At 71.5% G+C, this 57,671-nt stretch carries 41 protein-coding genes and 1 pseudogene (1 of these 42 running past the window's edge); 21 read left to right on the forward strand and 21 right to left on the reverse strand.

Annotated features, from left to right (window positions below):
- Positions 1-122: 122 nt before the first annotated feature.
- Positions 123-1,085: a DNA cytosine methyltransferase gene (locus WG209_RS01610; RefSeq protein WP_337173322.1), complete on the forward strand. Its 963-nt coding sequence runs from the start codon at positions 123-125 to the stop codon at positions 1,083-1,085.
- Between the two features lie 20 nt (positions 1,086-1,105).
- Here the strand turns inward: WG209_RS01610 and WG209_RS01615 are convergent, their stop codons facing one another.
- Entirely contained in the window at positions 1,106-1,483 is a 378-nt protein-coding gene (locus tag WG209_RS01615; protein WP_337173241.1) for a hypothetical protein, read from the reverse strand.
- A gap of 152 nt (positions 1,484-1,635) precedes the next feature.
- On the opposite strand from WG209_RS01615, the gene WG209_RS01620 reads away from it, so the two are divergent.
- Positions 1,636-2,862 (forward strand): nucleotidyltransferase, encoded by a 1,227-nt coding sequence (locus WG209_RS01620; protein ID WP_337173242.1) that lies wholly within the window; start codon positions 1,636-1,638, stop codon positions 2,860-2,862.
- 44 nt (positions 2,863-2,906) lie between these two features.
- Here the strand turns inward: WG209_RS01620 and WG209_RS01625 are convergent, their stop codons facing one another.
- Positions 2,907-3,098 (reverse strand): hypothetical protein, encoded by a 192-nt coding sequence (locus tag WG209_RS01625; RefSeq protein WP_337173243.1) that lies wholly within the window; start codon positions 3,096-3,098, stop codon positions 2,907-2,909.
- A gap of 650 nt (positions 3,099-3,748) precedes the next feature.
- A complete protein-coding gene (locus tag WG209_RS01630; RefSeq protein ID WP_337173244.1) occupies positions 3,749-4,315 on the reverse strand; it encodes a hypothetical protein in 567 nt (188 codons plus the stop codon).
- A 318-nt stretch (positions 4,316-4,633) separates the two neighbouring features.
- Between WG209_RS01630 and WG209_RS01635 the strand changes: the two genes are divergently transcribed.
- Entirely contained in the window at positions 4,634-5,518 is an 885-nt protein-coding gene (locus WG209_RS01635) for a hypothetical protein (RefSeq protein WP_337173245.1), read from the forward strand.
- 33 nt (positions 5,519-5,551) lie between these two features.
- On the opposite strand, the gene WG209_RS01640 is transcribed toward WG209_RS01635, so the two are convergent.
- Positions 5,552-6,373: a hypothetical protein gene (locus WG209_RS01640; protein ID WP_337173246.1), complete on the reverse strand. Its 822-nt coding sequence runs from the start codon at positions 6,371-6,373 to the stop codon at positions 5,552-5,554.
- 1,139 nt (positions 6,374-7,512) lie between these two features.
- Here WG209_RS01640 and WG209_RS01645 point away from each other — a divergent pair.
- The 5 genes from WG209_RS01645 to WG209_RS01665 all read left to right on the forward strand — a co-directional run bounded on the left by WG209_RS01645 (position 7,513) and on the right by WG209_RS01665 (position 18,047).
- Positions 7,513-10,920 carry a response regulator gene (locus WG209_RS01645; protein ID WP_337173247.1) on the forward strand — a complete coding sequence of 1,136 codons (3,408 nt, stop codon included), beginning with the start codon at positions 7,513-7,515 and terminating at the stop codon, positions 10,918-10,920.
- A gap of 112 nt (positions 10,921-11,032) precedes the next feature.
- On the forward strand, positions 11,033-12,199 hold the full coding sequence (locus WG209_RS01650; RefSeq protein WP_337173248.1) for a hypothetical protein: 1,167 nt from the start codon (positions 11,033-11,035) through the stop codon (positions 12,197-12,199).
- A gap of 105 nt (positions 12,200-12,304) precedes the next feature.
- The gene (locus tag WG209_RS01655) at positions 12,305-13,438 is read left to right on the forward strand and encodes a hypothetical protein (RefSeq protein WP_337173249.1); all 1,134 of its coding nucleotides are present in this window, start codon (positions 12,305-12,307) and stop codon (positions 13,436-13,438) included.
- A 100-nt stretch (positions 13,439-13,538) separates the two neighbouring features.
- Positions 13,539-14,297 (forward strand): hypothetical protein, encoded by a 759-nt coding sequence (locus tag WG209_RS01660; RefSeq protein WP_337173250.1) that lies wholly within the window; start codon positions 13,539-13,541, stop codon positions 14,295-14,297.
- 102 nt (positions 14,298-14,399) lie between these two features.
- On the forward strand, positions 14,400-18,047 hold the full coding sequence (locus tag WG209_RS01665) for a PVC-type heme-binding CxxCH protein (protein ID WP_337173251.1): 3,648 nt from the start codon (positions 14,400-14,402) through the stop codon (positions 18,045-18,047).
- Here WG209_RS01665 and WG209_RS01670 read toward each other — a convergent pair.
- The 3 genes from WG209_RS01670 to WG209_RS01680 form a co-directional block, all read right to left on the reverse strand.
- On the reverse strand, positions 18,044-18,784 hold the full coding sequence (locus WG209_RS01670) for a copper homeostasis protein CutC (protein WP_337173252.1): 741 nt from the start codon (positions 18,782-18,784) through the stop codon (positions 18,044-18,046). The two genes, WG209_RS01665 and WG209_RS01670, sit on opposite strands and share 4 nt — an antisense overlap.
- A 23-nt stretch (positions 18,785-18,807) precedes the next feature.
- A complete protein-coding gene (poxB, locus tag WG209_RS01675; RefSeq protein ID WP_337173253.1) occupies positions 18,808-20,541 on the reverse strand; it encodes a ubiquinone-dependent pyruvate dehydrogenase in 1,734 nt (577 codons plus the stop codon).
- A gap of 187 nt (positions 20,542-20,728) precedes the next feature.
- Positions 20,729-21,622 (reverse strand): FkbM family methyltransferase, encoded by an 894-nt coding sequence (locus tag WG209_RS01680; protein WP_337173254.1) that lies wholly within the window; start codon positions 21,620-21,622, stop codon positions 20,729-20,731.
- 233 nt (positions 21,623-21,855) lie between these two features.
- Between WG209_RS01680 and WG209_RS01685 the strand changes: the two genes are divergently transcribed.
- The gene (locus WG209_RS01685) at positions 21,856-22,839 is read left to right on the forward strand and encodes an aldo/keto reductase (protein WP_337173255.1); all 984 of its coding nucleotides are present in this window, start codon (positions 21,856-21,858) and stop codon (positions 22,837-22,839) included.
- Positions 22,840-22,935: 96 nt separating this feature from the next.
- Here WG209_RS01685 and WG209_RS01690 read toward each other — a convergent pair whose 3' ends face one another.
- The 3 genes from WG209_RS01690 to WG209_RS01700 all read right to left on the reverse strand — a co-directional run bounded on the left by WG209_RS01690 (position 22,936) and on the right by WG209_RS01700 (position 25,562).
- Positions 22,936-24,081 (reverse strand): beta-galactosidase, encoded by a 1,146-nt coding sequence (locus tag WG209_RS01690; protein ID WP_337173256.1) that lies wholly within the window; start codon positions 24,079-24,081, stop codon positions 22,936-22,938.
- 85 nt (positions 24,082-24,166) lie between these two features.
- Positions 24,167-24,493: a hypothetical protein gene (locus WG209_RS01695; RefSeq protein WP_337173257.1), complete on the reverse strand. Its 327-nt coding sequence runs from the start codon at positions 24,491-24,493 to the stop codon at positions 24,167-24,169.
- Between the two features lie 16 nt (positions 24,494-24,509).
- The gene (locus WG209_RS01700; RefSeq protein ID WP_337173258.1) at positions 24,510-25,562 is read right to left on the reverse strand and encodes a DUF1559 domain-containing protein; all 1,053 of its coding nucleotides are present in this window, start codon (positions 25,560-25,562) and stop codon (positions 24,510-24,512) included.
- Positions 25,563-25,814: 252 nt separating this feature from the next.
- On the opposite strand from WG209_RS01700, the gene WG209_RS01705 reads away from it, so the two are divergent.
- The 11 genes from WG209_RS01705 to WG209_RS01755 all read left to right on the forward strand — a co-directional run bounded on the left by WG209_RS01705 (position 25,815) and on the right by WG209_RS01755 (position 43,339).
- On the forward strand, positions 25,815-28,622 hold the full coding sequence (locus WG209_RS01705; protein WP_337173259.1) for a PSD1 and planctomycete cytochrome C domain-containing protein: 2,808 nt from the start codon (positions 25,815-25,817) through the stop codon (positions 28,620-28,622).
- Between the two features lie 29 nt (positions 28,623-28,651).
- Complete coding sequence (locus WG209_RS01710) at positions 28,652-30,091, forward strand: DUF1501 domain-containing protein (RefSeq protein ID WP_337173260.1); 1,440 nt, start codon at positions 28,652-28,654, stop codon at positions 30,089-30,091.
- Between the two features lie 58 nt (positions 30,092-30,149).
- A complete protein-coding gene (locus tag WG209_RS01715; RefSeq protein ID WP_337173261.1) occupies positions 30,150-31,622 on the forward strand; it encodes an ATP-binding protein in 1,473 nt (490 codons plus the stop codon).
- Positions 31,591-32,283, forward strand: coding sequence for a response regulator (locus WG209_RS01720; protein WP_337173262.1), 693 nt, complete (start codon positions 31,591-31,593; stop codon positions 32,281-32,283). Before WG209_RS01715 ends, WG209_RS01720 begins: the two co-directional genes overlap by 32 nt.
- Positions 32,284-32,535: 252 nt before the next feature.
- Entirely contained in the window at positions 32,536-34,179 is a 1,644-nt protein-coding gene (locus WG209_RS01725; RefSeq protein WP_337173263.1) for a DmsC/YnfH family molybdoenzyme membrane anchor subunit, read from the forward strand.
- Positions 34,180-34,205: 26 nt separating this feature from the next.
- The gene (locus WG209_RS01730; protein ID WP_337173264.1) at positions 34,206-36,440 is read left to right on the forward strand and encodes a molybdopterin-dependent oxidoreductase; all 2,235 of its coding nucleotides are present in this window, start codon (positions 34,206-34,208) and stop codon (positions 36,438-36,440) included.
- Positions 36,441-36,468: 28 nt separating this feature from the next.
- Positions 36,469-39,423, forward strand: a complete 2,955-nt coding sequence (gene nirB, locus WG209_RS01735) for a nitrite reductase large subunit NirB (RefSeq protein ID WP_337173265.1) — start codon at positions 36,469-36,471, stop codon at positions 39,421-39,423.
- Between the two features lie 376 nt (positions 39,424-39,799).
- Positions 39,800-41,044, forward strand: coding sequence for an MFS transporter (locus WG209_RS01740; protein ID WP_337173266.1), 1,245 nt, complete (start codon positions 39,800-39,802; stop codon positions 41,042-41,044).
- A 52-nt stretch (positions 41,045-41,096) separates the two neighbouring features.
- Entirely contained in the window at positions 41,097-41,954 is an 858-nt protein-coding gene (locus tag WG209_RS01745) for a uroporphyrinogen-III synthase (RefSeq protein ID WP_337173267.1), read from the forward strand.
- 297 nt (positions 41,955-42,251) lie between these two features.
- A complete protein-coding gene (locus WG209_RS01750) occupies positions 42,252-42,770 on the forward strand; it encodes a hypothetical protein (RefSeq protein ID WP_337173268.1) in 519 nt (172 codons plus the stop codon).
- On the forward strand, positions 42,767-43,339 hold the full coding sequence (locus WG209_RS01755) for a hypothetical protein (protein ID WP_337173269.1): 573 nt from the start codon (positions 42,767-42,769) through the stop codon (positions 43,337-43,339). The genes WG209_RS01750 and WG209_RS01755 overlap by 4 nt, the downstream gene beginning before the upstream one ends.
- 1 nt (position 43,340) lies before the next feature.
- Here the strand turns inward: WG209_RS01755 and WG209_RS01760 are convergent, their stop codons facing one another.
- The 11 genes and pseudogenes from WG209_RS01760 to WG209_RS01810 form a co-directional block, all read right to left on the reverse strand.
- A complete protein-coding gene (locus tag WG209_RS01760; RefSeq protein WP_337173270.1) occupies positions 43,341-44,342 on the reverse strand; it encodes an LLM class flavin-dependent oxidoreductase in 1,002 nt (333 codons plus the stop codon).
- Positions 44,343-44,431: 89 nt separating this feature from the next.
- Positions 44,432-44,986 carry a YqgE/AlgH family protein gene (locus WG209_RS01765; RefSeq protein ID WP_337173271.1) on the reverse strand — a complete coding sequence of 185 codons (555 nt, stop codon included), beginning with the start codon at positions 44,984-44,986 and terminating at the stop codon, positions 44,432-44,434.
- A 48-nt stretch (positions 44,987-45,034) separates the two neighbouring features.
- The gene (locus tag WG209_RS01770) at positions 45,035-46,105 is read right to left on the reverse strand and encodes a peptidase (protein WP_337173272.1); all 1,071 of its coding nucleotides are present in this window, start codon (positions 46,103-46,105) and stop codon (positions 45,035-45,037) included.
- Positions 46,106-46,271: 166 nt separating this feature from the next.
- The gene (locus tag WG209_RS01775; protein WP_337173273.1) at positions 46,272-49,040 is read right to left on the reverse strand and encodes a pitrilysin family protein; all 2,769 of its coding nucleotides are present in this window, start codon (positions 49,038-49,040) and stop codon (positions 46,272-46,274) included.
- A 110-nt stretch (positions 49,041-49,150) separates the two neighbouring features.
- On the reverse strand, positions 49,151-49,882 hold the full coding sequence (locus tag WG209_RS01780) for a hypothetical protein (RefSeq protein WP_337173274.1): 732 nt from the start codon (positions 49,880-49,882) through the stop codon (positions 49,151-49,153).
- Between the two features lie 159 nt (positions 49,883-50,041).
- Positions 50,042-50,359: a helix-turn-helix transcriptional regulator gene (locus WG209_RS01785; RefSeq protein ID WP_337173275.1), complete on the reverse strand. Its 318-nt coding sequence runs from the start codon at positions 50,357-50,359 to the stop codon at positions 50,042-50,044.
- A gap of 2 nt (positions 50,360-50,361) precedes the next feature.
- A pseudogene (locus WG209_RS01790) lies at positions 50,362-50,640 on the reverse strand (type II toxin-antitoxin system RelE/ParE family toxin); the annotation flags it as partial.
- A 159-nt stretch (positions 50,641-50,799) separates the two neighbouring features.
- Positions 50,800-51,078, reverse strand: coding sequence for a DUF3072 domain-containing protein (locus WG209_RS01795; RefSeq protein ID WP_337173276.1), 279 nt, complete (start codon positions 51,076-51,078; stop codon positions 50,800-50,802).
- A 92-nt stretch (positions 51,079-51,170) separates the two neighbouring features.
- Positions 51,171-52,070, reverse strand: a complete 900-nt coding sequence (locus WG209_RS01800; protein ID WP_337173277.1) for a hypothetical protein — start codon at positions 52,068-52,070, stop codon at positions 51,171-51,173.
- A gap of 126 nt (positions 52,071-52,196) precedes the next feature.
- Positions 52,197-53,510 carry a Gfo/Idh/MocA family oxidoreductase gene (locus WG209_RS01805; protein ID WP_337173278.1) on the reverse strand — a complete coding sequence of 438 codons (1,314 nt, stop codon included), beginning with the start codon at positions 53,508-53,510 and terminating at the stop codon, positions 52,197-52,199.
- 665 nt (positions 53,511-54,175) lie between these two features.
- Entirely contained in the window at positions 54,176-56,347 is a 2,172-nt protein-coding gene (locus tag WG209_RS01810; protein WP_337173279.1) for a fused MFS/spermidine synthase, read from the reverse strand.
- Between the two features lie 107 nt (positions 56,348-56,454).
- Between WG209_RS01810 and WG209_RS01815 the strand changes: the two genes are divergently transcribed.
- A protein-coding gene (locus WG209_RS01815) for an ABC transporter ATP-binding protein (protein WP_337173280.1) crosses the window boundary here: on the forward strand, positions 56,455-57,671 show its 5' portion. Its footprint extends 730 nt past the window's final position; 1,217 of the gene's 1,947 nt are visible here — the first part of the coding sequence; it begins with the start codon at positions 56,455-56,457; the stop codon falls past the right edge of the window.

Genomic DNA, 57,671 nt, shown 5'->3' on the forward strand with positions numbered 1-57,671 from the left:
CGGGCGTTCGCCAAGGCCAAGCAGTTCCGCCGCTTCGCCACCAGGTATGAGAAGCTCAGGGACGTCTACCTCGGCGTCGCCCGGATCGTCTTCGGCTTCATCCACGTCCGGAAGCTCGCCCAATCCGTCAACACGGCCTAGCGGGGCACTGCAAGGGCTTCGACGGCGAGCATTCCTCCACTTTCTTCGGCTTTACGAGGGCGATCGAGGCGATGGGGTCCGAACGCCCTCGCATGATAATGCTGGAGAATGTAACCGGATTCATCACTTCGAAGGGCGGGCGCGACTTCGAATCGGCGGCGCGCGAACTGGCGGCGCTCGGCTACTGGCTCGACGCTTTCGTCGTGGACGCCTGCCATTTCCTGCCTCAGAGCCGCCCCCGCGTGTTCGTCGTCGGGCTTCACGAGAGTGTCGTAACGCCCTTGGCTGTCCGGAAGTCAAAGGCGGATTGGCCCGCCGACGAATGGTCGCGGGTCGTCGAGGCCGCTCCCAAATCCGTCCGCCCTCGCAAGCTGGTGAGCCTCATGAGGGCGATCGAGTTGCAGACGGGATGGGCGGCGTTTGACGTTCCCTTGCCCCAGGAGAAGCCGCCGACCGTGGCGGAATTCATCGATCGCGACGACCACCAGGATTGGTGGGGCCCCGACGCCGTCCAGAAGCATCGCGACATGATGCACGACCGCCACCGCTATCTGATCGAGTCGATGCTGGCGAGGGGCGAGACGTTTGTCGGCACGATCTACCGTCGCAAGCGCGGCGACCGCACGATGGCGGAGGTGCGGTTCGATGGGATCGCCGGATGCCTGCGAACGCCCAAGGGGGGCAGCGCTCGGCAGATCGTCGCGGTGGTGGAGGGCGGCGCATTCAAAATGCGCTGGATGTCCCCCCGAGAATACGCCCGCCTTCAAGGTGCCCCGACGTTCCCGCTTGTGTCGAACAGTATCCAGAACCTGTACGGCTTCGGCGACGCGGTCTGCGTGCCTGTCATTCGCTGGATCGACGACCATGTCCTAACGCCGGTTTTCGAACGTTGGACTTCCACTGATCGCGAGCGTGCTGAGGGCCCTCGACGGCTCATCGGCTGAAATCCATTCCGCCCCCCCGATCAGATGCGCTGGCCGATGAACATGGGCATGCGGTCGGAGCCGGTCATGACGCGGTAGTAGTGGCTGGCGGGCTCGCAGATCATGTAGCAGACGGCGCGGCCGTATTCGTCGGGGACCAGAAGGCCGCGGATGCCCGTCTCGATCGTGTACCAGACGCCCCGGCGCTCCAGGCCGTAGCTGGCGGGGATGTCGACGAACACGCCGCCGGAGCGGGCCCACAGGCCCCCCTCGACGCTCTCGCGCCAGGTCCAGCCCGTCGTGGGGAGGACCAGGCTGCGGCGGGTCGCGTTGCCCCAGCGCGCCAGCCGCAGCGCGCCGTCGCGCACCACGGGCAGCCGGGGGCGCGGCTCCCGATACAGGAAGCGGTACTCGGGCATGCCGTTCCTCAGGTGGAGACGGGGCCCGAGCCCGTGACGCCCGATCCATTCCGTGGGCAGCTCGCTCCCTGCCAGCGCGATTCCGAGACACACGGTCGAACCCGTCCGGCCTCCCCTTGTCGAAACCCTCGCGCCCAAGTATACGAGGGTTCATGGGGAACGCAAACACAGTCGGGCACGTCGACGCGGATTGTTTCTACGTCTCGGCGGAGCGGGTGCGGTACGACCACCTCCGGGGGGTGCCGCTGGCGGTCATCGGCAACCACGGGGCGTGCGTGATCGCCAAGTCCTACGAGATGAAGGCGGCCGGCGTGAAGACCGGCGAGCCGATCTGGGACGCGGTGAAGAAGTGCCCCGACGGCGCCTACATGAAGCGCGACTTCCGCTGGTACGAGGTCCTCTCGCGGCTGATGCTCGACGTGGTGCGGGAGTACTCGCCGCGGGTCGAGTACTACTCGATCGACGAGTTCTTCTTCACGCCGGACCTCGCCCGGGGGCAGGACGAGCAGGGCTTCGCCGAGATGATCCGCGACCGGATCCGGGAGCGGGTTGGCGTCCCGGCGACGGTGGGGATCGCCCGGACCAAGACGCTCGCCAAGCTCGTCTCCGACACCGCCAAGCCGTTCGGCGCCCGCGCGGTCCTCGGCCGCGAGGCGGAGGAGGCGCTCCTGGCCGCGACGCCGGTGACGGAGGTCTCGGGCATCGCCGGCAGGCGCGCCGCGAGGCTCTCCCCCTGGGGGGTCGCGACCTGCCTGGACTTCGCCCGGATGGACCGCCGGGTCGCCCGCCGCCTGCTGACCGCCTCCGGCGAGGCGCTCTGGTGGGAGCTGAACGGCGACGCGGTCCTGCCGATCCACCCCCAGCGGATCCCCCACAAGATGCTCTCGCGCGGCGGGAGCTTCGGCGAGGCGACCGACGACCCGAGCGTCCTCTGGGCCTGGCTGGTCCGCAACCTGGAGCGGCTGATCGAGGAGCTGACGTACCACGGCGCGCTGACGGGCCACGTCGCGGTGTGGGTCGGCTACAAGGACGGCCGCTCCGGCGAGGGCCGCGCCAACCTCCCCGAGCCGGCCGACCAGTTCGACGTCCTCCTGGAGGCCCTCCGCCCCTGCCTGCGCCAGGCGTACGTCCAGGGCGCCTCCGCGGGCCGCATGCACCTCTTCGCCGACGACCTGCGCCCCAAGGGCGAGCGGCAACTGACCCTCTTCCAGGGCGCCTCCGAGCGCGTGAAGGCCGTCGCCGGCCTGAAGCGGACGATCAACGACCGCCACGGCCGCTTCGCCCTCCGCAGCGCCGCCACCCTCCCCCTGGGCGAGATCTACGTCGACGGCGCCCACTCCTACGACATCTGCGACGTGCGCGGGAAGAGCTGCTTCTGAAGCAGCCTTGAACATGCGGCCATTCGCATGGGAACACGGCTTAATCACGGCAGCGACGCGTCGATCACGAGGGCCGTCACCGTCGCCGTCCCGCCAACTTCCTCCGCCTGCCGGCGCAACTCCGCCTCGGCCTTCTTGATGGATGGCCATCGCGGTCGGTGGGCTTTCCCCAGGATTGGCACGGCGTGCTTCGCCCGGATGCGGCCGCAGTCCTCGCGAAACACCACATCGAGCACCCAGTGCAGACCGTTTTCGATCCCCGTGGCCGCGGACTGAGACGGCGACCTCCACGTCCGTCCCTCATTAGCTGCTCAGGTTTACTGGCTGGTCGTCGCGCGTACGCCGCCGACCTCTACGGCCGTGAGTAGCATGGGCGTCGTGGAGACCTTCCGGGGCGGACGACGGACACGGGAGTGCCGGCGACCTCGCGCGGGGAGCCAGGCATACTCCACCTGCGCGGCTAATGCGGGTAGATCCGCCTCCGCATCATCAAGGCACTTCCGCAAAAGCCGGGCGTCCTCCGGCAGTCGGGCTGAGAACTCGACCCATCCGGCCAGCCGGAGGCACCGTGGCATGTCAACGAGCCCGGTAATGGCGTCCCAGAAGGCGTTCCAATTACCTCCATACCAGTCCGGGAAATCGAGCGACCGGGACAGGAGCGATTGCAACTCCTCGGACGTCCTGACACCTGCCAGGTCGATCTCCACCAGCGAGCGTCGCTCATCCATTCTCGACCCCCTGGGAGGCCTTGCCAAGCCCTCGGCTGATGCTGTAATACCGGCGTCAACGGCGTCACCGCCGACGCATCGTGGCGAGCCGCCGATCCGACGCCGACACGGATGGCCCCGGGGGGCTCGGGGCGGGAGCCCCCAGAGGGCGGGGGGGGTTATTCGATCGTCACCGGCTTGCGCGCCGGGGCTCCTCCTTTTGCCTTGGGCGCGGGCTCTTCCTCGTCGGCGGCCTCGGCTTCCGGATCGGCTTCGGGCTCGGGCTCGGGCTCGGTCGCGGCTTCGGGCTCGGGCTCGGGCTCGGCCTTGCGGCGGGCGGCGGTGGACTTGCGGCGGTCGGCGGCCGACTTGCGGGCCTCGACGAGGGCCTTCTTCTGGGGGGCGGTCAGGATGTCCTCGCACTCGGACATCAGGCGCTCGCGGAGGTCGTCGGCCTGGCTTTCCAGGTCCCGGATCTGGGACTGGTACTCGGCCTCGATGGCGTAGATGGACTCCCGCTGCTCGGCGCTGAGGCCGAGGCCGCCGAAGTACATGGGGACCCGGCGCACGGCCTTCGGGGCCGTCGCGGCGCCGGCCTTCTTCTGGGTCTGGGTCTTCGCCTTCGCCTTCGACTTCGAGGGCGCAGCCTCCTGGGCGCCGGACGGGGGGACCAGGGCGGAGAGGGCGATCGCGATCATCGCCGCGGCGGCGGTCGTGGCGGCCGACTTCCGATGCAGATTCGTCATGGGGCGACCCTTGCGGCATTCCAGCGGGCGGGGGAGGGGGGACGCGACGTCCATCCTCATCCCAAGGCTAGCCCGCGGATCGGCCCCCCTCAATGGCCCAGCCCGCAACGTTGCGTGAATGCTACAGGGTCGAAAGCGGCCGGTTCCAAGAATCGGGCCGTGGCGACGAACAGCGACGGGGCCCGCCCGACGGGGGGGAGACTTTACCCCCCTCGCCGCGAGCGGTACGATTTTCGCTAATTCGCCCCGATGGCCGCCCCGCCGACGTCCGGCGGCCCGCGCCGGCGCCCCGACCATGCCGCATGGAGATTACGACGCATGTCCACGGATCAGAAGATTCCCGACCCCTCGACGGCCCCGAGGGTCCGGGGCCGCGACAAGGGGATCAAGATTTTCATGTGGCCGAAGGTCATCTACATCTTCCCGTCGGCCGTCGTCTCGCTGATCTGCGCGATCGGGATGTGGGCCCTGCCGGACAAGGAGTACGACCCCAGCCGCGGGCCCGAGGTCGTCACCGCCGCCGGGGAGAACGCCGAGGTCGTGAGGGTCGACTCCCCCAAGGCGGACGTCCCGACGGCCGACGGCTCGACGAAGGCCCCCGGCGCGCCGATCACCCGCCGCGAGCGGTTCAACACGCCCCAGAACCTGCTGGGGGTGCTGTTCCTGGTGGTCCTGGGGTTCAACCTCGTGGTGATGGGCCTGGACTTCCCGCGATTCGAGCTGATCGGGCTGATCCTGGCGATCCTGTTCACGACGTTCTTCGTGCTCTGGCTGGGGTCGTACTTCGACCTCGACCTGCTGCGGCCGATCAACGCCATGCTGGGGTCGATCTACGTCTTCGCCAACGCCGGGTTCTACCTGATGTACTTCACGATGGTCATGATCGTCCTGGCCATCGTCTACGTGACGCGGTGGCTGGACTACTGGGAGATCATGCCCAACGAGATCCTGCACCACCACGGCCCGCTCAGCGACCTGGAGCGGTACCCGACCCTGAACCTGAAGTTCGACAAGGAGATCCCGGACGTCCTGGAGTACCTCCTGCTGGGCGCCGGGCGGCTGGTGCTGCAGGTCCCCAACATGGAGCGGGCGATCATCCTGGAGAACGTGCTGTTCATCAGCTCCAAGGAGGAGGCCCTGAAGCGGCTGATGAGCCGGCTGGACGTGCGGATCACCACCGACAAGGACGATCCGCTCATCTGAGCCGATCCGGCGCCCGGCCGTCCCCCCGGCCGATCAGTCGGCCCGGGGGACGAGCGAGGGGGAGGCCGCCATGTGCGGCGTGCGGGCGGGCTCGACGGTCGAAGGGCCGTCGAGCAGCTCGCGGAGGATCGGCCCGTGGAGGGCGTCCTCGATGTCGCGGAGCCGGCGGGCGACGAACGCCCCGTCCAGCACGCGATGGTCGTAGATCAGCTTCACCACCACCCGCCCCGCCTCGGGGTCGATCGGGCCGTAGGTCAGGGTCGTGGTCAGGGGCGAGATCGGGTGGATCTGCTCCGCCCCCAGCGACCCGTAGGTGGAGAGGCCGAAGGTGCCGAACCGCTTGCACCGCTTGGAGCCCGCGATGTTCAGCGTGCTCCACCAGAAGAACCGCCGCACCGGCCGCGGCACGCGGCTGAACCGCAGCGCCTGGCGGAAGAAGCCCACCTCCTCCAGCGGGCGGTCCTTGTACTCGCGCAACGAGCCCTGGAGCTGCGCGAGCGACTGATGCTCCGGCGCCCGGAAGAGGCCGACGAACACGCCGTCCTCCCCCATGTACTGGCGCTCGATCGCCAGCGCGCAGTTCATGTAAGGGTGCTCGTAGATCCGCGGCCAGGGGAATTCCAGGTACGCCCGCCGCAGCGGGGCGTGCTCGGCGCCCACCAGCGCGTACGCCTTCATGAACAGGCACGACCACGACGGCCGCAGCGGGTGCCGGGCCCTCGGCCCCGCGAGGGCCGAGACGTCGAACGTCCGGCTCACCGGCGCCGAGGGGATCTTGTGGGCGAAGTGGACCAGGTCGCCGATGAACCCGCGCGGCCCGGTCGGCGACAGATATCGTCCCTTCGGCTCGTGCATCCATGCACCTCGCTCAAGACGACGTAAATGGGGATGGACCGCTGTCGGGATGGCTCCCGGCGAGCGGTCGCCCAACCCCCGGCGGCGTCGGAACCCGACGGCCGCGACAAGGCCCGGAAGCTACACCAAACGCCCCGGACGTGGAAGGGGAAGGGCCTGGATTGTTCGACCCACGCCCCCCCCACCCTTTCCTTCGACATCCCGCGCCATCCTGTCCAATCTCGTTCCCGACGCCGGCCCTCGCCGCCGGAGTCGTTGGCTTCGTTCGTCGCGAAGGACCGACGCCGAAGAGGACGCAACATCCTGATCGTGCTGACTTTGCGCGAGAATCGAGTTGGCTTCGTTCGTCGAAGTCGATGATGTTTCGCGAGATCACCCGCCCGGCCCCCGGCCGCGCCCCACACGCACGCAAACACCCGGTCGCGCCGGGACCGCGTCCATCGATTGCACGCACGCCAGGCGCGACTTCGCCCCATCCCGCGAGGTTCGCGTCGACTGCTTTCCGAATTGCCAAGGAACGGTCAGGCCGACGGTAGGATCGATGGGCCCGGCGGCGTGATTCCATGTTTCCGGAAAATTCCACCGATCGGGGAGTGCGACGTCATGTAGAAAACACCGCCGGGAGACGCGCATCCTCCCTTCTCCCCTCGTGGTGCTCTGTCGAGAACACCGCGAAGGAGGAGTTCATCCCCCTTCTCCCCTCGTGGGAGAAGGTGCCCCGGAGGGGCGGATGAGGGGGGCGCGATCAGAAAGCATCGACTTAAATCCTTCGTGCGTCGGGGGAAGTGTCGCCGTTCGCCCCCTCATCCGGCCTTCGGCCACCTTCTCCCACGAGGGGAGAAGGGATGATAGTCGTGGCCCGTGCCGTCACGTTTTCGACGGAGCACCCTCGTGGGAGAAGGGAGGATGCGCGTCGTTGCCCGTCTCAAGGTTTTCAACAGAGCAGGGGTGCCATCTCATCCCCTCCTCCCCGGCATGAGGCTGGGAGAGCGGCGCGCGGTTCCCCCCGAAGTCGCCGCGGGGGACGGCGCGACGCGGCACGGCGTCGACGCCCGCCGCGCCGTCGCGGTATGCTGGTCGTCCTGCGACCACGAGCCCGCGCGTCGGCGCGGGCGGCACCGATCCCTCCAGGATGACCGATGACCGAGAAACGACCGAGCGCCGCCGGGCGCGGGCCCGGGCTGGGCCTGTACGCGGGAGCGGCGGCCGTGCTGGCCGTCTTCATCATCAGCGGCGTGACGGCGTACCTCAACACGCGCACGATCGAGCACAACGCGCGCCTGGTCATGCGGACGCACGAGGTCCTCACCGCGCTGACCGACGTGCTCGCGCTCTCGCGGGACGCCGAGACGGGCCAGCGCGGCTACATCCTCACCGGCGACGTCCGCTACCTGGATCCGTACCAGACGGCGGCGCCCCGGATCGAGGGGAGGATCGCGCAGCTGGAGGAGATGTTCGCGGGGGACGAGGAGCAGAGCCGGCAGCTGGCCGCCGTCCGGAACTACGTCGCGGTCAAGCTGGGCGAGATGGAGGAGACGATCACGCTGCGACGCGAGCGGGGCCTCGACGCCGCCCTGGCGGTCGTCCGGACCGACTCGGGCAGGTCGGCGATGAACGCCATGCGCGAGACGGTGAACCGGATGTTGGAGACGGAACGGGACCGCCGCCGTCGGCGGGTGGAGGAGATGGAGGCGGCCTACGCCATGGCCGTCGTGGGCATCCTGGCGGCCGGCCTGCTGGGGGGGGCGCTGACGCTGGCGGTCGCGTCGCTGCTGCGGCGGGCGGCGATCTCGCGGGCCCGCGAGGAGTGGCTCCAGGCGGGGCGGATCGGCCTGAGCGCGGCCGTCCTGGGCGAGCAGAGCCCGAAGGAACTGGGCCGCAGCCTTCTGCGGTTCCTGACCGACTACCTGGACGCGCACGCGGGCGCGTTCTTCGCGGCGGGGGGGGGCGGGTTCCGGCGCGTCGCGGTCGTCGGCGCCACGTCGGACGACGCGGTCCCGGAGGGCTTCGAGCGGGGGCGGGGGCTCCTGGGCCGCGCGGCGGAAACCGGCGAGGTGGTGGTCGTCCGCGATGTCCCCGACGGCTACCTCTCGGTGGGGTCCGCCCTCGGGTCGTCGTCGCCGCGCAGCCTGGTCGTGGCGCCGATGCTCGGCGACGGCGGCGTCCGCGGCGTCGTCGAGCTGGGGTTCGTCCACGAGCTGGACGACCGCGCCGTCGACCTGCTGGGGGCGATCTCCGGGGCCGTCGCCGCCGCCGTCGAGGCGGCCGAGTACCGCCGCCACCTGCAGGACCTGCTGGAGGAGACCCAGCGCCAGGCCGAGGAGATGCAGGCCCAGGCCGAGGAGCTGCGCGTCTCCAACGAGGAGCTGGACGAGCAGGGGAGGGCCCTGAAGGAGTCGCAGTCGCGCCTGGAGCTGCAGCAGGTGGAGCTGGAGCAGACCAACGCCCAGCTCGGCGAGCAGGCGGCGATCCTGGAGACCCAGCGCGACGAGCTGGCCCGCAAGGCCACGGAGCTGGAGCAGGCGAGCCGCTACAAGTCCGACTTCCTTGCCAACATGTCGCACGAGCTGCGCACGCCGCTGAACTCGTCGCTGATCCTGGCGAAGCTCCTGGCCGACAACCCGACGGGGAACCTCACCGACGAGCAGGTCAAGTTCGCCCGGACGATCCAGTCGGCGGGCGACGACCTGCTGACGCTCATCAACGACATCCTGGACCTGGCCAAGATCGAGGCCGGCCGCATGGACGTCCGGCCCGAGCCCGTGCCGACGGCCGGCCTGGCCGACGACCTGCGGCGGACGTTCGACCCGATCGCGGCGCAGAAGGGGCTGAACTTCCGGGTGAGCGTCCAGCCCGGCTGCCCGGAGGTCGTCGAGACCGACCGCCAGCGGCTGGAGCAGATCCTGCGCAACCTGCTGTCCAACGCGATCAAGTTCACCGAGCGCGGCGAGGTGGCGATGGAGATCCGCCGCGACGGCGACGGCCGGGTGGCGTTCGCCGCCTCGGACACCGGCATCGGCATCCCGCGCGAGCAGCACGGCGTCATCTTCGAGGCGTTCCGCCAGGCGGACGGGACCACGAACCGGAAGTTCGGCGGCACCGGCCTGGGCCTGTCCATCGCGCGCGACCTGGCCGGGCTGCTCGGCGGCGGGATCGCGCTGGAGAGCGAGCCGGGCCGCGGCAGCACGTTCACGCTGACGATCCCGACGACCTCGCCCCACGTCTTCCCGCCCACGGCCAACACGATCGCCGACCACGTGCCGGACCTCCCCCCGCCCGTCCCCGAGCCCAGGCGGGCGCCGGCCCCCGCCGCGGCCCCCCCCATCCCGTTCGAGGACGACCGCGACCGGCTGACGAGCAAGCGCGTGATCCTCGTGGTGGAGGACGACGCCAACTTCGCGCGCGTGCTCTACGACATGGTCCGCGAGCTGGGCTTCCAGTGCCTGGTCGTCTCCACGGCCGAGGAGGCCGTCTCCACAGCCGTGCAGTACCTCCCCAGCGCCGTGCTCCTGGACGTCGGGCTCCCGGACCACTCCGGGCTCTCGGTCCTGGACCGCATCAAGCACGACGCGCGCACCCGTCACATCCCGGTCCACGTCGTCTCCGGCGGCGACTACGTCCGCGCGGCGCTGGAGCTGGGGGCCGTGGGCTACATGCTCAAGCCCGTCAAGCGCGAGGAGATCATGGAGGTCCTCCGCCGCCTGGAGGACCGCATGGAGCAGGGGCTCCGCCGCGTCCTGGTCGTGGAGGACGACCCGGCGCAGCTGGAGGCCCTGCGCCAGCTCCTGGCGACCCTGGACGTGGAGACCACCGGCGTCCGCAGCGCCGCCGAATGCCTGGAGCGGCTGAGCGCGGCCACCTTCGACTGCATGATCCTGGACCTGTCCCTCCCGGACGCCTCGGGCTACTCGCTGCTGGAGACGCTCAGCCGCGAGGACGCCTACTCGTTCCCGCCGGTCATCGTCTACACCGGCCGCGACCTGTCCGCCGAGGAGGAGCAGCGGCTCAGGCGGTACTCCCGGTCGATCATCATCAAGGGCGCCAAGTCGCCCGAGCGGCTCCTCGACGAGGTGACGCTGTTCCTCCACCGCGTCGTCTCCGACCTGCCGGCGGAGCAGCGCAGGATGCTGGAGAAGGCGCTGGGCCGCGACTCGGCCCTGGAGGGCCGCCGGATCCTGATCGTCGAGGACGACGTCCGCAACGTCTACGCCCTCTCCAGCATCCTGGAGCCCCGCGGCGCGCTCGTCGAGATCGCCCGCAACGGCCTGGAGGCGCTCGAGGCGCTGGAGAAGGCCCAGGCCGACCCGTCCCGCAAGGTCGACCTCGTCCTGATGGACGTGATGATGCCCGAGATGGACGGCCTGACCGCCACCCGCGAGATCCGCAAGCGTCCCGAGTGGAAGAAGCTCCCCATCATCGCCCTGACCGCCAAGGCGATGCGCGACGACCAGGCCCGCTGCCTGGACGCCGGCGCCAACGACTACATGGCCAAGCCCCTGGACGTCGACAAGATCCTCTCCCTCGTCCGCGTCTGGATGCCCCGCTGACCGCCGGGACTCCCGCCCGTTCGAATCGATCTTGACGGAAACCGAGCCCCTCCCCACGATGCCGACGGTTCCATCGAACCATGACGGCACACCGACCAGGGAGGGGACGGCCATGGCGCGCATCGCGGGCGGAGGGGCGGCGGGGATCCTGACGGCCGTGATGGGCTCGCTCGTCGCGGCGGGGGGGGCCTCGGCGGCCCCGTACAAGGTCACGGAGTATCTCGGCGACCACAGGTATTTCGGCCTCAACGACCGGGGCCAGGTCTTCGGGACGGCGGGCGAGGGGCCGTCGAGTCGGGCCTTCGTCTTCGACTCCCTCGGCCCGGGCCGCTACAGGATCATGGACGAGCCGACCGCCCCCGGGGGAGTCACCGGGGGGCGGGGAGACGTCTTCGTGACGCCCCCCGGCCCGGGGCCTCACGCCGTCTACGACGTCGAGACGGGCCGCGCGGCCCTGCTGGATCTCCCCGAGCCATATCGCATCGGGGTCAAGACGGTCGACGGCGCCGGCCGGATGTACGGGGAGACGCGGCATGGCGAGCCCGTGATCCCTATCCCGGGCTCCCCCACGGAGCCCTCGCCGTACTATTCCCGGCCTTTCGTCGCGGAAGACGGCAAGGTCCGCGAGCTGGACCTCCCCGCGGGGATGGGCCACGCGACGCTCGCCGGAGTGAACGCGGCCGGCGACGTGCTGATCCAGGCCGGCGTCGACGCGAACGACGCGCCGGAGGCGTACCTCTTGCGCGACGGCGCGTGGACCCACCTGGGGGCGTTCCAGGGCAGGGGCCTCAACGACAGGGGCGACGTGCTAGGCTTCGTCCGGCTGGAGGGCCCCGCGGGGGGGATCATCTCGACCCTCATCCCGGCCGACGGCTCGGAGCCGATCGCGTTGGGCGACCTCGCCGGGGCGCATACGACATTCCCCTTCGCGATCAATAATCGCGGCGAGGTCATGGGCTACGGGTTCTTCACCGGCGGCGTGAGCACGCCGTTCATCTACCGCGACGGCGTCGCGACCGACCTCAACGCGTTGATCGAACGCGCGGGGGTCTTCGGGGAGTTGCAGGTCCGCTTCATCCACTCGATCAACAGCCTGGGTCAGATCCTCGCGAGCGGGACCGACGGCGACCGGCAGGTCAACTTCCTGCTGTCGCCCGGCGACCTCGACGTGGCCGAGGGCGTCTTCGACACCCCGAACGTCCCCGAGCCCTCCGCGCTCCTCGTCTTCGCCGGCCTGGCGCTGGGCGCCGGCCTGGTCCGTCGCGGCCGTCGGGGCTGACGCGTCCGCGCGGCCCTGACGTTCTTGACGAAATCCGCGAGCCCCCCGCGACGCGAGGGGGCTCCATCTTATCATGACGGCACGACGACCACGGAAGGCACCGACATGTCGCGCATCGCGGGCGGAGGGGCGGCGGGGATCCTGGCGGCCGTGATGGGCTCGCTCATCGCGGCGGGGGGGGCCTCGGCGTCCCCTTACACGGTGGCACGATTGTTCGGCGACGAATATCTCCAGCTCAACGACCGGGGCCAGGTCTTCGGCGAGGAAAGGCGCGGCGCCACCACGCGGCACTTCGTGTTCGATTCGCTCGGGCCGGGCGGATACAGGGTCATGGACCGGCCGACGGACCTGGGGAGCATCCCCGGCGGGCGGGACGACCTCTTCACGAGGCACGGCGTCGTCTATGAGGCCGACACGGGGCGTTCGGCGTACATGGACATCCCAGGGCCCTATGCGGCCGGCGCGCGGGGGTTCGACGGCGCCGGCCGGATGTACGGCACGGCGTGGATCGACAGCCACGGCCACACCACGACGCCCCCGCACGATCGACCGTTCATGGTGGAGGACGGGAAGGTCCGCGAGCTGGACCTCCCGTCGGGGATGGTCCATGGCCAGCTCATCGGAGTTAACGCGGCCGGCGACGTCCTCATCCAGGCCGGGGGCGGATGGTACGACTCCACCCCGGAGGCGTACCTCCTTCGCTCCGGAATCTGGACCCACCTGGGGACGTTCCAGGGCGTCGGCTTCAACGACAAGGGGGACGTGCTGGGCTTCAAGCCGCCGCGAGACGATTCGACATCCACCCACCCGATCCTCATCCCCGATGACGGCTCGGGGCCGATCATGCTGCCGGGCATCGCCGGGGCGCTGTCGACGTTCCCCGCCGCGTTCAACAACCACGGGGACATCGTGGGAACCGCGGCGTTCGGCGGGGCGAGCCAGAAGTCGGTCATCTACCGAGACGGCGTCCCGACCGAACTCAGTTCGCTGCTCGGCCAACTGGGAAGCCACGAGGAGCTGGGGGCGCTTTCCTTGCGATCGATCAACAATCTCGGGCAAATCCTCGCGTGGGGGCGATACGAGGGGGGATGGAGCACGTTCCTGTTCTCCCCCGCCGAACTCAACGCGGCGGAAGGGCAGTTCGCCGTCCCGCCGGCCGTCCCCGAGCCCTCCGCGCTCCTGGTCTTCGCCGGCCTGGCGCTGGGCGCCGGCCTGGTCCGCCGCGGCCGTCGGGGCTGACGCGCACGGGCCGCCGGATCGTTGACGCGATGCTTGGGGGGGTGGAAAATCTCCCTGATTTCTCCACCTTTCTATCCCCGCGGCGCGACCGGGAGGGCCGATGGACGAGCCGAGGGCGATCTCGGAGAAGGATTACCGGCGGCTGGTATTCTTGCTGTCGGGGCTGATCGCCCTCGGGACGACGATCGCCTCGCGCGAGGTGGCCCGCCTGTGCGGCGCCCGGATCAACGGCGGTTCCCTGGCGGGCATGACCCTCCTTTACCTGGCCCTCGCCCGCAACCTGGCCGAGCACATCCTCCGTCGACGTGGCCTGACGCTGCGCGGGACGGCCGTCGAGATTTACGCCCGGTCACCTTCCGAGCCCGCCATGAACGTCGGGGCGATGGAGCGGGTCGAGGCGAGGTTGCCGAACGAACGGCTCCGCTTACTCCTCATCGGCGCGCCGTTCTGGAGCCTGTTCCTCCTCGCGGGGGGATGGTTCCTGTTCGAGGGGGACCCCTGGCTGCGGCGGCTCTCTTTCGGCATGTCGGCCTTCTTCCTGGTCTGCTGGATCGTGAGCATCCTGGACTACGGCAAGCCCCTGGCCTGGGTCGACGCCGAGGGCGTGACCGGCTATCCGTCGCAACGGATGCTGGTCCGGCGTTTCGTCCCGTGGTCCGACGTGTACCGCTGCGAGGTCGAGACGTCCTACGACACCTTCGGCGAGCCCTTCCTCCCGCGGCCGATCCTGAAGGGTCGCGGCGGCGAGACGCTCATGAAGCTGCACCTCGCGTGCGCCCCGATGGACGAGCAGGAGCGGATCGTCGAGGCGATCAAGGCGCGGCTGCCGGAGACGGAGGTCGACGCCTGGCCTGCTTGACGCGGGCGGGGAGGTCGTTGACTCGGCCTCGGCCGGGGTGGAGAATCGCCCGCGTCGCTCCTCGCTGGCGCCCGCCCCGACCTTCCCCCCGGAGGCCATCCCATGCGGCCCATCCTCCTCGCCGCGGCCTGCCTCGTCGCCGCCATCGCCGCCGGCGCGGCCTCGGCCGACGATCGCCCCCGCGTCGTGTTCCTGATCGGCGAGGACGAATACGAGACGGAGCGCACGCTCCCCGCGTTCGCCCGCGAGGAGTTGGAACCGCACGGCGTGGATTGCGCGCTCGTCGTCGCCGATCCGAAGACGCCCAACGACTTCCCCGGGGTCGAGGCGCTCGACGACGCCGACCTGCTGGTCGTCAGCGTGCGTCGGCGCGCGCCGACGGTTGAGCAGACGAGGGTGATCCGGCGCTTCGTCGAATCCGGCAAGCCGGTCGTCGGCGTCCGCACGGCGAGCCACGCCTTCGACACGCGAGGGAAGGCCCCGGAGGGCCACGCCGAATGGCCGACGTTCGACCCGGACGTACTCGGGGGCCACTACACCGGCCATCACGGCAACGACCTGGAACCGACGATCGACCTGGCCCCCGAGGCGAAGGGCCACCCGATCCTCGACGGCGTGAGCCTGGGCTTCAAGAGCAAGGGATCGCTCTACAAGGCCAGCCCGCTGGCGCCGACGACCATCCCGCTGCTCATGGGCTCCATCGAGGGCCAGCCGGCGGAGCCCGTCGCGTGGGTCAACCTCAAGGGGCGCTCGCGGGTCTTCTACACGTCGTTGGGGCACCCCGACGACTTCGACATCCCGTCGTTCCGCCGGCTGCTGCGCAACGGCGTATTCTGGGCGCTCGACCGCCCCGCGCCCGGCGAGCCGAACGCGCCGGCGACCTCCTTCCAGACGCCCGACGACCTGGCCGTGGACCTGGTACTCTCCGACCCGGTCATCCGTCAGCCCGTGAACATCAACTTCGATGAGCGCGGGCGGATGTGGATCGCGGAGTACGGCGAGTATCCCCACCCCGCCGGCCTGAAGGTCCTCAGCCGGGACGGTGCCTGGCGCGTGGTCTACGACAAGGTCCCCCAGCCGCCGCCGAACCACGTCCGGGGCCTGGATCGGATCAGCATCCACGAGGACGTCGACGGCGACGGCGTGTACGACCGCCACAAGACGTTCGTGGAGGGGCTGAACGTCGCGACCTCGTCCCTCGTCGGCCGCGGGGGCGTGTTCGTCCTCAATCCCCCCTACCTGCTGTTCTACCCCGACCGCGACCGCGACGACGTCCCCGACGGCGACCCGGAGGTGCTGCTGCAAGGCTTCGGAATGGAGGACACGCATTCCGTGGTCAACAGCCTGACCTGGGGCCCGGACGGCTGGATATACGCCGCGCAGGGGAGCACGGTGACGGGCCGCGTCTCGCGACCCGGCGAGCCGGACGACCGCGCGACGCGCTCGCTGGGCCAGCTCATCTGGCGGTACCACCCCGAGCATCGCGTCTACGAGGTCTTCTCCGAGGGGGGCGGCAACGCCTTCGGCGTGGAGATCGACGCGCGGGGCCGCCTCTTCTCCGGCCACAACGGCGGCGACACGCGCGGGTTCCACTACCTCCAGGGGGCCTACCTCCAGAAGACGTTCGACAAGCACGGGGCCCTCTCCAACCCCTTCGCCTTCGGCTACTTCCCCGCGATGAAGCACGCCCCGACGCCCCGCTTCACGCACGACCTGACCATATATGAAGGGGGCCGGTTCCCCGAAAGCTACGACGGCGTAATGTTCGGCGTCGCGCCGTTGCTCAATCACGTCGTCATGAGCGAATTGATCCCGGACGGCTCGACGTTCCGCACCCGCGACGTGGGATTCGCCATGACCACCGACGACCGGAGCTTCCTGCCGGTCGACGTCACGCTCGGCCCCGACGGCTACCTTTACGTCGCCGACTGGCACGACGCGCAGGCCGCCCACCTCCGCCACAACGAGGGCAAGATCGACGCGGACACCGGCCGCGTCTATCGCATCCGCCCCCGCGACGCGAAGCCCTCCGGCCCGCTCCCGGACCTCGGCCGGCTCTCGTCGCGCGAACTGGTCGAGCGGCTGGACGACCCGAATCGATGGGTCCGGCGCACGGCCCTGCGCGTGCTGGCCGACCGCAAGGACGCGGGCCTCGCGCCCGAGCTTCGGCGGCTGACGGCGTCGCGGACGGGGCGGCCGGCGCTGGAGGCGCTGTGGGCGCTGCACGCGGTCGGCATGCTCGACAAGGGGGCGACGCTCGCGGCGCTCCGGCACGCCGACGCGCCCGTCCGCGAGTGGGCGGCGCGGCTGGCCTGCGACGACGGCCACGTCTCCGACGCGGTGGGCCGGGCGCTCGTCGAGGCGGCGGGGGCCGAGCCTTCCGCCGAGGTCCGCGCGCAGCTCGCCGCGTCGGCGCGTCGCCTCCCCGCGCCCCAGGCGCTGGCGATCGCGCGGGCGCTGATGACGCGCGACGCCGACGCGGACGACCCCCGCATCCCGCTCCTGATCTGGTGGGCGATCGAAGCGAAGGCAACCACCGACCCGGACGCCGTGGAGGCGATGTTCCGCGAGCCCGCCGCGTGGGACAACGCCATAAGCATATCCACGATCCAGGAACGGCTGATGCGTCGCTTCGCCGTCTCGGGCATGCCGGCCGACCTCGAGCGCTGCGTCCGGCTGCTGGAGGCGGCGCCGGGTCCCGAGGACGTCAAGCGGCTGATGACCGGGCTTGAGGCCGCGTACATGGGCCGGTCGACGGCCGGCCTCCCCCCGGCGCTGGCCGAGGCGATGGAGAGGCAGGGGGGGGCGTCGATCGTGCTGGGGCTCCGGCGCGGCAAGCCGGAGGCGGTCGCGGAGGCGAGCCGAGTCCTGGCCGATCCGGACGGCGACCGCGAGAAGCAGATGCAATACCTCCGCGTGCTGGGCGAGGTCCGCGTCGACGCCTGCCGCCCGGCGGTCGAGGCCCTGGCGCTGGGCTCGCCGATCAACCCGCTGCGCTCCGCCGCGCTGGGGGCGCTCGCGGTGTACGACGACCCGGCCATCGCCGACGCGGTGCTGGCCACCTACGGCGCGCTGCCCGACGACGTGCGTTCCGCGGCGCTCGACCTCCTGGCCACCCGCCGGCCGTGGGCGGTCGCGCTGCTGGAGGCCGCGGCGGCGGGGCGGATCGACCCGCGCTCAATGCCCCGCGATGTCGCGACGCGGCTCCGCGCCCTGAAGGACGCGAACGTGGACAGCCTGGTCGACCGCCTGTTCGGCCCGGCGACGGCGGCGACCGCCGCGGATCGCGACGCGCGCGTCGCCCGGCTGGCCAACATCGCGCGGTCCGGCGGCGGCACGCCCAGGGCCGGGCAGGCCCTGTTCCAGCAGCGTTGCGAGCGCTGCCACGCGCTGTTCGGGAAGGGGGGGAACGTCGGCCCGGACCTCACGCCGTACCGCCGCGACGACCTGGACGCGATGCTCCTGGCCGTGGTCGATCCTTCGGCCGAGATCCGCGAGGGCTACGCCGCGTGGACCGTCGCCACGGCGGACGGCCGCGTCCTCTCCGGCGTCCGCGTCGACTCCGACCCGCGCGTCGTCGTCCTTCGCACGGCCGACGGCGAGGAGCGCGCGATCGACCGCGACGACGTCGAGGCCCTCGAACCGGCCAGGACCTCCATCATGCCCGACGGCCTGCTCGACGACCTGACCGACGACCAGACGCGCGACCTGTTCTCGTACCTCCGCGCCGGCCAGCCGGTCATCAACTAATCGGCGAGCGTCCGCGCGACTTCCATGATCGCGCGGACCTTCTCGGCGCGGACGCCGGCCCAGTCGAGCGTGGAGCCGTCGCGGGGACGGAACGCGCACGGGCTGGCGATCGGCCCGACGGCCGCCGACCCGAGGTGGACCTCGCGCGCGGCGGTTCGCTTGACGATGGCCGCGATGTTAGCCAACGACAGGCGGCCGGCGACGAGCACGCCGACGCGGTCGCCGGCCCTGGCGACCAGGCGCGCCAGGGCTTCCGCCCCCTCCTCGGCCGAGGCCCGGCCGCCGGAGGTCAACACACGGTCGACGCCCAGCTCGATCAGCGTCTCCAGCGCCTCGTCGAGATCCGGCGTCTGGTCGAACGCCTTGTGGAACGTCACGCTCATCGGCCGCGCCTGCTCGACGAGCGCGGCGGTGGCGTCGCGGTCGACGGCGCCGTCGGCGCGGAGGATCCCGAACACGACGCCCGAGGCCCCCATCCGCTTCGCCACGTCCACGTCGTCGCGCATCGCGGCGAACTCGGCGCGGTCGGGGGTGAAGTCGCCGGCGCGGACTCGCACCAGGACGTGGACCGGGATCGCCAGGGCCCGGCACGCCTCGGCGATCGTCCCCGCCCCCGGCGTCGTCCCGCCGACCTCCAGGCGGTCGCACAGTTCCACGCGGTCGGCGCCCCCTTCGCCCGCCGCCAGCGCGGAGCGTAGGTCGCCGCAGCAGATCTCGACGAGGGGGGGCGATTGCATTGGCTGACTCATCGACGTTCCGATCATTTCCCCCGCGGCAGGAAGTTCGACCTGGCCAGGTCGACCACCTCGTCCCCCCTGCCGCCGATGACGGCCTTGAGGAGATAGAGGCTGAAGCCGAGGGCCTGGGCGGCCGAGATGGACGGGGGCATGGCGAGTTCCTGGCGATTGACCGCCACGTCCACCAGCGCGGGCCCCTCGTGGTCGAAGGCGTGCCGGAGGGCGGGGCGGACGTCGGCGGGATCGTCCACGCGGACGCCCAGGATGCCGACCGCCTCGGCGAGCCGGGCGAAGTCGGGATTCACCAGATCCGTGCCGTAGGGGAGCAGCCCGGCGGCCTTCATCTCGAGCTCGACGAAGCCGAGCGAGCTGTTGTTGAAGACGACGACCTTGACCGGGAGCCCGAGCTGTCGGAGCGTCAGCAGGTCGCCCAGCAGCATCGCCAGGCCGCCGTCGCCGCTGAGGCTCACGACCTGACGGCCGGGCCGCGCCGCCTGCGCGCCGATCGCCTGGGACATCGCGTTGGCCATCGACCCGTGGTTGAACGACCCCAGGAGCCGACGACGGCCGTTCATGCGGAGGTAGCGCGCCGCCCAGATGGTCGGCGTGCCGACGTCGCAGGTCAGGACGGCGTCGTCGGCGGCCAGGGCGTCGATCTCGCGGGCGAGATACTGCGGGTGGATCGGACGCTGGCCGGGGACGCCGACGGCCAGCTCGTCCAGCTCCTTGCGCGCGGTCGCGTAGTGCTCCAGGCAATCGTCCAGGAAGCGGCGATCGGCCTTGTCCGCCAGGAGCGGATTGATGGCCGCCAGGGTCTCCTTGACGCCGCCGACGAGCCCCAGGTCCACGCGCGTCCGACGCCCGATCTGCTCGCCTCGGACGTCCACCTGCACGACCTTCGCGCCGGCGGGGAAGAACTGCGGGTAGGGGAAGTCCGTCCCCAGCATCAGGAGGGCGTCGCAGCTCATCATCGCGTGGTAGCCGGACGAGAAGCCCAGCAGGCCCGTCATGCCGACGTCGAACGGGTTGTCCGGCTCGATGAACTCCTTCCCGCGCATGGCATGGACGATGGGGGCCTTCAGGCGTCCGGCGGCCTGGATCAACTCGGGGTGGGCGCCGGCGCAGCCCGCGCCGCCGAGGATGGCCACGCGGTCGGCCCGGTTCAGCAGGTCGGCGGCCGCGGCGATCGATTCGGCCGGCGGCACGACCGCGGAGGGGGCGTAGTCGAGCGCGAGGAACGCCGGCGCGGCGGCCGTCTTGCGCAGGGCGACGTCGCCGGGGATGACGACGACGGCGACCCCCTTCCTCGCGATGGCCGTCCGCATGGCGATCCCCAGCACTCGGACGGCGTGCTCCTCCCGCGAGATGAACTCGCAGTAATGGCTGCAATCCTTGAAGAGTTGCTGGGGGTTGGTCTCCTGGAAGTAGTTGGTGCCCAGCTCGCTGCTGGGGATCTGGGCGGCGATGGCCAGGACGGGGACGCGGCCGCGGTGGCAGTCGTACAGGCCGTTGATGAGGTGGAGGTTGCCCGGGCCGCAGCTCCCGGCGCAGACGGCCAGCTCGCCGGTGATCTGGGCCTCGGCCCCGGCGGCGAAGGCGCCGACCTCCTCGTGGCGGACGGGCAGCCAGTCGATCCCCTCGCGCTTGCGGATCACGTCGGTGATGCCGTTGAGCGAGTCCCCCACCACGCCGTAGACCCGCCGCACCCCCGCCGCGACGAGCGTGTCGACGAACGCCTCGCTGACCGTCCGGGCCATGTCGCCCCCCTCGGTTTTGGCACGCCTCGCGGGACGGGGCCGCGTCCGGGGCGACCCCCGCGTGCTCACCCGCAAATCCCGATCCGCGGGGGCGGCGCGGCGGGGAGCCGTGGGGTCCGCGAGGACGCCTCGCGAGTCGGGCGCCTCGCCCCGGAGCCTTCGGAGGAGCGACGTGACGGGAAGGCGTTCAGCCGCGAAGCTCGGGGACGACCGGCGAGCGGGCGCGGCGGTGGATGGCGAGGAAGTCGTGGGCGGCCGGGATCGCCGACGATCCGGCGGCCAGCGGCGTGAGGCCCACCGACATCAGGCGCTTGGGGATCGAGTAGAAGTCGAACTCGAATTCGCGGAGCAGCTCGATCAGCGGGGTGGACCAGAACCCCTCGAGCGCGTCGTTGAACTCGAAGACGATCGCGTCGGGGGGCGTGGAACCGAGCCACCGGCGGGCTCCGGAGAAGACCTCGGCCTCGAAGCCCTCCACGTCGATCTTCACCAGGCGGACCGGGCCGATCCCGGCCTCCTCGATCACGTCGTCGAGCCGCTTGACCTCGACGTCGACCTGGCGGCCGAACTGTCCGTCCCCGGGCTTCAATGTCCCCATCCCGGCGTTGGCCACGGGGATGTGCAGCGGCAGCGTCCCGGGCTCGCCCCCCAGCGCGACGCGATGGAGCCGGACGTTCGCCGCCTTGTTGCGTTCGAGGCTCTGGGCGAGCAGGTCGGCCATGGCCGGGTTGGGCTCGAAGGCGTGGACGCTCCCGGTCGGGCCGACGAGCGCGGAGAGCGGCAGCGCCACGGCGCCGAGGTTCGCCCCGATGTCGAGGACCGTGTCCCCCTCGCGCACGATCCGCCCGACGAGGCGGCTCAGCTTGCGGTCGAGGTCGCCGACGAAGTAGATCGCCCGCCCGACGAAGTCGTCGAAGGGGACGAGCAGTTGTTGACCCCGGTCGTTGCGGGCCCAGACGAGGCCCTCCGCCGCCCCCGAGGCCTTCCGGACGAGCGACGAATTCGCGATCGTCCCGCAGCCCGAGATGAATGGATACCGGCGGGTGAGGCTCGCGACGAGGGCGTGGCGAATCGTGGGCATGGGTGGCGATCCAGTTGCGAGCGGCGATCATTCGGCGAGATCGGGGCGACGCCCCATGCGCCTCGGCCGGTGCGGGCGGCCATTCTACTATAGAGCGCCCATCGCCGGGACCACCCGGCCCCGATTTTCGGCCGGGGTAGGCGGCCCATGACGCGCTGGCGGACCGCGATGGGGGCGGCTAGGATGGCCGGGTCGCCGATCCGCGCGTCCCCTTTTTCCCGAGGAGCTTCGGCATGGACCTTTCGCGTCGCCAGTTCATCCAGGCCGCGGCCGTCGGGGCCGCCGTCGCGCCGGGGTTGGGGTCGGGGGCCGGGGCCGGGGAGGCGGGGAGGCTGCCGACGCGGCCGTTCGGCAAGACCGGCATGGAGGTCTCGATCCTGGGGTTCGGCTCCGGGAGCCGGTTCCTGATGTACACGGAGGAGGACGAGGCCCTCGCCGCGCTGACGCGGGCGCTGGAGTCGGGGATCACGTACATCGACACCGCCCACAACTACGGCGGCGGCAAGAGCGAGGAGCGCATCGGCCGCATCCTCCCCGAGTGGCGCGACCGGGTCACGGTCGCGACCAAGCTCGCCGGCCGGACGGGGGACGAGGCGAAGCGTCAGCTCGAACTCAGCCTGGAGCGGCTGAAGACCGATCGCCTGGACGTCGTCCACATCCACGCCCTGTCCGGGCCGGAGGACCTGGCGCGGATCGAGGCGCCCGACGGGGTCTTGCGGGCGCTCTACAAGGCCCGCGACGAGAAGATCGTCCGCGCCGTGGGGATCAGTTGCCACGCCGCGCCGGCGACGCTCAAGACGGCGCTGGAGCGGCACGACTTCGACGCGACCCAGATGGCCCTGAACGCCGCCATGGCCCGCATGGCCGACGCCCGGGGGGGCATGAAGGCGACGCCGATGGGCCGCGAGGGCTTCGAGGACCTGGCCCTCCCGGTGGCGGTCGAGAAGGGGCTGGGGATCATCGCGATGAAGGTCTTCGCCCAAGAGCAGATCCTCGCCGACGCGCCGGTGGAGAAGCTGCTGGCCTATTCCCTGTCGCTGCCGGTGAGCCTGGCGAGCCTCGGGATGCCGAAGCCCGAGCACATCGAGCGCAACATCGAACTCGCCCGCGCCTTCGTCCCCATGCCCGACGACGAGCGCCGACGCCTGAGCGACTCCATCGCCAACGCCCGCAAGGCGGCCGTCGTCGAGTTCTTCCGCGACCACCTCGACGCCTGACGCGGCGTCGGGCGTCGAGCGGATCGAGGCCGCGAGGGCCGTCGGGGGCGCGCCGCGGGGGGCGCTCCCGCGGCCCCTCGCGAGTGCCCCGTTCGCTCACGGCTTCGGACCGACCCGATACAGGTGGACCTGGTAGCCGTCGAAGCGGTCGGTCCACGCGCCGGCGGGGGCTTCGAGCGTTCGTGATTCGTCGAGGACCTCGACCTTCGCGTCGGCGGGGGCGGCGAGGCGGAAGGTGGGGGATCGGGGGCCTTCGCGGAGGGACGCGGCGAAGACGTAGGTGACGCCGTCGACCTGCTTCACCAGGGTCGCGACGGCGGCCGGGTCGTCGGTCTCGACGCGGACGGTGTCGGGGGCGTCGGGGGCGTTGAGGACCGGGGCCAGCTCGCGGATCCGGGCGTTGGTCGCCGCGACCTCGCGGGCGACCTCCGCGTCGGCGAGTAATCCGGCCTCGATGAACGTCGGCTTGAACTGGTGGGCGAAGTAGATGATCCCCTTTGCCCCGCGGATCAAGGCCATCCAGACCTCGGCGCGGATCTCGGCCGGGGTCGCCTTGCGGGTCGCGTTGTCGATGCCGGTCGTCTCGATGCAGGCCCACACCGGGCGGTCGCCGGCCCATTTCCGCAGCCGATCGACGCCGTGGGGGACGTACCACAGCTTGCCGGCCACGTCGGGGTGGTCGTGGCAGGCGGGATAGATGTCGAACGAGGCGATGTCGCAGCCCTGGACGTATTCCGGGTAGTCCTCGGGGTGGTTCGTGCGCGTGCCGCGCCCGTACCAGCCGTCCCATGCGACCCCCTGGCCCAGGTTCAGCAGGACCGGGCGATCCGGGTCGGCCTCCTTCATCGCGCGATAGCGCTTGACGATCTCCTCGGGCGGCACGGGCGGGCCGTAGCCCTTCCCCTCGCCGAGCGATTGGGCGTTGTCCGGCTCGTCGTCCTGCAGCCAGCCGACGATCGTCGGGCGGTCGATGAACTTCAGGGAGCCCCGGCCCTGGCCGGAGATCAGGCGGATCCCCGCCGCGTCCAGCGCGTCGAGCTGCGCCTCGGTCGGCCCCCGCCAAAGGCCGACGTACAGGTTGATCCCCACGTCGCGATACCGCGCCGCGTTGTCCGTGCTCTGGAGCCACACCGCGATCGGGAAATAGTCGGGCCGATCGGGCAACCCTTTTGAGAACTTCGGCTCCGCCCCGGAAACGCCGACCGTCCACAACGCCGCCATCAGGATCGCCGCGCGTCGCATGGCAAGATCTCCGAAGCCCCGTCGATCGTCCGTCCGGGCGCATCGTATCGCGGCGGGCGGGGCGGGGCATCGGTGTAGCCGCCTCTTATCGCCCGCGCGTCTGCCCGCGCATGAACCGGGCCAGCCGCGACTGCGCCGGCTCCCACTCGCCCGACTTGGCCTCCGAGGCGATCTCGCTCAGGGCGTCGAACGGCTCGGCGGGGAGCTTGCCGGCCCCGCGCAGCGACGCCAGGGTCGCCAGGCAGGAGTCGACGCGGTCGGGCTCGCGGAGCGAGACGGCCGTGTAGAAGGCGTCGACCGCCTTGAAGGTCTCTGGGTCGGCCCCCATCTGGGGCTCGCCGCAGCCGCAGGCGAGCGCGGCCGAGAGCACGGCCGCCGCCGTCGCGTGGAATCGCATCTTCACGGTCGACATCCCTTTCATCGATCGATCAATAATCGCCGGAGACGACCTCGCCGCCGTTCCGGGTGGAGATCGCGACCCAGGCGTAGGGGTTGATGGTCTCGCGGATCCAGCGCACGGAGCCGTCGCCCATCAGGACGTTGCAGCCGTCGCCGTGCTCGGAGTACATCTCGTCGGTGTGGCCGAACGGGTGGTTCGGGGCGTGGATGACGACCTGGGGATGGTCGCGGACGTCCGGCCCGCTGTGCGCCGCCACGAGGTTGCCGCCGCTGTTCGGGTCGGACGGCCAACGCGGGCGCGGGGGCGTGCTGGCGAACGGGACCACGCCGACCCACGTCGAGTCGCAGAGGATCGACGACTTCTCGCCGAGGAACACCGTGTTCGAGAGCCCGTCCGTCACCGACGCCGGCCGGATCCGCGAGTTCCGATAGAACGGCCCGTCGATGACGTGCGGCATCGGCACGCCCGGGATCGGCTCGGCGACGTCGAAGTCGCGCGAGTACGCCGCCGAGCGGCTCCAGGGCTGGTTGACCCCCGCGTTCGTGACGTAATGGCTCCGCGAGAAGACGATCCGCGGCGAGAACTCGCCGGCGTCGTTCGGCATGTTGGAATCGCCGTTGTCGTACCGATGCAGCGCGAACGGGTCCGAGCCGCCCGTCGCCGAGGGGCACAGGAAGACCGACAGTTGCGTCCGCGCGCCCGTCGAGTTGTCGGGCGCCCAGCACGGCAGGTTCGTGTTGAAGCTGGCGTGGAGCGGGGCCTGCTCCAGGTACGGCAGCGCCAGCATCCCCCACGCGAACCCCGGCGTCGTGTTGGTGTTGCCGTCGGGATACGTCACCCCGAACGCCGTCCCGGAGGCCCTCGGGTCCCCGACGTAGGCCGGCGGGAACGCCCCGATCGCCGACTCGTAATTCGCCAGCGCCAGCCCCATCTGCTTCAGGTTGTTCACGCAATGCGCCCGCCTCGCCGCCCCCCGCGCCGACTGCACCGCCGGCAACAGGAGCGCGATCAACACCGCGATCACGGCGATCACCACCAGCAGTTCGATGAGGGTGAAGCCGGGTCTTCGACACTTATTCATCGGAGTTCCCGAGGATCAAGATACCGTTTCTCGTAATTCACGACGTTGAACGCGGCAGATTCTAACTCGGGAATAGCCCCATGCCAACTGGTAATTTTGAGACATCAAAAACAACAGCTCGCCCCCCCCCAAGCATGACTCCAATTCCGCGATCCGCGAGGATGTCGCCGCGGGGACAGACCGAGAGGAGCTTGACCGCCCGCGCGGATTGTCGGAAAGTTGTTGGAGAATCTAGCAAGGGGGAGGTGGCCGATGGCGACGCGGCATGTCGGTCGGATCGCGCGGAGTGCGCTGGCGCTGGCCGCGGCGTGCTGGGGCGTGTCGGCCCTTGGCGAGGACGCGGCGGATCGCGAGGCGTTCTTCGAGGCCAAGGTGCGGCCGATCCTCGTCGAGCGCTGCTACGGCTGCCACTCCGCGAAGGCCGAGAGCCTGAAGGGGAGCCTCGCGGTCGACTCGCTCGAAGGCTTGCTGAAGGGGGGCGACCTGGGGCCGGCCGTGGAGCCCGGCAACCCCGACGAGTCGCTGCTCATCCAGGCCGTCGGCTACGAGGACGACCTGGTCAGGATGCCGCCGAAGCGGAAGCTGCCGGAGGGGGAGATCCAGGCCCTTCGCCGGTGGGTGGCCGGCGGCGCGCCGTTCCCGAAGACCGACGCCGCCCCCGCGCCCCAGGCGCGAGGCTATGACTTCGACGAGGCCCGCCGGCACTGGGCGTATCAGCCCGTGACGCGCCAGGACCCGCCGGAGGTGGCGGATCGCTCGTGGTCCAGGTCGCCGATCGACCCGTTCGTCCTGGCGAAGCTGGAGGCCGCCGGCCTCGCTCCCTCGCCCCCGGCCGAGCCCCGCGCGCTCCTGCGCCGGCTCTATTACGACCTGATCGGCCTGCCGCCGACGGCCGAGGAGGCCGCCGCGTTCGAGGCCGACCCGTCGGACGACGCCTATGCGAAGGTCGTCGAGCGCCTCCTGGCCAGCCCCCGCCACGGCGAGCGCTGGGGGCGGCACTGGCTGGACGTGGCCCGCTACGCCGACACGAAGGACGGCGTGCTCCTCTATGGCGACGACCGCGTCCGGCCCTACGCCTACACGTATCGCGACTACGTCGTCCGCGCGTTCAACGAGGACACCCCGTTCGACCGCATGATCCGCGAGCAGTTGGCGGCCGACGTGGTCGCCCCGAAGGACGAGCCCTGGCGGCTGGCCGCGATGGGCTTCCTGACGCTCGGCCGCGCGTTCGACAACAACGTCCACGACCAGATCGACGACAAGATCGACGTCGTCACCCGCGGCCTGCTCGGCCTGACGGTCGCCTGCGCCCGCTGCCACGACCACAAGTACGACCCCATCCCCACCGCCGACTACTACTCCCTCTACGGCGTCTTCGCCGGGGCCGAGGCCCCCCTGGAACTCCCGGCGATGGACGACCCGGCGAGGACCCCCGAGCGCAAGGCGTTCGAGGACGCCGCGGCCGAGAAGCGGGCCGCGATCCGCGCGTTCGAGGCCGAACAGTACGCCCTCCTGTCCGAGGAGGCTCGCAGGCGGGCCGGCGACTACCTGGAACGCGCCGGGACCACCCCCGCCGACCCGCTGGAGACCGCCGTCTTCTTCATGTCGCTGGCGCCCGAGGACCTGCGCCCGCCGATCGTCGCGAGCTGGCGGCGGTTCCTCAGGCGGCGCGCCATCCCGTCCGACCCGGTCTTCGGCCCCTGGGCCGAGCTGATGAAGCTCGACGACGCGGCGATCGCCGGGCGGGAGCCCGAGATCCTGGCGGGCTGGTCGGGCCGGATCGGCGTCGAGGCGGAGCAGCTCAACCCGCTCGTCGAGTCGGCCCTGCTCGCCGCGCCGATCCGCTCCCGGGCCGACGTCGCGAAGGTTTACGCCGACCTCCTGCGGCGGGTTTACGAGGAATCCAGGGCGACCCCGGTCGACCCGGCCGACGCGGCCCGGCGCCAGGTGATCGAGATCGTCGCCGGCCCGGAGAGCCCGTCCTATTTCCCTCGCGGCCAGACGCGGTCGTTCATGTCGCGCGGCGAGAAGGACGCCTTCGGCGGCAAGGTCCAGGAGCTGGACCGGATGACCGTGAAGGCCGCCGACCCCGCGCCCCGGGCGATGGTGCTGGTCGATTCCGACGAGCCCTACGCCCCCCGCGTGTTCGTCCGCGGCAACCCCTCGCAGCCGGGAGACGCGGTGCCCCGGCGGTTCCTCCGCGTCCTCGCCGGCGACGACCCCGCGCCGTTCGCGCGGGGCGGCGGCCGGCTGGACCTCGCCGACGCGATCGCCGACCCGAGAAACCCGCTCACCTCGCGCGTGATCGTCAACCGGGTCTGGATGCACCACTTCGGCGAGCCCCTGGTCTCCACCCCCAGCGACTTCGGCGAGCGCGGCGCGCCGCCGAGCCACCCCGAGCTGCTCGACGACCTCGCCGCGCGATTCGTCGAGGGGGGCTGGTCGCTCAAGGCGCTGCACCGGACGATCGTGCTCTCCAGCGCCTATCGCCAGGCGAGCGCCGACCGGCCCGACTGCCGCGCGGTCGACCCCGAGAATCGCATGCTCTGGAAGGCCAACCGCCGCCGGCTGGACTTCGAGGCGATGCGCGACACGATGCTCGCCGTCTCCGGCCGACTGGACCCGACCATGCACGGACGGCCGGTCGACGTGGCCAACGACCCGAAGGTCTCCCGTCGGACCGTCTACGGGATGGTCGACCGCCAGGGCCTGCCCGCGGTCTTCCGCGCGTTCGACTTCGCCAGCCCGGACGCCTCGGCCGAGCGTCGGCCGCTGACGACGGTCCCGCAGCAGGCGCTCTTCGGCATGAACGCGCCGATGGTCGTCGAGCAGGCGAGGGCGATGGCCGAGCGCGACGAGGTCGCCGGCGGCGACGACGCGGCGGCCGTGGCGGCCCTCTACCGCGCGGCCCTCGGCCGCGACGCCGGGGCCGACGAGGTCGAGATGGGCGCGCGCTTCCTGGAGGCCGCGGCCCGGGAGCCGGGCGGGCCGGGGCTCGCCCCTAGGGCGCAGCTCGCGCAGGTGCTCCTGATCTCGAACGAGATGATGTTCGTCGACTGACCACCGCCCCCCTCCCAGCGAGACGAGCCATGAACGCGGATCTCCGCCGCCCCCTCACCCGTCGCGAGGCCATCGGCCGTGCCGGGACCGGCTTCGGCATGTTCGGCCTGGCGGCGCTGATGCGCGAGTCGGGGCTCCTCGGCGGGACGACGGCGGCCGCCGACTCGCCCGCCGCGGCGCTCAACCCGCTGGCCCCGCGGCCCCCGCAGTTCGCGCCGAAAGCGAAGCGAGTCATCCACATCTACCTCAACGGCGGGCCGAGCCAGGTCGACACCTTCGACCCCAAGCCGATGCTCACGAGGTTCGACGGCCGGCCGCTCCCCCAGGGGAACCTCTCCACCGAGCGCAAGACCGGCGCGGCGATGGCCTCGCCGTTCAAGTTCCGCCGATACGGCGAATGCGGGCTGGAGGTCAGCGAGATCTTCGAACGCACGGCCGCCCACGCCGACGACCTCTGCGTGATCCGCTCGATGCGGGCGAACACGCCGAACCACGAGCAGTCGATGCGGCTGATGAACTGCGGCGACGAGCGGCTCTCTCGCCCCAGCATGGGCGCCTGGCTCACCTACGGGCTGGGCTCGGAGAACGAGAACCTGCCGGGCTACGTCTCCATGTGCCCCGGCCTCCCCGTCGCCGACGTCTCCAACTGGCGGTCCGCGTTCCTCCCGGGCGTCTACCAGGGGACGTACATCGACACCCGCAAGGAGAAGGCCGAGGAGCTGATCGAGAACATCCGCAACGGCGTCGTCTCCCCGCGCGAGCAGCGCCGGCAGCTCGACCTGCTGGCCGCGATCAACCGCCGCCACCAGGCGCCCCGCGCCGAGGACGACGCGCTCGACGCCCGCATCGCCAGCTTCGAGCTGGCCTACCGGATGCAGATGGAGGCGACCGACGCCTTCGACGTCTCGCGCGAGCCGCGACACGTCCTGGACATGTACGGCCCCGGCGTGCAGGCCCGCCAGCTCCTGATCGCGCGGCGGCTGGTCGAGCGCGGGGTCCGGTTCGTCCAGCTCTTCCACGGCGACGTCCAGCCCTGGGACAGCCACGACGCCATCGCCACCGCCCATCGCGACCTCGGCCGACAGTGCGACCAGGGGATCGCCGCCCTGCTGACCGACCTGAAGGCCCGGGGGCTGTTCGAGGACACGCTGGTCCTCTGCGGGGGCGAGTTCGGCCGGACCCCCTCGGTGGAGATGGTCAACGGCAAGCCCGGCGGGGGCCGGGACCACAACCACTGGGGCTTCACCGTCTGGCTCGCCGGCGGCGGCGTGAAGGGGGGCCATGTCCACGGCGCGACCGACGACTTCGGCTACAAGGCCGTCGAGGACGTCGTCCACGTCCACGACCTCCACGCCACGATCCTCCACCTCCTCGGCTTCGACCACACCCGGCTGACCTTCCGCCACGCCGGCCGCGACTTCCGCCTGACCGACGTCGAGGGTAACGTGGTCAAGGAGATCCTGGCGTGACCTCGGAGGAACCCGCGCGGGCCGCGTTCGACGTCCACGAAGCCCGGAGCGGCCCGCGATGCGGAACGAACGACAAGGCGACACCCTCGGCCGGAAATACCGGCTGGCGCTCGCCATCGCGGCGGCGACGCTCCTGAGCAACCAGCTCCTGGTCCAGCCCTACCTGTCGCGACTGGCCACCGACGCGCCGCTGATCAACGTCGCCGGGCGGCAGCGGATGCTCGGCCAGCGGCTCGCCAAGGCGTTCCTCCTGCTGGAACGCGAGGCCCCCGCCGACCGCCGGGCGACGCTCGACGAGGCGCGGGGCGTCCTGGAACTCTGGGTCGAGTCGCAGGGCCGGCTCTCCGACGAGGCGTTGGCGCCGCGGTCGGCCGAGATCGAGGCGGCCAGGGAGGCCCTCCGGCCCCACTTCGAGGCGATCCGCGACGCCGCGCGCGACCTGATCGCCGCGCGCGAGTCCGGGGACGACGACCCGGGTCGCCGCGGCCGGGCGCTCGCCGTCGTCCTCGACCACGAGGCCGAGTACCTGCGTCGGATGGATACCCTGGTCGGGCTCCACGAGGCCGCGGCCCGGGGCCGCGTCGAGACGGCCAGGCGCGTCGGCTGGGCGCTGACCGGCGTGGCGCTCGCGGCGCTGGTCGCGATCGGCCGCTTCGTCCTGCGGCCGGCCGCCGACGTGATCCGCCGGCAGGTGGCCGACCTCGAACGCGTCCGAGGGGAGCTGGAATGCCGGGTTCGGGAGCGGACGCGCGAGCTGGAGGCGGCGGGGCGGAGGCACCGGGAGCTGGTGGAGCGGTTCGGCCACGTCGGCCGGACCAACGCCATCGGCGAGATGGCGTCGTCGATGGCCCACGAGCTGGGACAGCCCCTCGGCGCGATCGCCAACTACGCGGAAGGCTGCCTCATCGCGCTCGACGCCCCGGAGCCCGACCTGGGCGCGGTCCGCGACGCCCTGCGGCGGCTCCGGGCGTCCACGATGCGGGCCGGCCGGATCATCGAGCGCGTGCGCGACTTCGTGACCAAGCGCCCGCGCCCCCCCGAGGCCGTCGAGGCCGGCCGCGTCGTCGCCGACGCGCTGGAGATCCTGGAAGCCGAGCTGCACCGCCGCGCCATCGCCGTCGAAACCGACCTGGCACCCGACTTGCCAAGGGTCTGGGGCGACCCGGTCCAATTGCAGCAGGTCCTGGTCAACCTGATCCAGAACTCCCTGCAAGCTTTCCACCGATCGCAAACCCTCTCCCCCAAGCTAGTTGTAACGACGCGACGGCGCGGTCGCGACGAGGTCGAGTTCGCGGTCAGCGACAACGGCCCCGGCATCGCGCCCGAGGATCTCGGCCTGGTTTTCGACACTTATTTCAGCACCCGTGCCGACGGAATGGGCATGGGCCTGGCGATCTGCCGCTCCATCGCGGCGGCCCACCAGGGAAATTTGACCGTCGAATCCGAGCCCGGGATCCGGACGACCTTCCGCTTCCAGGTGCCGGCGGACCGCCCCGACCATGAACGAACCGACGGTCTACATCGTGGATGACGATCCCGACATGCGGGATTCGCTGGGCTGGCTGCTGGAGACCGTCGGATTGAGGGCGCTGGCCTACGCCTCGGCCGAGGAGTTCGCCCGGGACTATCGCGAGGACGGCCCGGCCTGCCTGGTTCTCGACGTCCGGATGCCGGGCTGGAGCGGCCTCGACCTGTTCGAGGACCTCCGCGCGGAGGGGTCGAGCATGCCGGTTCTGTTCATCACGGCGCACGCCGACGTGCCGATGGCGGTCCGGGCGATGAAGTCCGGCGCGGCGGAGTTCCTGGAGAAGCCGTTCAACGGCCAGGTGTTGCTGGAGAAGATCCAGCGCGCCCTCCGCGAGTCGGCCGCCAGGCTCGAGCGCCGGGCCGCCCGGGAATGCCTGCGCGCCCGGTTCGACTCCCTGACCGACAAGGAGCGCGAGGTCCTGGCGCTGGTCCGGGCGGGGATGCCGAACAAGGAGATCGCCGCGCGGCTCGACCTCACGCCCCGGGCCGTGGAGATGCGGCGCTCGGGGATGATGCGCAAGCTGGGGGCGGATTCCCTCCCCGAGTTGCTCCGCATCGCCCTGACCTTCGAGGAAACGACCGACCTGGTCGCCCCCTCGGAGAGGCCCGAGGACGCCCCCGGCCGGGCCGCCGACGCCGCTCGAAATCCGCGCGGCGACGCCTAAAAGGCGGGCGGTCGCCCCCGGCCGAGGGCCCCGGGACCCTTCGGTTTTGCGAAGACGACGCGGGAAGGGCCTTCGTCTTTCCGCAAAAGGGAGCCCCGATCCGGGCCTCGGCACTCCCCCTGCTTTGAGCGACCCGCGTCGACGACGGCCCGGCCCCTCCCTCTCCTCCCGGCCCGTCGTCCGCCCCCGGACCAACACGACCTCCCGCAAGAGGTACATCGAGCGATGGACTTCGACGATGAAGGTACGTCCGTGGCGACGGTGACCCGAGGCGCGATGGCCCGGCCGTCGGCCTTCGGCGACGCCGATCGGCTGCTCGCCTCGCTGCTCGCGGAGCAGGGGGATCTGACCGCCGTCGAGCGCTTCGAGCAGTTCCATCGCGAGGCGTCGTCGCCCCTCCGCGAGCCGTACTACTCGGCCCTGCTGCCGGCCTCGCCCCCCGGGCCGGGCCAGCAGCTCGCCTTCGAGGTCGACCTGGCGCGGTGCTCGGGATGCAAGGCGTGCGTGGCGGCCTGCCATGCCCTCAACGGGCTCGACGAGTTGGAGACGTGGCGGGACGTGGGGCTCCTGGTGGGCGGGACGCCGGCGCTCCCGGTGGTCCAGCACGTCACGACCGCCTGCCACCACTGCGTCGAACCGGCCTGCATGAGCGCCTGCCCGGTCGACGCCTACGAGAAGGAGCCGATCACGGGGATCGTCCGCCACCTGGACGACCAGTGCATCGGCTGCCAGTACTGCACGCTGGCCTGCCCCTACGACGTGCCCAAGTATCAGCCGAGCCTCGGCATCGTCCGCAAGTGCGACATGTGCGCCGATCGCCTGAGGGCCGGCGAGGCCCCGGCCTGCGTCCAGGCCTGCCCGCACGAGGCGATCCGCATCCGGGTCGTGGATCGGGACGAGGTCCGGGCCCGCGCCGAGGTGGGCGAATTCCTCGCCGACGCCCACGAGCCGTCGTACACCCTGCCGACCACGACGTTCATCCCGGCCAGCCATGGGGAGCTGCGGGCGGCCGACGGCGGGACGCCACGTCCCGAGCACGGCCACCCGCCCCTGACCGCGATGCTCGTGCTGACGCAGCTCGCCGCCGGGGGCTTCACGCTCGACCTGCTGGCCCGCCTGGCGGGCTCCGCCGACGGCGTTTGCGGCCTGGCCTATCTCCAGGCCTGCCTGGCCCTGGGCCTCGCCGGCCTGGGGGCGAGCCTGTCGCACCTGGGCCGGCCGATGTACGCCTACCGGGCGATCCTGGGCATCCGTCATTCCTGGCTCAGCCGCGAGGTCGTTGCGCTCGGGGCGTTCGCCAAGGCGGCGGCGGCGTATGTCGCGATCGAGACCCTGACGCCGGGCCGGCTGGCGTCCCTCGGCTGGCCGCGGACGGCCCTGCCGGCGGCCGTGGCGACGCTGGGCGCCATCGGCGTCGCCTGCTCGGTGATGGTCTACCACGCGGTCCGACGCCGCCACTGGCGCGCCTCGATCGCGGGCTGGAAGTTCGCGGGGACGGCCGCGGCGCTGGGCCTGGCGACGGCCGTCGCGTGCCTGGCCGCGTCGGACGCCCCGGGAAGGCTGGCGATCGCGGCGGGGGCGCTCGCGGCGGTCGTCGCGGCGAAGCTGGCCTTCGAGGCCCGCGACCTCCGCGGCGATCGGGAGGACGGGCCGCTCGGCCAGGCCGCCTGGCTGCTCCGGGGGCCGCTGCGGCGGCTCGTGGCGTCCCGGCTGGCCCTGGGCGTCGTCGGCGGGATGCTGCTGCCGATCGCGGCGGCGGCCTGCGGCGTCCCGACGCTCGCCGCCGCGGCGGGAGCGCTGACGCTCGTGGCGACGACGGCGGGCGAGATGATCGAGCGACACCTGTTCTTCGTGGCCTCTCCCAAGCCGCGGATGCCGGGAGGGCTGCCCTCGTGAAGATCCCGACACAAGCCAATGCGACGATGCGACGCCTGATCGACCTCGTCCACGCCAAGGACGGGCCGCTCACGCGGGAGCTGCGCCGCGAGCCCGGGGGGTTCGGGCTGGGGCAGGTCCCCGCCTCCCGGATCCCGGACGCGACGACGGGGATGGTGTGCGGCTTCTGCTCCACCGGCTGCAACCTGACCGTCCACCTGCGCGACGGCGAGGTGGTCAACCTGACCCCGACGGCCGACTACCCCGTCAACCGCGGCATGGCCTGCCCCAAGGGGTGGGAGGCGCTCGCCGTCCTGGACGCCCCCGACCGGGCCGTCGCCCCGCTGCTCCGCGACGCCGACGGCGCCCGCCGCCAGGTCGGGTGGCACGAGGCCATGACCGCGATGGCGGCGCGGTTCCGGGCGATCCGGGCCGAGCACGGGCCCGAGTCGATCGCCTTCCTGAGCACCGGCCAGATCGCGACCGAGGAGATGGCCCTGCTGGGCGCGGTGGCGAAGTTCGGCATGGGGATGGTGCACGGCGACGGCAACACCCGGCAGTGCATGGCCTCCGCGGTCACGGCCTACAAGCAGTCGTTCGGCTTCGACGCCCCCCCGTACGCCTACGCGGACCTGGAGGAATCGGACTGCATCGTCCTGATCGGGGCGAATCCCTGCATCGCCCACCCGGTCCTGTGGCAGCGGGCCACCCGCAACCCGCACTCGCCCGAGATCCTGGTGATCGACCCGAGGCGGACCGAGACGGCGCTGGCGGCCACGCTCCACCTGCCGGCCCGGCCCAAGTCCGACCTGGCGCTGCTGTACGGCATCGCCCGCCTGCTGATCGAGGCGGGGGCCGTCGACCGCCGCTTCGTCGACGCCCACACGTCGGGGTTCGCCGAGTTCGCGGCCTTCGTCCGGGCGTTCGACGTCGACCGGGTCGCCCGCGAGACCGGGCTGCCCGCCGGGTCGATCCGCGACGCCGCCGCCCGGATCGCCCGGTCGCGCCGGGTCTCCTTCTGGTGGACGATGGGGGTCAACCAGAGCCATCAGGGGGTCAAGACGGCGCAGGCGGCGATCAACCTCGCCCTGATGACCGGCAACATCGGCCGGCCGGGGACCGGGGCGAACTCGATCACCGGCCAGTGCAACGCGATGGGCTCGCGGCTCTTCTCGAACACGACGGGCCTCCTCGGCGGGCGCGACTTCGCCGACCCCGACCATCGGGCCGAGGTCGCGGCGATCCTCGGCATCCCCGTCGAGCGGATCCCGAGCCGCCCGAGCTGGTCCTACGACCAGATCATCCGGGGGGTCCGCGACGGCTCGATCCGCGGCCTGTGGGTCGTGGCGACGAACCCCGCGCACTCCTGGATCGACCAGGACGACCTGCGTCGCGCCCTCGGCAGGCTCGACTTCCTGGTCGTGCAGGACATGTACCGCTCGACCGAGACGGCCGAGCTGGCCGACCTCCTGCTGCCGGCCGCGGGCTGGGGCGAGAAGGAGGGGACCTTCATCAACTCCGAGCGCCGGGTGGGCCTGCTCAAGAAGGTCCGGCGGGCGCCCGGCCTGGCGCTGGCGGACTTCTCCATCTTCCGGCTCGCGGCCGAGTACTCCGGCTGCGGCGACCTGTTCTCGGAATGGAGGTCTCCGGAGGCGGCTTTCCAGATCCTCAAGCGGCTCTCGGCGGGCCGGCCGTGCGACATCACGGGGATCGCGGACTATCGGGCCATCGACGAGGCCGGCGGCGTGCAGTGGCCGTATCCCGAGGAGAACCCGGACCCGAGCCCGGAGCGTCGCCTGTTCGGCGACGGCCGCTTCCACCACCCCGACGGCCGGGCCCGCTTCCTGTTCGCGGAGCCGCGCCCGCTCCCCGAGCCGACGGACGAGGACTTCCCGCTCCAGCTCCTCACCGGCCGCGGCTCCGCGGCGCAGTGGCACACCCAGACCCGCACGGCGAAGTCGGCCGTCCTGCGCAAGCTTCACCCCCGCGACCCCTACGTCGAGATCCATCCGGCCGACGCCGAGGCGCTCGGCCTGGCGCCGGGCGACTGGGCCGTCATCGAGTCGCGCCGGGGGGCCGCTGCGGCGAGGGCCTTCGTCACGCCGACCGTCGCCCAGGGGGACCTCTTCCTGCCGATGCACGACGCGGCGACCAACCTGCTGACGCTCGCCGCGTTCGACCCCGAATCGCGACAGCCCGCCTACAAGGCCTGCGCCGTCCGCGCCCGCGCCGCCCGCCGCGGCGAGGCCCCCGCGGCCGGCGACCCATCGACCAATCATTGAACCCCGAAACGACGACGAGGGCCCGAGCATGAGCAGCGAACGCGACCCGAGGCGGACCGTGGTGGTCGTCGGCAACGGCATGGTGGGGCATCGCTTCTGCGAACGCCTGGTGGCGCTGGACCTGGATCGCCGCCATCGCGTCGTGACGTTCGGCGAGGAGCCCCGCCCGGCCTACGACCGCGTCAACCTCTCGAAGTTCTTCGACAAGCGCGACGCCGCGCCGCTGGGGATCGCCACGCGGGAGTGGTACGAGGAGAACGGGGTCGAGCTGCACGTCGGCGACCGGGTGGCGACGATCGACCGCGAGCGCCGCGTGGTCGTCTCGGCGGGCGGGCGCGAGGTCCGCTACGACGCCCTCGTCCTGGCGACCGGCTCGGCCCCCTTCGTGCCGACGGTCCCGGGTGTGGACAAGAAGGGGATCTTCGTCTACCGGACGATCGAGGACCTGGAGGCGATCCTCGCCTACGCCCCGCGGGCCGGCTCGGCGGCGGTGGTCGGCGGCGGCCTGCTCGGGCTGGAGGCCGCCAAGGCGGTCCGCGAGCTGGGGCTCCAGACGCACGTCGTCGAGTTCGCCCCCCGGCTGATGCCGCGCCAGCTCGACGACGACGGTTCGAGGGCCCTGCTGGCGAAGATCGAGGGGATGGACGTCCGGGTCCACCTGGGCAAGAGCACGCGGGAGTTCCTGGGCAACGGCAAGGTGGAAGGGCTGGCGTTCGCCGACGGCGCCGCGCTGAACGTCGGCATGGTGGTCGTCTCGGCGGGCATCCGGCCCCGCGACGAGCTGGCCCGGGCCTGCGGCCTGGAGGTCGGCCCCCGGGGCGGGGTGGCCGTCGACGACGCCATGCGGACGTCCGACCCGGACATCCTGGCGATCGGCGAGGTGGCCTCGCACCGGGGCGTCGTCTACGGGCTCGTCGCCCCCGGCTACGAGATGGCCGAGGTCGCCGCCGCCAGCCTGACCGGCGGCTCGCGACGGTTCGCCGGCTTCGACATGTCGACCAAGCTGAAGCTCATGGGCGTGGACGTCGCCAGCTTCGGCGACCCGTTCGCCGACGCCGAGCCCGGCGCCGCCCGCGCCCTGACCTTCGAGGACCCGTTCCGGGGCGTCTACAAGAAGCTCGTCTTCACGCCCGACGGCGCGCGGCTGCTGGGCGGAGTCCTGGTCGGCGACGCCTCGGACTACGGCGCGCTCCTCGCCCTGTTCAAGGCCGACGGGCCGCTCCCCTGCGCCCCGGGCGACCTCCTCGCCTCCGGCGACGGCCCGGCGCTCGGCGGCCTGGTCGACGCCCAGGTCTGCTCGTGCAACAACGTGACCGAGAACCAGGTCCGCGAGGCGATCCGCTCCGGCGGCCTGAGCACTCTCGACCAGGTGAAGACCTGCTCGGGGGCCGGCACCGGCTGCGGCGGCTGCCTGCCGCGCGTCTCCGGGCTGCTCAAGGCCGAGCTGAAGGCGGCCGGCGCCAAGGTGGACGACCACCTCTGCGAGCACTTCCCGCTCGGCCGCCGCGACCTGTACGAGGTCGCCCGGGTCCGCGGCATCCGGACGTTCGACGGGCTCATCGAGGCGTGCGGCCGGGGCGGGGGGTGCGAGACCTGCAAGCCGGCCGTCGCCTCGATCCTCGCGAGCCTCTGGAACGAGCACGTCCTCGACCCGGGCCTCGCCTCGCTCCAGGACACCAACGATCGCTTCCTCGGCAACATCCAGCGCGGGGGGACCTACTCGGTGGTCCCGCGCGTCCCGGGGGGCGAGATCACGCCCGACCAGCTCATCGTCCTGGGGAGCGTGGCCAAGAAGTACGACCTCTACACGAAGATCACCGGCGGCCAGCGCGTCGACCTCTTCGGGGCCCCCGTCCACCTGCTGCCGGACATCTGGGCCGAGCTGATCGAGGCCGGGTTCGAGAGCGGCCACGCCTACGGAAAGTCGCTGCGGACGGTGAAGAGCTGCGTCGGGTCGAGCTGGTGCCGCTTCGGCGTCCAGGACTCGGTCGGCTTCGCGATCCGGGTCGAGCTGCGGTATCGCGGGCTGCGGTCGCCGCACAAGTTGAAGGGGGCCGTCTCGGGCTGCGTCCGCGAGTGCGCCGAGGCCCAGGGGAAGGACTTCGGGCTGATCGCCACGGAGAAGGGCTACAACCTCTACGTCTGCGGCAACGGCGGCGCCCGCCCCCGCCACGCCGACCTCCTGGCCGCGGACCTGGACGAGGAGACGGCGATCCGCTATCTCGACCGCTTCCTGATGTACTACATCCGCACGGCCGACAAGCTCACCCGGACCTCGACCTGGCTGGAGGCGATGGACGGGGGCATCGAGTACCTGCGCGACGTCATCGTGAACGACCGCCTCGGCCTGGGCGAGGAGCTGGAGCGGCAGATGCAGGCCCACGTCGATTCCTATCAGTGCGAGTGGAAGGCGGTCGTGGACGACCCGGAGAAGCGCCGGTTCTTCAAGCAGTTCGCCAACACCGACGACGTCGAGCCGGGGATCGAGTTCGTGGCCGAGCGCGGCCAGAAGCGGCCCGCCGACTGGCCGTCCGACTTCGTCGCGGTCGAGACGCTCGAAGGCCCGCCGCGCCGGTCTCGGCCGGAGCCGGGGGCGAGCTGGGTCGTGGTCGGGTCGGTCGCCGACTTCCCGGTGGACGGCGGCCGGGCGATCAAGCACGGCGAGGCCGAGATCGCCGTCTATCGATACGGCGAGGACGGCTCGTGGTACGCGAGCCAGAACACCTGCCCGCACAAGCGCGAGGCCGTCCTGTCCCGCGGGCTCCTCGGCGAGCAGGGGGGGGTCCCCAAGGTCGCCTGCCCGCTGCACAAGAAGACCTTCTCGCTCGAATCCGGCGCCTGCCTGAGCGGCGGCGCGCCGCGGATCGAGGTCTTCCCGGTCCGCGTCGAGGGGGACGACGTCCTCGTCCTGCTTCCGCCCGAGTCCGACACCGCGCGGCTCGCCCGCGCCCCCGGCGCCTGCTCCGCCCTCGCCTGCGTATGAGGGCGGAGCCTTCGCTCGACGCGGCGTGACTTCGAACGGTCATCTCAACGGCCTTCCCCCCTGGTGGGGGAAGGTGGCCCGGAGGGCCGGATGAGGGGGGGACGAGCGACACGAGTGCCGAGGTCCACGAGGACCTTCCCCGGCCGATGGCCTGGGCCGCGTCCCGAACTCCGGCGCACCGCGGGCGGGCTCCCCCTCATCTGACCGCTCCGCGGTCTGTCTTCCCCCACCAGGGGGGAAGAACGTCCCGCCCGCGAACCGCGGAGACCGGCGAGCCGAGGGGAAAGCCGTCGACTACCCGCCCCCGCCTCCGTGAATCGACCCCCGACCCCGACCGACCGCGTCCCCCCCCGACCCATCCAGACCAGGAGCCTCGATGAACCTGCGCGACTTCCGCCGAGCCGGCCACGCCCCGACGCTGCTCGCCGCGTTCCTGTACTTCGACGTCAGCTTCATGGTCTGGCTCCTGCCCGGCGCGCTGGCCAACTCGATCGTGCCGGAATTCGGCCTGTCCGACGCCCAGAAGGGCCTGATGGTGGCCGTGCCGCTTTTGGGCGGGGCGGTCCTCCGGCTGGCCCTGGGGCTGCTGGCCGACCGGATCGGCGCCCGCCGCGCGGGCCTGCTGGGGATGGCGACGACCACCGTCCCGCTGGCGCTTGGCTGGCTCTGGGCCGATTCCTTCCCGGCGATGATCCTGGTCGGCCTGCTGCTGGGGGCGGCCGGGGCCAGCTTCGCCGCGGCGTTGCCGCTGGCCAGCCGGTGGTATCCGCCGCGGTATCAGGGGCTCGCGATGGGGATCGCCGGCGCGGGGAACAGCGGCACGGCGCTGGCGACGTTCTTCGGGCCCCGGATCGCCGCGGCGTGGGGCTGGCACGCGGTGTTCGGCCTGGCGCTGCTCCCGCTTCTGGCCGTGATGGCGTTCTTCTGGCTGGTCGCCCGCGACGCCCCGGACCAGCCGGCCCCGCGGCCCCTCTCGGCCTACGCCGACGTCCTCCGCGTCGGCGATGCCTGGTGGTTCTGCCTGCTCTACGGGATCACGTTCGGCGGCTTCGTCGGCCTGGCGAGCTTCCTCAACGTCTTCTTCCTGAGCCGCTACGGCGTCTCGGCGGTCGAGGCGGGGAACTTCGCCACGCTCTGCGTCGTCGCCGGCTCGATCCTCCGGCCGTTCGGCGGCCATCTGGCCGACCGCTTCGGCGGCACCCGCGTGCTGATGGGCCTCTACCTCGCCGCGGGGGCCGGGCTGCTCGGGCTGGCGACCTCCCCGGGCCTGTTCGCGGGGACGGCGCTGCTGTTCGCGACGATGGCCTCGCTGGGGATGGGCAACGGGGCGGTGTTCCAGCTCGTCCCGATGCGGTTCCCGCGCGAGATCGGCGTCGTCACCGGCCTCGTGGGCGCGGCCGGCGGGTTCGGCGGGTTCCTGCTGCCGACCGCGCTGGGGACGCTGCGGCAGCTCACCGGGGGCTTCGGCCTGGGCTTCCTGGCGTTCGCGCTGCTCGGCGGCCTCGGGGGCGCCACCGCGCTGGCCTACGCGAGCCGGGGATGGCGCGGTATCCTCGTCGACGCGGCCGAGGCGGACGGGCCGGCCGCGGCGCTGGCCCGTCCCGAGGCCCCGGGCGCCTGACGCGCGAGGCCGACCGCCCGCGGACCCCCTGTCACCCCAACCCGGGCGAACGATGAGCGACACCCCACCCACCCCGTTGGACGGCCTCCGCGTGGCGATCTTCGAGGCGCGCATGGCCGGCTCGCTCGCCGACCTGGTGTCCCGCCACGGCGGCGAGCCGATCGCCGCCCCGTCGATGCGCGAGGTCCCGCTGGACGAGTCCCCGGCCGCCGTCGCGTTCGTCGACGGCCTGGCCGAGGACCGGTTCGACCTGACGATCTTCGAGACCGGCGTCGGCGTCCGCTACCTCGTCGACCTGCTCGCCACCCGGATGTCCAGGGCCGACTGGGCCGACGCGCTGAGGCGGACGACGGTCGTCGCCCGCGGCCCGAAGCCGGCCTCCGCCCTGCGGGAGCTGGGGGCGACGATCGACGTGATGGTCCCCTCGCCCAACACCTGGCGCGAGACCCTGGCCGCGCTCGACGCCCGCGGCCCGATCGCCGGCCTGCGGGCGGCCGTCCACGAGTACGGCAAGCCCCCCCGGGAGCTGCTCGACGGCCTGGCCGAGCGGGGGGCCGACGTCACGCGCGTCCCGGTCTACCGCTGGGCCCTTCCGGTCGACCTCGGCCCGCTCCGCTCCGCGCTGGCCCGGATCGTCGCCGGCGAGATCGGAGCCGTCCTGTTCACCGCGGCCCAGCAGGTCGAGCACGTCCTGGAGGTGGCGAGGGCCGAGGGGATCGAGGCCGACCTCCGCGCCGCGCTCGCGGACCGCGTCGTGGTCGGCTCGGTCGGGCCGACGACCTCCGAGGCCCTCCGCGCCGTCGACATGCCGGTCGACGTCGAGCCCGATCACCCGAAGTCCGGCCACCTGGTCGCCGCCCTCGCCGCGCGCTGGCGGGCCGTCGGCAAGGCGACTCCGCGCGACCGCTAAGAGGGAAGCCGCCCCGCCCGTCGCGAGAGTATCCCGGCCGGCGGCGTCGGAGAGACGGCACCACGGGCTCCATTAGAACCCTTTACGACCGCGGCCGCGCGTCTTGGTCGTGGATGCGGTCCGGGACGATACTCTCGCGGGGGCGGGCGGCCTTGACGAGGGACCGAATCGGGGCGCGGACGGAATCCGGCTCGTCGAGCTCCGCTCGCTCAAAACCAAAGGTCGATTCATCGCCGGGGCCCCCGCGCGCCGCAAGGCGTATAATCGAATTCGGGCATCCGTCATGGGAGGTGAATCATGTCCACGGCCCCCGAGAGTCCACCCGCCACGCTCAGGGATTTCCTGCACGCCAAGGCCGACGAGTACGGCGTTCGCGATCGCCTGCGCCGACGGAAGGAATGGCTCGACGCCATCGGACGACTCTACCAGCGGCTCGAAACCTGGATGCGCGAGGCGGATCCCGAGGGGTTGCTCGACATCGTCCCGTATGAGGTCCAGCGGACCGAGCAGGGGCTAGGCACGTTCAATGTCCCGGCCCTGCTGGTCAGCTTCGGGCCGGAGGACATCTCGATCGAGCCGATGTTCGCGGGGCCGAGCCGCCACCTCCTCGACGTCGCCATCGATCGGGATCAGTCATACCAGGCCGAGGTCAAACCGCCGTACCAGGGCCGCGTCGACATATCGAATCGCTTCAACACATTCCACATATATCGGAAGGTCGGCGAGCCCGAGACATGGCACGTCCTGGACGGTAGAATCCCGCGGGAGCTGGACCGCGACCGTTTCGAGTCGATTCTCAAGGAACTGCTGGCGTGATCCAGACCATCGAGGACGCGCGCCGGCGGCGTGAATCGGTCAAGCTCGTGGCGGCCCTGGTCGACCGGCTGGCCCGCCGATACTGGCCCAATGACGAGGGGGATGCGGGGGGATCGGGTTCGAAGACGTTCGCGGAGATCATCAATCGGGACGAGATATTTCGTCACCTGGAAGCCGTCGATCTTCAACAGCACGCACAGCGCGTCTTGGCGGACCTTGACGACCTGTCCGTGCTGCTAATCTTCTCCGTCTTCGAAGCCCAGGTGAGAGGGACCGCGCTCGCGGAATTGGAGCGCCTCCTTCCCCATTTACCCGAGCATCCCGTGCTCGGCAAGGCCTTCGAGGAGGCGAAAAAACGGATCAATGACGGCAGCTTCGGTCACCTCACGGAATCCTATGGGACGAATGACCCCGATCTCCGGACGCAGGTAGACCAGGTGCGACGCTTCCGCAACTGGGTCGCGCACGGGAGGAGGGACCAACCGGCCCAGAATGTCACCCCGGAGACGGCGGCCGATCGCCTGGGACGCTTCCTCAAACTCCTGGAGTCCTCCCCCCCGCCGGCGTGACTCACGCCGTTCGCATGGCTTCCATCAGCAGCTCGTACGACCGAAGCCGCGCGGCGTGGTCGTGAATCTGGCCGGAGATGATGATCTCGTCGGGCTGCACGGCCTTCACGAGGGACTGGAGCGGCGCGCGGACGGAGTCCGGCGTGCCGACGACGGAGACGCGGGTCATGCGCTCCACGGCGGCCCGCTCGGCGGGGGACCACAGGGTCTCGATGTCGTCGACGGGGGGGGGCAGGGGGCCGGGGCGGTTGCGGACGAGGTTCAGGATCGCCTGCTGGTGGGAGGAGAAGAGGCGCGCGGCCTCGGCCTCGGTGTCGGCGAGGAAGGCGTTCGCGCCGATCATGACGTAGGGCTCGGCCAGGGAGGCCGACGGGGTGAAGCTCGCGCGGTAGATCGCCAGGGCGTCGAACAAGAGGTCGGGGGCGAAGTGGGAGGCGAAGCCGTAGGGGAGGCCCATGTCGGCCGCCAGGCGCGCGCCGAAGTCGCTGGAGCCGAGGATCCAGAGCGGCACGTCCAGGCCCTCGCCCGGGATGGCGCGGACGGCCTGGCCGGGCGTCGCGGGGCGGAAGTAGCCCTGCAACTCGCGGACCTCGCGCGGGAAGGCGTCGACCTCCTGGAAGTACCGCCGGAGCGCCCGCGCCGTGGCGGTGTCGCCCCCCGGGGCGCGGCCGAGGGCCAGGTCGATCCGGCCGGGGTGGAGCGAGGCGAGCGTCCCGAACTGCTCGGCGATCACCAGGGGGGCGTGGTTGGGCAGCATGATCCCGCCGGCGCCCACGCGGATCGTCGAAGTCCCCGCCGCGACGTGCCCGATCACCACCGCGGTCGCCGCGCTGGCGACGCCGGGGATGTTGTGGTGCTCGGCCACCCAGTACCGCTCGTACCCCAGCCGTTCGGCGAGCCGCGCCAGGTCGACCGCGTTCCGGAAGGCGTCCGCCGCCGTCCCCCCCCGGACGATCGGGCAGAGGTCCAGCACCGACAGCTTCAGCTCGCTCGCGTTCGTCATGTTGACCCTCCGCCCGGCCGACTCGCCGGGCGGGGAATTGTAGGGGAGGAGGAGAGGAAGTCGAATCGCCCCCGGTCGACCGGCCGCGGTCAGTTCGCGCGGGGATCCTCGGGGAGATGGCGGGGGGCGATGATGGAGTGGATCTCGCGACGGCCGGCGAGGGTCGCGGCCTCTTTCCAGAGCGAGTGGTCGCGGCCGCCGAAGACGTGCTCCGGGCGGGCCGGGGCGATCAGCCAGCTCCCCTCGGCCAGCTCGGCCTCGAGCTGGCCGGCGCCCCAGCCGGAATGCCCGACGTAGAACAGGGCCCGCCCCTCGTCCGAGGCGGCGAGCGATTCCATCGAGGCCAGCTCGGTGGCGACGTAGAGGTCTTCGCCCACGACGATGTCGGCCAGCGGGCGGTGGTCGTGCAGGACCATCAGCGAGCCCGGCACCGGGCCGCCGTGCCGCAGCTTCCCGCCGCGGGCGCAGGGCTCCTGGCTGACCCGCCGCCAGACGTCCGGGACCTCGGAATCCAGCTCGCGGTTCAGGATCAGGCCCAGGGCCCCCGCCTCCCCGTGCGCGGCGATCAGGATGACCGTCCGCGCGAAGTTCGGGTCGGAGAGGCTGGGGGCGGCGATGAGCAGGCGTCCTTGCAGCGATTTCATGGCGGAGTCATCGCGACCGTGGCCGCGCCGAGGGGCCGAGAGGCGGCGTCAGGCCAGCCGCCTCAGGAACGACAAGCGCCCGGTCGCCACCCATTCGGCGACCAGGATGTTCCCGTCGCGGTCGAAGCAGGCGTCGTGGGGGTGGATGAACTTCCCGTCCGGCCACCTGTCCGGCTGGGACCGGATCTTGAAGCCGTCGAGGACCTGTTCCGTCCACTTGGGGTCGTAACCCAGGTGAGAGATGACCTTGTCGTCCCTGTCCATCAGGGTGACGCGGGCGTGGAGGTCGGGGATCAGCAGGGTCTCGCCGCGGGTGTCGAAGTGCGCCGGGAAGGAGACGTCGTGGTTGTCATGGCCGACGTGCTCGCCGTCGAGCGTGAACCGCTGGAGCCGGGCGTTGGCGCGGTCGGCGACCACCAGCGTCGGCTCGCGACCCGGCCGGTCGTCCAGCCAGAGGCCGTGGGGCGTCCGGAACTTGCCCTCGCCCTCGCCCGTGCCGCCGAAGGTCTTCACCCACCTCGCGTCCTTGTCGTACTTGTGGATGTAGTCCGAGCCGTAGCCGTCGGCCACGAAGAAGCCGCCGTCGGGCGCGAACGCGACGTTCGTGGGCGCGAACCTCGCCTTCGGGTCGTCGTAGACGTGGGGCTCCGTCGGCGCCTCCTTGATCCAGACGACCTCCCCCTTCAGGTCGGTCTTGGCGACCAGGTCGACGGGCATCATGCAGGCGAGGTACAGGTACTCGACCCCGTCCTCGCGGCGGACGTCGATCCCGTGGCCGCCGCCGTGGAACTGCTTGCCGAACGACCGGACGAACTTCCCCTCGGGGTCGTAGACGACGATCGTGTCCTGCGCCTCGTCGGGCGAATTCGGCTTCGCGCCGCCGGCGCGATGGGCGACGTAGATGAAGCCCTCGGAGTCGACCGCGACGCCGTGGGTCTCGAACCAGCGGACGTCGCCGGGGGCCCGAAAGAAGTCGTGATGGCACTCGTAGCGATGTTCGCCCTCGCCGACGACCGGCCGCCTCGACCCCGACTTGTCGCCGGCGTGGACGAACGGCCCGGCCGCCGACGCGGCCAGCGCCCCGACGGCCCCGCGCTTGAGAAACTCGCGCCGATCCATGTGACCGCGCCCCCGGATAGGTGGAGAGATGCCGGACCCGTATCGATCCCGGCACCTTACCACAGCGGCCGGGCCGAGTGAACGGCGTGGCGGGATTCGAACGCGAAGGGCGGCGGGGCCGAGGGATCTCGGCGCCCGCCGCCCGGGGCTCATGGCGTCCGGTCGGTCACTCCGGCTTGGCTTCCTTGAAGTCGCCGGCGGTGACGACGGAGAACTTGGCGAAGTCGAGGTACTTCCGCAGCGCGGCGTCGACGGCCGCGGCGTCGAGGTCCTTCACCTTCGACTCCAGCTCGGCGTCGAACAGGAGCGTCCGGCCGAGGAAGAGGTTGGAGGCGAGCGAGGAGGCGAGCGAGCCGTCCTCGGTCCGGCCGATCTCCTGCTTGCGGAGCCAGCCGTCCTTGGCGGTCTTCATCTCCTCGGCCGTCACGCCGTCCTTGAGGATGCGCTCGATCTCCTCCTTCACGCCGGCCTCGACCTTGGCGACGTTCTCCGGGTTGTAGATCGCCATGACCATCAGCGACGCGCGGGGGTCGAGCGACGAGGCGTTGAACATCGACGCCGCCGAGTACGACAGCCCCCCCTTGCCGCGGAGCCGGTCGGCGATCCGCGACGAGATCGAGCCGCCCCCCAGGATGAAGTTGCCGATCGAGAGCGCGGGGTAGTCCGGCGCGTCGTCCTTCATCGGGAAGACGGTCCCGGCCAGGTACATCGCGTTGGCCTTGTCCGGGGTCGCGATGACCTCGTCGGCCCGCTTCAGGCCCTCCTGATAGGGCCGCTCGATCCGGGCGAAGGGCTTGCCGGACTTCCAGCCCTTGAGCATCTCCTGGAAGATCGGCATGACCTCGGAGGGCTCGAAGTCGCCGACCACCGCCAGCTCGCCGACGCTCGCGCCGAGGTACTCCTCGTACAGCTTCTTCACCTGGTCGACCGTCGCGGCCTTGGTCCGCTCGATGTTCTCCTCGGGCGTGGGGACGTAGCGGACGTCCTCGGGCGGGTAGCTCGACAGCAGCCGCTGGAGGCGGTTGGACGCCAGGGTCGTCGGCTCGGTCTTCGCGGATTCGAGCGCCGCGAGGCGGCCGGTCTTCTGGACCTCGAACTCCTCGGCCGGCAGCAGCGGCTCGCGCAGGACCTGGCGGAGGATCTCCAGCGCCGCGGGGAGGTTGGCCCGCTTGGTCTCCAGCGAGGCGGTGATCGAGCCGACGCCGCCGCTCACGGAGAGCTGGGCGAAGTTCTTGTCCAGCTCGTCGCGGACCTCCTGCTTGGAGAGCTTCTTGGTGCCGCCGCGGCTCATCAGCCCGCCGAGGAAGTCGGCGGCGGTGGTCAGGCCCTTGAGGCTCTCGGCGTCGCCGTAGCGGAGCGTGAGCGTCAGGTTGACGGTCTCGCCGCGGGTCTTCTTCGGCAGCAGGGCGACCTTCACCCCCTCGATCGGGTCGGGCCGCTCGACGCGGGCCTCGATCGCCTCGGGCCGGACGTCGAAGGTCTCGCCGGCCGACTTGGCCTCGCGCCCCTCGTAGCCCTCGACGAGCTTGGCGACGTCCGGGTTCGACGGGATCGGCGTCCGCTCGGGCTTCTCCGACGGCACGAAGTAGCCGATCGTCCGGTTGCTGGGCTCGAAGAACGCCGCGGCCACCCGCTTCACGTCCTCCGGCTTCACCTCCTCCATCCGGTCGCGCGCCAGGAAGTAGAGCCGCCAGTCGCCCTGCGCGGCCCACTCGGACAGCTCCAGGGCGATCGAGTTGGGGTCGGACGACGACATCTCGAAATTCTTCAGGTAGCGGCGGACGGCGCGCTCGACCTCCTCGTCGGTCACCCCCTCCTTGGCCACCTTCTCCAGCTCGGCGTAGACGACGTCGCGGACGCTTTCCAGCTCGCCGCGCTCCTTGGTGTTGACCCGCGCGAAGATCATGAACAGGCCGGGGTCGTGCGACGGGGAGGCGAACGAGAAGACGTTGGCCGCCTTCCGCGTCTCCACCAGCGCCTTGTACAGCCGGCCCGAGGGCTGCGACGTCAGCACGTCGCTGAGCACGTCAAGCGCCGGGAAGTCGGGGTGCGGGCCCGACGGGATGTGATAGGCCAGGCCGAGGACGCCGACGTCCCCCACGCGGCGAAGCGTGACGACCCGCTCGCCGTCCTGCGGCGGCTCCTCGGTGTAGGTCTTCGGCAGCTCGCGGTCGGGCCTGGGGAGGGCGCCGAAGTACTTGACGATGTACTCCTTCGCCTTCTCCTCGTCGAACTTGCCGGCGACGACCACCATCGCGTTGTCGGGCTGGTAGTACTTCTTGTAGAACGCGCGGAGGTTCTCGACCGGCACGCGCTCGATGTCGGTGCGGTTGCCGATGGTCGACTTGCCGTAGTTGTGCCAGTCGTAGGCGGCCGAGGCGACCCGCTGCATCAGGATGCCCATCGGGTTGTTCTCGCCGCGCTCGAACTCGTTGCGGACGACGGAGAACTCGGTCGCCAGGTCCTCGGGCTTGATGGGGCTGTTGACCATGCGGTCGGCCTCCAGCCGGATGGCGAACTCCAGGTTGTCGTCCGTGGCCGTGAGGGTCTCGAAGTAGTTCGTCCGGTCGTCGCTGGTGGTGCCGTTGAACTCGGCCCCGCGCTCCTTGAAGGCGCCGGGGATGTCGGGGTGGTCGGGGGTCCCCTTGAAGACCATGTGCTCCAGCAGGTGGGCCATCCCGGTCTCGCCGTAGCCCTCGTGCCGCGACCCGACGAAGACGGTCAGCGCGACCGTCACCTTGGGCTTGGACGGGTCGGGGAACAGCAGGACCCGCATGCCGTTGGGCAGGCGATATTCCGTGATCCCCTCGACCGTGGCGACCTGCTCCAGCTTCGCGACCTTCTCCTGCGCGGCGGCGGTCCCGGCCGGGGCGAGCATCGCCCCCAGGGCCGCCGCGATCGTCCAGGCCGCCAGGCGCGTCGACTTGGTTCTCATGGGCGTTCGCTTTCCTTCTGCTTCCGGTTGGTGGGGATCCCGATGTCCTTCGGCCGGCGTCGATCGTCCGTGATCGACGGGTCTCGCCCCGCGGGCGATCGGGCCTCGCCTCAGTCGGGCGGGCGCGGCGTGACGGTCAGCTCGCCGTCCTCGACTTTCAGGGAATCGAGCCGCCGCAGGAAGCGCTTGAACTCGCGCTCGTCCTCGGTGTCGGCCTCGTGCTCCTCCCCCTCCAGGACGAAGTCGGAGTGGGTGAGGACGTCGCGGACGATCGGCGGCAGCTCCTTGCCCTCGGCGCGCATGGAGAGGATCTCCAGCTTGAGCCGGCCGTCGTCCAGCTCGAGCTTCACCTCGGCCTCGCCGTTGAGGTAGCGTCCCCGGAGGAGGGCGAGGTCCTGGATCTCGGAGAGGGGGATGGAGACCTGGGCCTTGATCCGGTCGCCGTCGAGCGACAGGTAGACGCGGTCCTTCAGCTTCGGCGACCCCTGGATCAGCGCGTTGAGGTCGTCGCCCGAGAGGACCAGGGGGTCGACGGCCTTGCCCGCCTCCACGGCGTCGCGGAACGCCTCGACCCGCTCCACGGCCCGCTGGCGCTGGCGATCGGAAGTCGTCAGCCTGGGGAGCGCGACGGGGGAGGCGGACGTGTACATGTCCCGATAGCGGACGATCGTCCGGTAGCTCACCCAGGCGGCCAGGGCCAGGCCGACCGTGACCACGACCGCGACGACCACGAGGGCGACGACGCCGTAGAACAAGCAGCCATGGCGCCGAGGCTCGGCGCCGACGGCGTCGAACGCCCCCGCGGGCCCGGTGCCGTGGAAGTCGGGGTCGTAGCTCGCCAAGGGTCCCTCGGGGCGAAAGTTCGCGGCCGGCCGCCTCCCGACGCGGCCCGTCCCCGGCCTCCGGCCGATCCCCGATCATCGCCGAACCCGCCCCGCAAGGGAAGGGGCGCGAGGCCGGCGCCGATCACCCCGCCCCGGGGGCGTCGGCCCCCCGCCCGATCATTCGTCGTCGTGGAACTGATCGATCACGACCGCGCCCCCTCCCGGGAATTCGGCCGTGATCCTCAGCTTGCCCCCCACCGCCTCGACGTATTTCCGGAGGGTCGAAACGTAGAGGTCCGTCCGCCGCTCGATCTTGGAGACGGCCGATTGCTGGACCCCCAACTTCCGGGCGATCTCCTCCTGGGACTGGTCGCGGGCCTCGCGAAGCTGCTGGAGCGAGCGATGCTCGGCCCGCAGTTCGGCGGCCATCTCCTCGATACGGGCCCGGCTCTCCGCGGACTCGGCGGCCAGAACGTCCTCAAGTCGAACCGGCATGATCAGCCCTCCCCCCGACGCTCAAGATGACGGCGGTACCGGGCGTCGGCGATGGGCACGAACTTTTTGTACCACCGCCTGTCCCCGGTCTTGTCCCCCCCGACGAGCAAGACGGCTTGCCGTTTGGGATCGAAAGCGAAGAGAACTCGCCAGGGCTCGCCCCGGGCCTGGACCCGCAATTCCTTCATGTTCGCGAACGCCGACCCCGCGACCGTATCGACCGATGGACGTCCGAGATTCGGGCCCGCCTCGCCCAGGATGATGAGCTTCGCGAGGATTGCCTGACGGACCTCTGGTCCAGGCCCCGAAACTCCTCGCGAAACTCGTCATCGAACAGGACGTCCCACATCCTCGCCCCTTATCGAGCCGGCTTCGAGGATCATGGTCCTTTAAGCGACTGAATCAAGCGAGGTGGATGGGACGAACCGGGGCCGCGATCGTCACTTCGCCGCCTTCCGCCTGGTTTTCGCTGCGGGCGTGTCGCGCGTCGGGACGTCGTCCATGCCGGTCTTCTCGCGCAGCTCGTCGATCTTCATGGACGCCTCGGCCTTGGTGAGGTCGTCCTCCACGTCCTCCCCCGCCCGACGGGCGAGGGTGTTCAGGTACGATTCCTGGGCCCCGGTCATCGGCTCGTCGCCGGTGGTCCACTCGGCCGGGTCCTTGATCGCGCCGTCGTCCGCGGGCTTCGGGTCGTCGTTCTTATTCTTGTTCGCGCTCATGGCGAGGTCTCGTCACGGTGCCGGTTGGATAGCCGCCTCGAACGGGCGGGCAGTGAACAAGCATATCGCAACTGGCGTGCCGAGACGGGGGGTCAAGCCGGGTGTTCGGGGTGGTCGTCAAACCGGGTGGGGGCGACGAACGCGGCGACGCCGGCGGAGACGAAGAGGGAGACCAGGGCCCGGGCGACGAGCCGGGATTCGCGGGTCTCGGAGATCAGCTGGGTGGTGGCGGCCAGGGGGAACGCGATCGCGCCGACCATCTCGAAGGCGACCGCCCCCAGCAGGCCGCCGAGCGCGCCGCCGAGCAGTCCGGCGACGACGCGACGCCTGCCCCCCATCCCCAGGCCGAACGAGGCCCCCCCGGCGGCCCCGGCGGCGGCCCAGACGGCCCCCAGCGCGGCCATGGCCCAGAGGATCTCCGAGTCGGCCCCGTCGAGGCGGGTCAACAACCGGCTGTAGGCCGGCAGCACCACGAGCGACGCCGCCGCGCCGGCGAGCAGGCCGAGGACGGCCCCCGCCAGGCTCGCGACCGCGCCGGCGCGGGCCGAGAACCGGATCATGCCGCCGGCGAATCCCAGGAAGCCCCCCAGCAGCGCGCCCAGCAGGCCGAACGCCAGCGCCGCGTTGCGGACGGCGGCGGCCCGGATGGTGACGGGGGTGGGGGCGTCCGGGCCGGGCATGCGTCCCGACGCCGCGGCCGATCGCAGCTCGGGCGCGAACCAGTCCAGCAGGTACTCGCCCGCGATCCAGGCGACGAATCCCGCGGTCCCCCCCCCGGCCAGGGCCCAGGTCCAGACCTGCGCGGCGCGGGGGCGGCCGATGTCGGGATCCTGGAGCGGCCCGAGCTTCACGCGCAGGTCCACGGCGGTCGGCGGGACCGGCTCGGCCCTCGCGGCGGCCTCGGCCGCCGGCGCCACGACCTCGGCGGGGGGGGTGGCCTCGGGGTCGATCCGGGTCGCGGGCGGGATGTCGCCTTCGGGCGTCTCGGCCATGGCGTCGTTCCTGATGCGTCGAGGGGGGCGAGTCGTCACGCCCGGATTACAACGCGCGGGAACGGCCGGGTAAAGCGGCCGTCGGCCCCCGCCGCCCGGGATGGGCGCGGGGGCCGACGGGGCGGCTCACAGGATCTTCGTGAACCCCGGGACGGGGATGGGGGTGATCGGCAGCGGGTCGGAGCCGAAGGCGTACTCCGCCGGGCTGAGATCCTCCTCGGATTCCAGGATCGTCGCCGGGGTGATGATGCCGCCGGTGTACGCCGCGGCGCGGCCCATCAGGCCCAGCAGCGTCGAGTGCGCCGCCTGCTCGCCGTTGTTGATGATCTCCCCCTTGCGGAGCGCGGCGTACATCTCGTCGTGCTCGACCTGGTACATGTCGTACGTCTTGCGGTCGCCGACGTCCCGGCGGTAGCTCCACTTGTTCTTGCCGGAGATGGAGTTGCCGAAGACGTCGCACGTCCCCTCGCTGCCCAGGATGTAGTCCTTCACCTGGTTGGCGGTGTTGACCCAGTGGCGGCACTGGTGGTACCCGCGGGCCCCCCCCTCGTACTCGTAGACGAGCGAGAAGTGGTCGTAGATGTTGCCGTACTTCGCGTCGGTGCGGGTCTGGCGGCCGCCGACGCCGAAGCAGCGCTCGGGGAGCTTGTCGCCCATGGCCCAGCCCATGGTGTCCAGGCCGTGGATGGCCTGCTCGACGATGTGGTCGCCGGAGAGCCAGAGGTAGTAGTACCAGTTGCGCTGCTGGTATTCCATGTCGGACCCGCACTCCTCGCGGGTCTTGCGCGGCTCCCACACGCCGGACGAGTTGTAGGTGGTCTCGATCGAGCGGATCTCGCCGATCTTGCCGTCGAAGACCTGCTGCATCGTGGCGCGGCGGGGGGGGTGGTAGCGCCAGCAGAAGCCGTTGACGACGGCCAGGTTCTTCGCCTTGGCGTCCTGGACGGCCTTCAGGAACTTGCGCAGGCCGGGGCCGTCGACGGCCATCGGCTTCTCGACGAAGGCGTGGACCCCCTTCTCGACGGCGTACGCGGTGTGCATCGGCCGGAAGTGGGGCGTGCTGGCCAGGATGACCACGTCGACCTGGTCAATCACCTGCTTGTAGGCGTCGAACCCGGTGTACTTGCGGTCCTGGTCGATCTCCACCTGCCCGCCGACGGCCGAGCCCCTCAGGGCCGACAGCGACTCCTCCAGCCGGTCGCCGAACAGGTCGGCGATGGCGACGAGGCGGTTCCCCTTGTCGGCCGTGAGCGCCTGCTCGGCCGCGCCGGTGCCGCGCCCGCCGGAGCCGACGAGCCCGACCTTGATGATGTCGCTCCCGCCCGCGTGGACCATCGGCGCCCACGACGCCGCGATCGCCGCCGCCCCCGCCACCGCCGCTGTCTCCTTCAAGAACCCTCGTCGGCTGGCCCCGTCGCTCGCGCTCGGTCGCTCGGTCACGGCGTCGTCTCCTGATCGGTGTGTGTGTGGGGGAGGGCCCGCGGCGACCGGATCGTCGTCGGCCCGCGTCTCGGTGCATCCTAACCGAGCCCGCGCGTCCTCGCCAATCCTGATGGCCCCCCGCCACGCCTTTCGCCCCCGGCCCCCGGAGAAACTTCCGAGATTCCTGAAATCACGGCGGCCCCGCCGCGGACCATGCAGGTGTTCGATGTCGGCGCTCCTTGGCAACCCGGAAGCAGTCGAGCACGAGGGGCGGAGCCATCTGCACGCGCCCCCAAATGTGAAGGAGAGCCATCGGCCCGAATCCGTCCCCTCTCCCGCCGGGAGAGGGCGGCCGCGCCAGCGGCGGGTGAGGGTCGTCGGAGCGCGGGTAAAGCGCCGGCCACGCGGATCTCCCGCGAGCCTTGTTGTGGTGCGGGCCGCGCCAATAATTGAGCCGTCGCGATCCCCGAAAACCGATGACCCCCGCCCGGCCCTTCGGGCCACCCTCTCCCGGCGGGAGAGGGGACGCGCGTTGCACGCTCGTCGAGCGAAAAAGCACTTCGAACACGACGAACGAAGCCAACGCGATTCCGCCCCAAACGGTGCACACAATAAACCTTACGCCAACCACGGCTTCAACCGCGGCGCGCGAACGAAGCCAACTCCGCGAGGATCGCCCCGCCTCATCGCGACGACGCCGGGATCGACGTCCGTCGCCCCAGGATGAGGTAGGAGACCAGGTCGGAATAGTCGTCGGTCCAGGGGGACGCGCCGGGGCGGGGGGCGGGAGAACTCCACGAGGGCGGCAGGCCCGGGAGGTCGCCCAGGACGGCCCAGATGGAGGGGCGGCGGCCGGCGCGGAGGGCCTCGTCGGGGACGGACAGGTCCCATCGGACGCGGCAAGGGAGTCCGGCGTCGGCGGCCTGGCGGGCCATCAGCGGCGGGAGGTCCAGGAACTTGCTGGAGAGGTTGAACGCCAGCACGCCCCCCGGCGCCAGCTTCTGGCGGTACAGCGCGATCGCCTCGCGCGACAGGAGGTGGACGGGCACCGCGTCGGAGCTGAAGGCGTCCAGGACGATGAGGTCGAGCGCGCCGTCGGGGGCCTCGGCCAGCCGGAGCCGGGCGTCCCCCTCGATCACCGCCACCTCGGCCCCGCGGCGGCGGGCATCGGCGAGGTAGGTGAAGTAACGCTCGTCCTCCGCCACCCGGACCACGGCGGCGTCGATCTCGTGGAACGTCCAATGCTGGCCGGGCAGGGCGTAACATGCCATCGTCCCCGTCCCCAGGCCGATCACCGCCGCCCGAGCGCCGCGCCCCAGGTCCATCGCCGCGAACAGGTCGCCCACCGGCCCCGACCGCGCGAAGTAGGTGGAAGGCTCCTCGCGCGTCGCGGGGTCCATGCCTTGCTGGCCGTGCAGCGTCCGCCCGTGCATCAGCCGACGGACCCCCTCGTCGCGGTCGACCAGGACCCGGAGCGGCCCGAAGAAGTTCCGGCTCCGATGGACGACCTCGCCCCCCGGATCGGGCGCGAGCCCGCCGACGATCAGGATCGCCCCGACCACCAGCGCGAACCGCCACGGCCGCGACCGCGCCCGCCACACCGCCAGCACCCCCAGCCCGGCGATCAGCGTCAGGAGGATCGCCCCGAGGCCGGAGTCGCGCAAGCCGGGCGCCCAGACCAGCGCGAGGGCCGCCCCCAGCACCGCCGCCGGGATCGCCAGGTCTCCCCGCGACCGCCTCGCGCCGGCGGCCGTCGCCAGGCAGGCGACGAACAGGATCAGCGGATACTCGACCATCCGGTCGAACAGCCACGGGGCGACGATCGCCACGAACAGGCTACCGAGCGCCCCGCCGACGCCGATGGCCAGGTAGTACGTCGTCAGCCGCGACGGGTCGGGGCGACGTTGGGCCAGCCGGTGATGCGCGGCCAACGCCGCGACGAAGAACGCCGCCAGGTGGAGCGGGATCCAGGCCAGGTGGGCGAACCCCGCCGCCAGCACCAGCGCCAGCGCCGTCGCCAGCCAGGGGAAAGTCGGCGCCAGCCGGGCCGTCCAGCGTTCGCCCACGCCGGCGAAGGCCAGGATGTAAGTGACGAGGTAAAGCCCCAGCGGGACCGTCCACAGCAGGGGCATCGGCGCCAGCTCCGACGTGACGTGCGCCGTCAACGCCAGCAGCCAGACCACCGGCCCGCAGGCGAGCGCGGCCCAGGCGAGGAGGTCGCGGGCCGGGACGGCGACGGCGGCGGGCTCGGGCCGGTCGTCGCCCTTAAAGGAGGCGAGGGCGCAGGAAACCGTCGCCAGCGTCGTCAGCATGACCGCCGCCGACCAGGCTTGCCCCTGCCAGGCGACGGTCGTCAGCGGCTCGATGAGCAGCGGGTACGCCGCCAGCGCCGCGAGGTTCCCGGCGCAGCTCACCGCGTAGAGGATGAACGGGTCGCGGCCGTCCCGGGAATACCAGCGCTGGAGCAGGGGGGATGTCGCCGAGAGGACCACGAAGCCGGGGCCGACCGTCGTCGCCAGCGCGGCGAACGTCCACAGGCCCGGCCCCCACGCGCCGGACGTCGGCGGGGCCGAGGCGGGCGCCAGCCAGGGCCGCGTCCCGAGGACGGTCGTCGCCAGCAGGGCGTGGACCTGGATCTGGCTGGGGATCTTCAGGTGGCGGGCCGAGAGGTGCGCGTACCCGTAGCCGACCAGGAGCGCCACCTGGAAGAACAGCAGGCAGGCCCCCCAGACCCCGGCGGTCCCGCCGAGGGCCGGCAGCAGCAGCTTCCCGGCCATCGGCTGAACCGCGAACAGCAGCCCCGACGCCGCCAGCGCCGTCAGTCCGAACAACCCGCCCCGGAACTTCCCGACCATCTCCCCTCGCCGTCCGCCGCCGGGGCCTTACTATAATGATGAGGAACCAGGCCGACGCGCGGCCCCACCCAGGATCAACGCCCCACGGCGAACCGTCAAGGACCAGGATGCCCCCCCAGCCCAACCGACGCCATCCCGCCGGCAGCCGACACGGATTCCGGGCCTTCCTCCGCTCCCAGCGCGAGGCCGTCAAGCAACGGCCCGAGGATGCCCCGCTCGACGACCGCAACCGCAACCACCCTGCGTTGCGGAGCCGGTCGCTGCCCGAGCTGTACCGCGAGCTGTACCGCCTGCTGCGCGGCCGCCGCGCCGAGCTGGCGTTCGCGCTGCTGACGCTGTCGCTGGCGACGGTCCTGAAGCTCATCCCCCCGGCCGCGACCAAGGCCGCCATCGACTACGTCCTGATGGGCCAGCCCATCCCCGAGTCGCTCGCCGCGTGGTCGCCCGTGGCGATCCCGGACGACCCCCGGATGCGCCTGCGGCTCCTGGTGGCGATCGTCGCCGGCGTGACGGTGGTCGCCACGGCCATCGGCCTGTGGAGCCGCTGGATCGCCACGCGCGCCACCAAGCGGGTCCAGATCGACGTCCGGCGCAAGGTCTACGACCACGCCATGCGGCTGCCCCTGCACCGGGTCTACGCGCTGAAGTCCGGCGGCGCGTCGAGCCTGCTCCGCGAGGACGCGGGGGGCGTCGGCGACCTGATCTTCAGCATGATCTACAACCCCTGGCGGGCGATCGTCCAGTTCGTCGGCGGCCTGCTGATCCTCGCCTGGGTCGACTGGCGGCTGCTGGCCGGGGTGGTCCTGCTGCTGCCGGGCCTCTACGCCTCCGACCGGTTCTGGAACCGCCGGATCCGGCCGATCTACCGCCAGGTGCGCAAGCGGCGCCAGCAGATCGACTCCGAGGCCACCGAGGTCTTCGGCGGCATGCGGATCGTCCGGGCGTTCGGCCGGCAGAGGTCGGAATCGGCCCGGTTCACGACCGCGAACCACCTGATGGCCCGCCTGGAGCTGTTCGCCTGGTGGATCTCGCGGGTGGTGGAGCTGGTGTGGGAGCTGATGGTCCCGCTGGCCTCCGCGGTGCTCCTCTACTACGGCGGCTCGCAGGTGCTGGCCGGCCGGCTGTCGCTGGGCGACATGATGATGTTCCTGGTCTACCTCACCATGCTGCTGGAGCCGATGGCCGTCCTGGCGACGAGCGTCACCCAGCTCCAGAACAACCTCTCGGGCTTCGACCGGGTGCTCGACCTCCTGGCCGAGCCCCGCGAGATGGCCGACCGCCAGGGGACGCGCCGGATCGACCGCCGCGAGGTCGAGGGGCGGGT

Source organism: Paludisphaera sp. (assembly GCF_037189885.1).
In the GTDB taxonomy this organism is placed as follows: domain Bacteria; phylum Planctomycetota; class Planctomycetia; order Isosphaerales; family Isosphaeraceae; genus Paludisphaera.

Bases quoted from the DNA above. Each gene is read 5' to 3' on its own strand.
- WG209_RS01615 (WP_337173241.1), bottom strand. From the start codon at position 1,483: ATGCCCGAGTACCGCTTCCTGTATCGGGAGCCGCGCCCCCGGCTGCCC.
- WG209_RS01620 (WP_337173242.1), top strand. From the start codon at position 1,636: ATGGGGAACGCAAACACAGTCGGGCACGTCGACGCGGATTGTTTCTAC.
- WG209_RS01630 (WP_337173244.1), bottom strand. From the start codon at position 4,315: ATGACGAATCTGCATCGGAAGTCGGCCGCCACGACCGCCGCCGCGGCG.
- WG209_RS01635 (WP_337173245.1), top strand. From the start codon at position 4,634: ATGTCCACGGATCAGAAGATTCCCGACCCCTCGACGGCCCCGAGGGTC.
- WG209_RS01640 (WP_337173246.1), bottom strand. From the start codon at position 6,373: ATGCACGAGCCGAAGGGACGATATCTGTCGCCGACCGGGCCGCGCGGG.
- WG209_RS01645 (WP_337173247.1), top strand. From the start codon at position 7,513: ATGACCGAGAAACGACCGAGCGCCGCCGGGCGCGGGCCCGGGCTGGGC.
- WG209_RS01650 (WP_337173248.1), top strand. From the start codon at position 11,033: ATGGCGCGCATCGCGGGCGGAGGGGCGGCGGGGATCCTGACGGCCGTG.
- WG209_RS01655 (WP_337173249.1), top strand. From the start codon at position 12,305: ATGTCGCGCATCGCGGGCGGAGGGGCGGCGGGGATCCTGGCGGCCGTG.
- WG209_RS01660 (WP_337173250.1), top strand. From the start codon at position 13,539: ATGGACGAGCCGAGGGCGATCTCGGAGAAGGATTACCGGCGGCTGGTA.
- WG209_RS01665 (WP_337173251.1), top strand. From the start codon at position 14,400: ATGCGGCCCATCCTCCTCGCCGCGGCCTGCCTCGTCGCCGCCATCGCC.
- WG209_RS01670 (WP_337173252.1), bottom strand. From the start codon at position 18,784: ATGCAATCGCCCCCCCTCGTCGAGATCTGCTGCGGCGACCTACGCTCC.
- poxB (WP_337173253.1), bottom strand. From the start codon at position 20,541: ATGGCCCGGACGGTCAGCGAGGCGTTCGTCGACACGCTCGTCGCGGCG.
- WG209_RS01680 (WP_337173254.1), bottom strand. From the start codon at position 21,622: ATGCCCACGATTCGCCACGCCCTCGTCGCGAGCCTCACCCGCCGGTAT.
- WG209_RS01685 (WP_337173255.1), top strand. From the start codon at position 21,856: ATGGACCTTTCGCGTCGCCAGTTCATCCAGGCCGCGGCCGTCGGGGCC.
- WG209_RS01690 (WP_337173256.1), bottom strand. From the start codon at position 24,081: ATGCGACGCGCGGCGATCCTGATGGCGGCGTTGTGGACGGTCGGCGTT.
- WG209_RS01695 (WP_337173257.1), bottom strand. From the start codon at position 24,493: ATGTCGACCGTGAAGATGCGATTCCACGCGACGGCGGCGGCCGTGCTC.
- WG209_RS01700 (WP_337173258.1), bottom strand. From the start codon at position 25,562: ATGAATAAGTGTCGAAGACCCGGCTTCACCCTCATCGAACTGCTGGTG.
- WG209_RS01705 (WP_337173259.1), top strand. From the start codon at position 25,815: ATGGCGACGCGGCATGTCGGTCGGATCGCGCGGAGTGCGCTGGCGCTG.
- WG209_RS01710 (WP_337173260.1), top strand. From the start codon at position 28,652: ATGAACGCGGATCTCCGCCGCCCCCTCACCCGTCGCGAGGCCATCGGC.
- WG209_RS01715 (WP_337173261.1), top strand. From the start codon at position 30,150: ATGCGGAACGAACGACAAGGCGACACCCTCGGCCGGAAATACCGGCTG.
- WG209_RS01720 (WP_337173262.1), top strand. From the start codon at position 31,591: ATGAACGAACCGACGGTCTACATCGTGGATGACGATCCCGACATGCGG.
- WG209_RS01730 (WP_337173264.1), top strand. From the start codon at position 34,206: ATGCGACGCCTGATCGACCTCGTCCACGCCAAGGACGGGCCGCTCACG.
- nirB (WP_337173265.1), top strand. From the start codon at position 36,469: ATGAGCAGCGAACGCGACCCGAGGCGGACCGTGGTGGTCGTCGGCAAC.
- WG209_RS01740 (WP_337173266.1), top strand. From the start codon at position 39,800: ATGAACCTGCGCGACTTCCGCCGAGCCGGCCACGCCCCGACGCTGCTC.
- WG209_RS01745 (WP_337173267.1), top strand. From the start codon at position 41,097: ATGAGCGACACCCCACCCACCCCGTTGGACGGCCTCCGCGTGGCGATC.
- WG209_RS01750 (WP_337173268.1), top strand. From the start codon at position 42,252: ATGTCCACGGCCCCCGAGAGTCCACCCGCCACGCTCAGGGATTTCCTG.
- WG209_RS01760 (WP_337173270.1), bottom strand. From the start codon at position 44,342: ATGACGAACGCGAGCGAGCTGAAGCTGTCGGTGCTGGACCTCTGCCCG.
- WG209_RS01765 (WP_337173271.1), bottom strand. From the start codon at position 44,986: ATGAAATCGCTGCAAGGACGCCTGCTCATCGCCGCCCCCAGCCTCTCC.
- WG209_RS01770 (WP_337173272.1), bottom strand. From the start codon at position 46,105: ATGGATCGGCGCGAGTTTCTCAAGCGCGGGGCCGTCGGGGCGCTGGCC.
- WG209_RS01775 (WP_337173273.1), bottom strand. From the start codon at position 49,040: ATGAGAACCAAGTCGACGCGCCTGGCGGCCTGGACGATCGCGGCGGCC.
- WG209_RS01785 (WP_337173275.1), bottom strand. From the start codon at position 50,359: ATGCCGGTTCGACTTGAGGACGTTCTGGCCGCCGAGTCCGCGGAGAGC.
- WG209_RS01795 (WP_337173276.1), bottom strand. From the start codon at position 51,078: ATGAGCGCGAACAAGAATAAGAACGACGACCCGAAGCCCGCGGACGAC.
- WG209_RS01800 (WP_337173277.1), bottom strand. From the start codon at position 52,070: ATGGCCGAGACGCCCGAAGGCGACATCCCGCCCGCGACCCGGATCGAC.
- WG209_RS01810 (WP_337173279.1), bottom strand. From the start codon at position 56,347: ATGGTCGGGAAGTTCCGGGGCGGGTTGTTCGGACTGACGGCGCTGGCG.